This window comes from Acinetobacter sp. SwsAc4, from assembly GCF_013391535.1.
GTDB lineage: Bacteria > Pseudomonadota > Gammaproteobacteria > Pseudomonadales > Moraxellaceae > Acinetobacter.
On the sequence record NZ_JACAXC010000001.1, the window covers coordinates 230,687 to 283,490 of the forward strand.

Below are 52,804 nucleotides of genomic sequence, written 5' to 3' on the forward strand. Positions count from 1 at the left end.
TGCTCTCAATGAACTGACCATGCTCTATCTGAATTTTGTGACGGTTGCTCGTTTAGAACGCAATCCAACCATTAAGTCAGAAATTCAAATGCGTGGTTTTGAACGAGATATTCCTGCTGGCTTTTTATGTTATCCAGTGGCTCAAGCAGCAGACATTACCGCATTTAAAGCGACTGTAGTACCTGTTGGCGAAGATCAAATCCCAATGATTGAACAAACCAATGAGGTTGTACGTCGCGTTAACCGCCAAATTGGTCATGACTTATTACCTGAGTGTAAAGCATTATTATCGAATATGGGACGCTTACCTGGTTTTGATGGTAAAGCAAAAATGTCTAAATCTTTAGGCAATACTATTGTGCTGAATGCTTCTGATAAAGACATTAAAAAAGCAGTCAACGCAATGTATACCGATCCAAATCACTTAAGAATTGAGGATCCAGGTCAAGTCGAAGGTAATATTGTATTTACTTACCTTGATGCCTTTGATCCAAATAAAGAAGAAATCGAAGAACTGAAAGCGCATTATCGTCGTGGTGGTTTAGGTGATGGTACGGTGAAAAAACGCCTAGAAGGTGTACTCAAAGAATTGATCCTGCCGATTCGTGAACGCAGAGCTGAACTTGAAAAAGATCCTGATTATATTATGGACATTTTAAAACATGGTACAGATAAATGCCGTGACATTACTCAGCAAACATTAGATGAAGTGAAAAGTGGATTAGGTTTATTTAAATTCTAATTTACGTTACTTTTATCGCAAAAAAGCCTAATATTTAGGCTTTTTTTATTTAACCATTTGATTTGAGTTCAATTTAAGAACTTTTAACACCCATCTAAAACTAACAATTTTTATCACATACTAACATTGCTTAACATCCATTAACACTAGTTTACATGAATACCTATGAACTCTGTCAGGTTTTTTTGTACTATAGTCAAGTAGATCAGTAAACACTAATCTCATGACATTTCTCCTTTCAACCGAAACTGTTTCTGCAGATTCGTTGTTCACGCAATGACTACCCCAATCATTGCGTTTTTTTTATGCCTATTTCTCGATTGTGAAAACATGTAAGTTTTTAGCAATAAAAAGTTAATTATAGCGGTCTAGCTGATTTTTTGATCTATGATAATTTTTCAATAACTACCACACACTGAGAGATTATTATGTCCATTGCTAAAGTCGTCGAAGTTAATTCTAGCAGCAACAAAAGCTTTGAAGATGCAATTCAAACTGGGATTGCTAAAGTCACTGAAACGGTCAAAAATGTTCAAGGTGCTTGGATCAACGAGCAGAAAGTAGTGATCAAAGACAATAAAATTACTGAATATCGCGTGAATTTAAAAATTAGTTTCCTTGTTGAATAAAAAGATTTTATCTTTTAAAAATCCCCGTTTGGGGATTTTTTTATAGTGACAATGTCGACAATATTTGATCATCCAAAATGATCAAACAGATTATAAAATCATCTTTTATTCATCTGCCAGAGCATAGCAATCAGAACGATTTAAGTTGAAATTCCCCCCCGTTCGCTTTACTCTTATAACTGTTTTATTTTTATAAAAATTTTATTAATTATCTCAAAAAGATATAAGAGTAATGCAAATGATATGGGACTTATTAATCCATCCATCAAATATTGTTTTTAGCATTTCATTAATGCTATGCCTATTTATAGGTGCTCTAGAATTAATTTTATTATTATTTGGCGGTAGTAGTAGTTTCATTGATCAATTTTTACCAGACAGTCTAGTTGATGTTGATCATGCCGATATTTCTATTGAACATACTAACGGTATTTTTACTCAGCTTTTAGAGTGGCTTTATCTAGGAAAAGTTCCTCTTCTCATTTGGTTAATTATCTTTTTAACGGTCTACTCACTCACAGGTCTCATTATTCAGGATATTTTTTTCCACTTAACCGAGCATTATTTATCTGCTTGGATCATTGCTCCTATGTGTTTATTTTTATGTATGCCACTAGTGAGAACAAGTGCAGCATTGATCAGTAAAATTATTCCAAAAGATGAAACCACAGCCATTCATAGTGATGAACTGATTGGTCGTACAGCACAAATTATTTTAGGACAAGCCACACAAAACTCCCCTGCTCAAGCTAAGGTAAAAGATCAATTCGGTCAAACCCATTATGTCTTGGTTGAACCTGAGTTAGATATTATTTTTTACCAAGGGCAAGATGTGATTTTAACCCAAAGAACAAAAATTGGATTCCAAGCAATTACTGCTTAATTTATATATTAATTTAATGAGGGATTTTAAATGTTGAGTTCAGCATTGACTGAAATTTTAATCATCACCGGTATTATTTTTGCAGCACTCATTTTTATCGGTGTCGTGATTGCTCGCCTATATACCCGTTCCAGCAAAGAAGTGTCCTTTGTACGAACAGGTTTTGGAGGTGAAAAAGTTATTCTGAACGGAGGAGCAATTGTCCTCCCTGTTTTACATGAAATTATTCCTGTGAATATGAATACGCTGCGCCTCGAAGTTAAACGGGCAGCAGATCAAGCACTGATCACTCGTGATCGTATGCGTGTCGATGTCATGGCTGAATTCTATGTTCGAGTCAAACCTACTGGTGAATCAATTGCAACGGCAGCCCAAACATTAGGTCGAAAAACCATGTCACCTCAAGAATTGAAAGACTTGGTTGAAGGCAAATTTGTTGACTCTTTACGTGCTGTTGCTGCTGAGATGGCAATGGAAGAACTGCATGAAAAACGTGTGGACTTTGTACAAAAGGTTCAGCAAGTCGTTTCTGAAGATTTATCTAAAAATGGTTTAGAACTTGAAACAGTGTCATTGACTGGTTTAGACCAGACCAGTTTTAAATTTTTTAATCCACAAAATGCCTTCGATGCAGAAGGTTTAACCAAACTAACTGAAACCATCGAAGATCGTCGTAAAAAACGTAACGACATTGAGCAGGATGCTGATCTGGCGATTCGTGCGAAAAATCTGCAAGCTGAACAGGCAAGACTACAAATTTCTCGTGAAGAGGAATATGCCAAGCTACAGCAGGAACGTGAAATTTCAATTCGCAAGGCCGAACAAAGTGCTGAAATTGCTGCTCAGGAAGCGGCTAAAAAGCGTGAAGCAGAAGAAGCCCGTATTGCTGCTGAACGTGAAGTTGAAATCAAACGTATTGCTTCGGCTCGTGATGTCGAAAATGAAAATATTCAAAAAGCACAATTGATTCAAAAAGCGCAGGTTGAACAAAAGAAAACCATTGAATTGGCTGAACAAGACCGTGCAATTGCGATTGCTGAAAAATCTCGTGCAGAATCAGAAGCCAAAGCCCAAGCAGATAAAGCCCGTGCCGAAGCCGTAAAAGCCGAAGAAGAAGTTGTAACGGTACGTGAAACACAACGTGCTGAACGTCAAAAAGCGGTTGAACTAGTTGCAGCCAAACAGACTGCTGAAAAAGAAGCAATTGCTATCACTGTCGCAGCAGATGCAGGTAAAAAAGCCGCTGCTGATGAAGCAGAAGCTGTACGTATTGCTGCTGAAGCCGAAGCTGAAAAAATTCGCTTAAGAGCGAAAGGTGAAGCCGATGCTAAAATCTTGCTTGCTCAAGCCTTAGAGAAACAATATCAAGTTGATGCGGAAGGTGCTCGTGCAGTCAATGAAGCCGCCAATACCCTTTCTGCTGAACAAGTGGAAATGCAAGTTCGTCTGGCATTACTTAAACACTTACCTGAAATCATTCGTGAAAGTGTGAAACCAATGGAAAATATTGATGACATCAAAATTTTACAGGTGAATGGTTTAAGTAGCTTTGCAGGTGGTTCTGCATCAGGTGAAACAATAGAAAGTAGTCAAACTTCTTTGTCTGATCAGGTTGTGAATAGCGCCCTACGCTACCGTTCACAAGCACCGTTAATTGATAGCTTAATGAGTGAGTTAGGTTTACAAGGCGGTGATATCAATGGTTTAACTCAAGGGTTGAAACCTAAAACTGAATAAGTATTTTCGATCTATTAAGAGTCTTAGTAATAAGGCTCTTTTTTATGAAAATCAAAAACTTGATCAATAAAAAACCCCAATATTTCTATTGGGGTTTTTTTAAAGATTAAAATCTAACGTATTACGCCAAACCTTTCTCTTTTAGCACTTGCAACATAGTAGAACCTAGCTCAGCTGGGCTACGCGTGTAAGCCATTCCCGCACGTTCAAATGCAGCGAATTTCTCTTCAGCAGTACCTTGACCACCAGAAATGATCGCACCAGCATGACCCATACGCTTACCTTTAGGCGCAGTTACACCAGCGATGTAACCGACTACAGGCTTAGTCACGTTAGATTTGATGAATTCAGCAGCTTCTTCTTCCGCTGTACCACCGATCTCACCGATCATGATGATTGCATCAGTATCCGGATCGTCTTGGAACAATTGAAGCGCTTCAATCTGATTCATACCCGGAATTGGGTCACCACCAATACCGATACAAGTCGACTGACCTAAACCAAGCTTAGTTGTTTGAGCAACAGCTTCATAAGTCAATGTACCTGAACGTGAGATGATACCAATACGACCTGGTTGGTGAATGTGACCCGGCATAATACCAATCTTACATTCACCCGGAGTGATCACGCCTGGGCAGTTAGGACCAACTAAACGAGTACCGTTACCGTTAGTTTCTAAGTAGCGTTTTGCTTTTAGCATGTCGATGGTTGGAACACCTTCAGTGATCACAACGATTAAACCAACACCTGAGTCAACAGCTTCAACGATTGAGTCTAAAACGAATGGTGCTGGTACATAGATGACAGATGCATCCGCATTTGTTTCACGTACCGCTTCTTTCATCGTGTTGAATACTGGTAGGTCAAGGTGAGTTGTACCACCCTTACCCGGAGTAACACCACCAACAACTTTTGTACCGTAGTCTAAAGCTTGTGCAGAGTGGAAAGTACCGTTTTTACCAGTAAAACCTTGTACCAATACTTTAGTGTCTTTATTAATTAATACGCTCATGATTGATACTCCTTACGCTTTCACTGCAGCTACAACTTTTTCTGCGGCATCAGATAAACCGTTCGCAGAAATTAATTTCAAACCAGATTCATCAAGTAATTTCGCACCTAACTCAGCGTTGTTACCTTCTAAACGAACAACAACTGGTACAGTTACGTTTACTTCCTGAACCGCTGCAATAATCGCTTCAGCAATCATGTCACAACGTACGATACCACCGAAGATGTTGATTAAAACACCTTGAACAGACGTATCAGCAAGAATGATTTTGAACGCTTCGATTACGCGCTCTTTGGTTGCACCGCCACCAACGTCAAGGAAGTTTGCAGGCTGACCACCATAAAGTTTGATGATGTCCATCGTTGCCATTGCAAGACCAGCACCGTTGACCATACAACCAATGTTACCTTCTAGAGCAACATAGTTAAGATCAAATTCAGATGCTTTTAATTCACGCTCATTCTCTTGAGATTTATCACGTAAAGCAGCAACTTCTGGTAAACGGTATAACGCATTTGAGTCAATGCCTACTTTTGCATCAACACACAAAATTTCACCATTTTCACGTACTGAAAGTGGGTTAATTTCAAATAAAGCAAAATCATTTTCTACAAATGCTTGATATGCAGCTGTCATGATTTTAACAAATTGACCAACTTGTTTATCTTTTAATGCTAATTTAAATGCAACTTCACGTGCTTGGAATGGTTGTAAGCCAACAAGTGGATCGACTTCAACTTTGATAATTTTTTCAGGTGTTTCTTCTGCAACTTTCTCGATTTCTACACCACCTTCGGTAGAAGCCATGAAAGTAATACGACGGCTAGAACGGTCGACAACCGCACCCAAATAAAGCTCACGCTCAACTGGATATACATCTTCAGCAACAATAATACTATTTACTGGTTGACCATTTGCATCTGTTTGATACGTTACAAGACGCGTACCAATAATATTGTTTGCAAATTCGATAACATCTTCTTTTGATTTCGCAACTTTTACACCTCCAGCCTTACCTCGGCCGCCAGCATGAACTTGTGCTTTCATTACAGCAAATTTACCACCAAGCTGTTCAAACGCAGCAACGGCTTCATCTGCATTTGTTGCCAAGATACCTTCCTGTACTGGCATACCATATTTTTTCAATAATGCTTTAGCTTGATATTCATGTAAGTTCATTCAGTTACCTACTATGTAGTTTATTGTCATACAGTCTAGATATATTATAAATTATAGACTGTTACAAGTTGAGTAAATGATTGTTTTTATTTCAACCATCATTAATTAAAAAGTGTGGCGAACCACACTTATTTTGTTATTTACGTTTACGTTGAATCGCGTGGATGGCACGACCATCAACAGCAAGCGCGGCTTCATGTACAACTTCTGAGAAAGTTGGATGACCAAAAGTCATTAATTGTAGGTCTTCAATTGAAGATACAAATTCAAGTGCGATCATACCTTGATGTACGATATCAGATGCATTTGGACCCACAACGTGCATACCTAATAAACGGTCAGTTTTTGCATCAGCAACGAACTTCACAAAACCAGCAGTATCACCAGCAGCCAACGCACGACCATTCACCGCAAACGGGAATTGACCTGCTTTAACTTCGTGACCTTTTTCAGCAGCTTGTTCTTCAGTTAAACCAACCCAAGCAGCTTCTGGGTGTGTATAAATAACGCTGATGATTGTGTCATAGTTCACTTGAGCAGCATGACCGTGAATACGCTCAACTGCCATTACGCCCTCTTCCATTGCTTTATGAGCAAGCATTGGACCACGTACCAAGTCACCAATCGCGTAAACACCTTCAACAGATGTTTGGCACTGATCATTGACATCAACCAAACCACGTTCAGTCAATTTAATGCCAGAATCTTCTGCCAATAAACCTTCTGCATATGCCTTACGACCTACACATACGATTAACTTGTCAAAAACTTGTTCTTTGTCTTCGCCAGCTTGGTTATATTTAACCGTTACTTCGCGGCCATTGGTTTCAGCACCAGAAACTTTTGCACCGATACGGATATCTAAACCTTGTTTTTTCAAGATTTTTTGATATTCCTTCGCCAATGCTTTGTCTGCCATTGGTAAGAAAGCATCTAATGCTTCAAACACAACAACTTCCGAACCAAGGCGACGCCATACAGAACCAAGTTCTAAACCAATAACACCTGCACCAATCACACCAAGACGTTTAGGAACTTCTGGGAATTTTAATGCACCAGTAGAATCAACGATTAAGTCTTCATCAACTGGAGCTACTGGAATATTTACAGGTACAGAACCAGTCGCAAGAATGACATATTTAGGTTCTAAAACCTGTACTTCACCTTCAAACGGTGTGAATTCTACTTTTTTACCTGCAAGTAATTTACCCGTACCTTGTAACCACTCGATACCATTACCTTTCAGTAATTGAGCAACACCACCCGTCAATTGATCTACAACTTTGTCTTTACGTGCCAACAAAGTATCTAAATCAAATTTAACTTCGCCAGTCGTGATACCGTGTTCAGCAAGTTCATGAACTGTTGCTTCGTAACGATGAGAAGAGTCAAGCAACGCTTTAGAAGGGATACAACCTACGTTCAAACATGTACCACCCAAAGATGGTTTACCGTTATGAATACGTTTTTCGATACATGCAACTTTAAAACCTAGTTGCGCAGCACGGATTGCTGCTTCATAACCACCAGGTCCACCGCCAATAACAACAAGATCAAACTGTTGAGACATTTTTATCTCCAATCAATCTCCCTAAATCCCCTTTTGATTAAGGGGATTGAACTTTCTTAATTAAAGAAAAGTTAGGGATGATTTTTAAATAATAAGTTATAGGTCAAGAATAAGTTTAGCTGGCTCTTCTAACAATTCTTTAATTGTTACTAAGAAACCTACTGCTTCTTTACCATCAATTAGACGGTGGTCATAAGAAAGTGCTAAGTACATCATTGGCAAGATTTCAACTTGACCATTTACCGCCATAGGACGTTCTTGGATTTTATGCATCCCCAAGATTGCAGTTTGTGGCTGGTTTAAAATAGGTGTTGAAAGCAATGAACCGAAAGTACCGCCGTTCGTGATCGTGAACGTACCACCCGTCATTTCTTCGATCGATAATTTGCCTTCACGTGCTTTAGCAGCATATGCAGCAATTCCACCTTCAACTTCAGCGTAGTTCATACGATCAGTATCACGAAGGATTGGCACAACTAAACCACGGTCAGAAGAAACAGCTACACCGATGTCATAGAAACCGTGATATACGATATCGTCGCCATCGATAGAAGCGTTTACAGCTGGGTAGCGTTTTAACGCTTCAGTTGCCGCTTTAACGAAGAAAGACATAAAGCCTAAACGTGCACCATGACGTTTTTCGAAAGCATCTTTATATTGCTTACGCATTTCCATAATTGGTTTCATGTTAACTTCGTTGAACGTTGTTAACATTGCAGTTTGTTGTGTCGCAGCCAATAAACGCTCAGCAACACGCTTACGTAAACGTGTCATTGGAACACGTTTCTCGATACGCTCGCCGACAGCAACGCTTAATGGTTGAACTGATGCAGCAGGTTTAGCTTGATGACTAGCAACATCTTCTTTAGTGATGCGACCACCACGGCCTGTGCCTTGAACGTCAGCAGGATTGATACCAGTTTCAGATAATGCTTTACGAACTGCAGGCGCTTGGTTTTGATCAACTGCTTGAGTTGATGCAGCCACCGCAGGGGCAGATGCAGCAGGCGCCGCTTCTGCTGGTGCAGCAGCTTCAGGAGCAGCCGCAGCAACAGCACCAGTTTCGAATTGAGCAATCACTTCGTCAGAAAGAACTGTATCGCCTTCACCTTTGATGATTGCAACTAAGCTACCATCAGCTGGAGCAACCACTTCTAAAACAACTTTATCGGTTTCAATGTCACAGATCACTTCATCACGTGATACAGGTTCACCTACTTTCTTGTGCCAAGTTGCGATCGTACCGTCAGCAACTGACTCTGGAAATACCGGTGCTTTAATTTCGGTTGCCATTATTTAGAATCTCCTGATTGTTCAACTTCAATCGCAAGTGCGTCATTGATAAGCTGAGCTTGTTGTTTTGCATGCAAGTATGGCGAGCCACAAGCAGGTGCGGCAGATGCGTCACGACCAGCATAGCTAATACGAATTTGTTTACCTGATTTAAGAACGTCTTCATATAAACGAGGAACGATAAATAACCAAGCACCTTGGTTCTTCGGCTCTTCTTGTGCCCAAACAAGTTCTTGAATGTTTGGATACTGAGCCATAACCTCAGCTAAGCGTTGTTCTGGGTATGGATACAATTGTTCGATACGAACGATCGTAATATGGTTTAGACCAAGCTCACGACGTTTTTCGAGTAAATCGTAATAAACCTTACCACCACAAAGAACTAAACGAGTCACATCAGCTTTATTGATTTGATCAACTTCATCAATCACGGTTTGGAATGAACCGTTTGCTAATTCATCTAAAGTTGAAGTCGCAAGTTTATGACGGAGTAATGATTTTGGTGACATTACAATCATTGGCTTACGAATCGGACGAACCGCTTGACGACGCAATGCATGGAAAATCTGCGCTGGTGTTGTCGGCGTCATCACTTGCATATTGTCTTCAGCGCAAAGCTGTAAGAAACGCTCTAAACGTGCTGATGAATGCTCTGGACCTTGGCCTTCATAACCATGTGGTAACAACATGGTTAGACCACACACACGCTCCCACTTGGTTTCACCCGAAGCGATAAATTGGTCAATAACAACTTGTGCACAGTTTGCGAAGTCACCAAATTGTGCTTCCCAAACGATTAAGCTTTTTGGCAATGTCGTTGAATAGCCATATTCAAATGCAAGCACTGCTTCTTCTGACAACAAAGAGTCATAGACCGCAGTACGTGGCTGATTTTCTTTGATATGACAAAGTGGAATATAAACCGAACCATCGACTTGGTTATGTAATTTGGCATGACGGTGCGAGAATGTACCACGACCCACATCTTCACCCGTGATACGCACAAGGAAGCCATCGTCAAGCAAAGATGCATAAGCTAAAGTTTCGGCAGCCCCCCAATTGAGTGGCATTTCACCTGTTTGCATCTTCACGCGATCTTCGATCACTTTCTGAACTTGACGTTGTAATACAAAACCTTCTGGTAATGTATTCATTTTCAAACCAAGTTCTTTTAGCCGATCGATGCTAAAAGTTGTATCCCAAATATCTGTGTATTCATGACCTAAATATGGCGACCAATCTACAAACATTTTTTTGTTTGGTTCACGAACTAAAGCATTGGCAACATGATTACCTGCTTCTAAGTCAGAGCGATAACCTTCAACCATGGCATCAGCACTTGCACGATCAAGCACTTTTTCTTGAACCAATTGATCAGCATACAACGTACGTGTTGTTGCTTTCTTGTTGATCACTTGATACATCAATGGTTGAGTTGCAGAAGGTTCATCCGCTTCGTTATGACCACGACGACGGTAGCAGAACAAGTCTAAGATGACATCTTTACGGAAAGTATGACGGAAATCATGTGCAAGCTGAGTTACGAAAATCACAGCTTCAGGATCATCACCATTCACATGGAAAATCGGCGCCTGAATCATCTTCGCAACGTCAGTACAATACTCTGTAGAACGTGTATCACGCGGATCAGAAGTTGTGAAGCCCACTTGGTTATTGATCACGATGTGAACGGTACCGCCCACTGTGTAACCACGTGTTTGTGACATTTGGAAGGTTTCTTGGTTTACACCTTGACCCGCAAATGCAGCATCACCATGTACAATCACTGGAAGAACGTCATCGCCGCCAATATCTTTACGACGAACTTGACGTGCACGAACCGAACCTTCGACAACTGGGCCAACGATCTCTAAGTGCGATGGGTTAAACGCCAATGCTAAGTGAACTTCGCCACCCGGAGTCATTACGTTTGAAGAGAAACCTTGGTGATACTTAACGTCACCAGAACCTTTTTTATGTAGGCTCTTGCCTTCAAATTCACCAAAAAGATCCGCTGGATTTTTACCCATGATGTTCACAAGAAGGTTCAGACGACCACGGTGTGGCATCCCGATCACAACTTCTTTACAACCGACACTGCCTGCACGTTGAATGATTTCATTCATCATTGGAATAAAAGACTCACCGCCTTCTACACCAAAACGTTTTGCACCAACGAATTTATTACCAAGATATTTCTCTAAGCCTTCCGCAGCGGTTAAACGCTCAAGAAAACCTTTTTTCTGATCATTGGTATAGTTGAATTTACCGCGAGCACCTTCCAAACGTTGTTGAATCCAACGCTTTTCTTTGGTATCAACGATATGCATGTATTCCGCACCGATTGAAGAGCAGTAAATTGCTTCCATGGATTCAACCATTTCAGACAATGTTGCTTCTGCTTTACCAATTGCGAGGTTACCTGTATTAAATACAGTATCTAAATCAGATTTGGTTAAACCGTGTGCAGATAAATCAAGATCTGGAACTTCTTCGCGTTTCGCAAGGCCTAATGGATCAAGTTTGGCTTTTTGATGACCACGGTTACGATAAGCAGCAATCAGTTGTAATACACCAATTTGACGACGCTCATGTTCTGTACTTACAGTGCTTTGTACAACAGGTTGAACTCGGTTTGAATTACGACCCAAAAGGAGGAATTGCTCGCGCACACTGCCGTGTGGTTGATCACCTTTAGGGTATTTATCGAAATATTCACGCCAATCCTCTGACACTGAGGTTGGAGAAGTTAGGTACTGTTCGTAAAGCTCTTCAATATACGCTGCACTATCAGCGGAAAGTTCAGTGTCAAGACGCAGTGCGTCAGCAACTTCTTGCATTTTTGGACCCATTTCCTATTGCAAAAAATAATACAGGTTGCCTTTTAAGCACACCCATGATTCATAGTATCAAATTGGTAACATGACACTACTACTCAAGATCATCCAACCTTGAGACATTATCACTACACATCAGGAGTATTCCTTTTGATGTAATAAATGAGCTATGCACTTTCAATTCAAAGCACATAACTCATCCTTATACTCGATGAAATCGAGCAATTTTTTGCAAACCATTTTAGAAAAATTAACAAAAATATTAACTTTTCTAAATTGACTTTAACCCAAACTATATCCATACAATTGGTAAGCATTAGAGCGATATAACATCAGGAATATGCTTATTTTTTACTTCAGGTCGTGGCAGAAATCGTAACATGTTCTCATGTACGAATTGATTTTTTTGACACATACCATCTATAAAGCAGCGAAATACACATTCTTAATTATATTCTAATATACCGCCCTTTTTATAATTGTTGCACCCTTATCGACCAAAGTTAAAGATTTTCTACAATTCTTGCACAAACATTATGCAGAGCGCCTAAAAATAGATCATTCATTTTTCCTATTCATCCAAGTCATTTTTATTAAGCTCAAAATTTATAAATTTCAACACTCAATAATATTTTTTTAAGGACTCGATAATAAGCCTTGCACCTCCCAACACAAAAAAGGATTTAAACAAAATAAAAAAGGGAACTTTTAAAAAGTTCCCTTTTCACATGTCAGAAAACTGTATTAACCAGCTTGGTCTAACAACATATTACGAATGTGACCAATTGCCTTCGTCGGGTTTAAACCTTTAGGACAAACTGATACACAGTTCATGATCCCTTTACAACGGAACAAAGAGAATGGGTCGTCTAAACGAGCCAAACGCTCTTGTGTTGCCGTATCACGAGAGTCAATGATAAAGCGATATGCATTTAACAATGCAGATGGTCCGAGAAACTTATCAGGGTTCCACCAGAATGATGGGCATGATGTTGAACAACATGCACAAAGAATACATTCATATAGACCATCTAAATGTTCACGATCTGCTTGAGACTGCAAACGCTCTTTTGCTGGTGCAGGCTGATTGTTAATCAAGAACGGTTGGATCTTGTCATATTGATCATAGAACTGGTTCATGTCTACAACCAAATCTTTTACCACTGGTAAACCAGGTAAAGGACGGATCACGATCTTCTCTGGTAAATCGTTCAAGTTCCACAAGCACGCTAAACCATTTTTACCATTGATGTTCACACCATCCGAACCACAAATACCTTCACGGCAAGAGCGACGGAATGTTAATGACTCATCTTGTACTTTCAACGCAAGTAACGCATCAAGCAACATACGGTGCTTATCGGTTAACTCAAGTTTGAAAGTTTGCATGTACGGCGCTTTATCCTTATCAGGATCATAGCGGTAGATTTCGAATGTACGAGTACCTCTACTCATCTTTGTTCTCCCGATTAGAATGTACGTGGCTTAGGTTCAATTGCTTCAACCGTTAATGGGCTGAAACGTACCGGCTTATATTCAAGACGGTTGTCTGATGAATACCATAAAGTATGCTTCATCCACTCATCATCACGGCGACCGTATGAATAAGTTGGGTGATCAGGTGCTAACTCATAGTCAACAACTGTATGCGCACCACGACATTCTTTACGTGCAGCAGCAGAAATTAGAGTCGCTTTCGCAACTTCATACAAGTTTTCAACTTCCAATGCTTCAACACGTGCAGTGTTAAATACTTTAGATTTGTCTTTCAAATGAATGTTACGAACACGTGGCTCAATCGCAAGAATTTCTTTTACGCCTTTATCAAGCAATGCTTGAGTACGGAATACACCTGCGTGATCTTGTACGATGTCACGGATTGCATCAGCAACTTCTTGCGCGTTTTCACCCGTCGTTGAATCATCTAACTTACGAATACGCTTTAATGTGTTTTCCAACACATCAGTCGGAAGCGGTTGATAGTCATCACCATGATGTTTAGTCACGTAGTCAATGATGTGTTCACCCGCTGCTTTACCAAATACCACAAGGTCAAGCAATGAGTTTGTACCTAAACGGTTTGCACCATGTACTGATACGCAAGAACATTCACCGATCGCATAGAAACCTTTTACTGGTTTCACATAGTCACGTGTACCTTTATAAGAATACTCTTTCGTATCTTTATCATAGTGCGCAGAGAATTCACCCTCTTCAACACCGTGTGGTACAACCACTTGACCATGAATATTCGTAGGAATACCACCCATTTGATAATGGATTGTTGGTACAACTGGAATTGGCTCTTTGGTACAGTCAACGTTTGCGAACTTCTTACCAATCTCAAATACAGATGGTAGACGTTTCATAATCGTTTCAGCACCCAAATGCGTCATATCTAACAAGATATAATCCGCCTTAGGACCACAACCACGACCTTCTTTAATTTCTTGGTCCATTGAACGTGATACGAAGTCACGTGGCGCCAAGTCTTTTAAAGTTGGAGCATAACGTTCCATAAATGGTTCGCCGTCTTTGTTACGAAGGATACCACCTTCACCACGACAACCTTCAGTTAACAATACGCCCGCACCCGCAACACCCGTTGGGTGGAATTGCCAGAATTCCATATCTTGTAATGGAATACCTGCGCGAGCAGCCATACCAAGACCGTCACCAGTGTTGATATAAGCATTGGTTGATGCACGATAAACACGACCAGCACCACCAGTAGCAAATAAAGTCGCTTTCGCTTGGAATACTGCAATGTTACCTGTTTCTTGGTCGATTGCGGTTACACCAAGAACATCACCTGCTTCGTTACGGATTAGGTCTAATGCAATCCATTCAACGTAAAACTGAGTACCCATTTTTACGTTACTTTGATACAAAGTATGAAGTAATGCATGACCTGTACGGTCAGCAGCAGCACACGCACGTGGTACAGCTTTTTCACCGTAGTTTGCAGAGTGACCACCAAATGGACGCTGATAGATCGTACCATCTTCGTTACGGTCAAACGGCATACCTAAGTGTTCAAGCTCATAAACAACTTTTGGCGCTTCACGTGTCATGAACTCGATTGCGTCCTGATCGCCTAACCAATCCGAACCTTTAACCGTGTCATAGAAGTGATAATGCCAGTTATCTTCTTGCATGTTACCTAACGATGCACCAATACCGCCTTGAGCAGCAACAGTATGCGAACGTGTCGGGAATACTTTGGTCAATACTGCAACTTTTAAACCAGCTTGAGCAAGTTGGTAAGAAGCACGCATACCAGAACCACCACCACCAACAATAACTGCATCGAAAGTGAGGTTTTGAATATTTGAATAATCTTCTTTAGGGTTAATTGCGCCCATGATCTCTTCCTATCAATTTGCCCAGAAAATCTGGATACCCCAGATTGCGTACACGAACACTGAAATAATGACAGCTGTAGTGAGTACAAGGCGTAAACCTGAAGCCGAAGAACCCATTTGACGAGTCGTTACATAATCAGTAAAGACTTGCCACATCCCAATCCAGGCATGTGCAACGAGCGATAATACGGCCAGCAAAGAAAAAATCTTCATTGGCAGAGTCAACATAAAGCCAGCCCACTGTTCATAGCCAAATCCGCTGTTGCAGAGAATCCAGCCAAACAGAACAACAGTATAGGCAGCCAATACAACCGCACTCACACGCTGGATATACCAATCGCGAGAACCTGAACCTGTTAAACCTGTAGCACTTTTCATCAGAACATAATCCATACGAAAGCTGCGATAATTCCAAGCGCAGACAAGATCAATGAAATAGTAGCTGCGATACGACCGCTTTGTAATTCTTCCGCAAAACCCATGTCAGCAAGCAAGTGCTTGATTCCTGCAATAAAGTGGAAAATTAACCCAGCTACAAATACCCATACGATGAAACGTACAATGATATTTCCGAAAACGACATTTTTAACGTAGTCAAATCCTTCTGGTGAAGATAAAGATTTATCCAAAATCCACAAAAGAACAGCGACTAATAAGAAAACGATTACACCTGATAAACGGTGTAGAATTGATGCAATAGCCACGGGTGAGCGTAAATTTACCGCTAACACCTGACCCATGGACAAATTGACAGGTCTGTTGCTTTTCACAGCGGGCATCCTGTAGGTAGAAACTCCATCTGGAGTTTGTTTGAATTAATTCAAAGGAAAGCTGGCATAGTCAGGCAAGCATAATGCACGCCTAACCTATATAACGACAACGAATTATAAAACGTGAAATATCAAAATACAAACAATCAGTTTTCGCTTTAGTCGAAAATCCAATGAAATAAGAATCATTCACATTTAATGCGTGTTTAAGCTGCGTTGGAAACAGCAATAAAACCCAATATATTACTGTTATATAAAAATAAAATATAAGTTATTATTTTTTAGTTTACTAAATTTTTTGTCAAAATTATTTCTAATATATTTCAATAACACTCCACTTAATGTCTAAAAATTAATCAAAAAATACAATCTTAAATATAGGCGAAAATAATACCCCTCATTTATATATTAAATATCAGGGATCAATAATCTGTTTCCTCACACCAATTAGCCACAAAAAATAAGCTATTTTTTATACAGTTAATCGCACCATAATGAATCAATTGTGACTCAATATATAAAACTTTTAATCTATTTTTTAATGGATAGTTAATTCTAAACCCTGAGATATATAGGCTTTTGAATTGTGGTAAGTATTTATTTTTTAAGCACCAAAATATAACTCGGATAAAAATTTACTTACAATTGTACTGGTGCTTCATTTTTTTTATGCACCTCAAACCTGATTTGACATATTATACTCGACCGATGCTGTGATTTTACTCAATTTTTTCTTTGATACTAAATGACTAGTTGACTGCAATAACGTTATTTTTTATCCCTAAGTATAATTGACAAAATTTTAGTAGCCACTAATCTTATAGCAAATTTTGACACCGTCTGATTCGCACATGACAAGATTAGGATTTCGAGTCAGATAATCATTCACCAGGACAGGAGATCTATTGAATGTCTGCAGCAACTGGCAAAAAAGCCGTATTACAGCTTGATGGCAAAGAAATTGAATTACCAATTTACAGCGGCACATTGGGCCCAGATGTAATTGACGTTAAAGATGTATTAGCATCTGGTCATTTTACTTTCGATCCTGGTTTTATGGCGACAGCTGCTTGCGAATCTAAGATCACATTCATTGATGGTGACAAAGGTGTGTTATTACACCGTGGCTATCCGATTGATCAATTAGCGACTCAAGCAGACTATTTAGAAACTTGCTACTTATTATTAAATGGCGAGCTTCCAAATGCTGAACAGAAAGCAGAATTTGATGCTAAAGTTCGCAACCATACTATGGTTCATGACCAAGTAAGCCGTTTCTTCAATGGTTTCCGTCGTGATGCTCACCCTATGGCAATCATGGTTGGTGTAGTAGGTGCATTATCTGCGTTTTATCACAACGGTTTAGACATCGAAGATGTTAACCATCGTGAAATTACTGCAATTCGCTTAATCGCGAAAATCCCTACGCTTGCAGCGTGGAGCTACAAGTACACTGTAGGTCAACCATTCATTTACCCACGTAATGACTTAGGTTATGCAGAAAACTTCTTGCACATGATGTTTGCTACGCCTGCTGATCGTGACTACAAAGTAAATCCTGTTCTTGCACGTGCAATGGATCGTATCTTTACGCTTCATGCTGACCACGAGCAAAATGCATCTACGTCTACAGTTCGTCTTGCTGGTTCTACTGGTGCGAACCCATATGCATGTATCTCTGCTGGTATCTCTGCACTTTGGGGACCTGCTCACGGTGGTGCAAACGAAGCTGTACTTAAAATGTTAGATGAAATTGGTAGCGTTGAAAACGTTGCTGAATTCATGGAAAAAGTAAAACGTAAAGAAGTGAAGCTTATGGGCTTCGGTCACCGCGTTTATAAAAACTTTGACCCTCGCGCTAAAGTAATGAAGCAAACTTGTGACGAAGTTCTTGAAGCATTAGGCATCAACGATCCACAATTGCAGCTTGCTATGGAACTTGAGCGTATTGCATTGAACGACCCGTACTTCGTAGAGCGTAAGCTTTACCCGAACGTAGACTTCTACTCAGGTATCATCTTAAAAGCGATTGGTATCCCAACAGAAATGTTTACTGTAATTTTCGCTCTTGCACGTACTGTTGGTTGGATCAGCCACTGGTTAGAAATGCACAGCGGTCCTTACAAGATCGGTCGTCCACGTCAGCTTTACACAGGCTCGACTCAACGCGACATCAAACGTTAATTTTACTTTTAAAATTAATGTTAAAAAAGCTGCCAAATGGCAGCTTTTTTATGCACAAAAAATAGAAATATCTTAACGCCCCCAATCTATATCTTTTGCATAAGGTTCGACCATTTTAATCCGCTTGATATTTTCTTTTTCAATTTGAGTTAGACGTGTATCCACATTGGTATAGCAAGGCATATACCAATCATATTGCGAAAATGTAGTTGCCCAATTTTTGTTCTGAAAAGCATAACCATGACGTGCATAAATTTCATTACGCATATATTGCAACTGCCCTAAAGGCACTTGTAAATCAGCATCTTTCAACAAACGCACCGAAGCATCAGGAAATTCACCTTGCCCTTTTGCATATTTACATTGCTGTGCATTTAAACTAAAAAATTTAGGTTTTACCGTTTGACTTACAGACAACCATTGCGCTTCAATCGGTGAAGCATTTCCCTTATAATTCAATACGAATCGACCAACATCCACACCTTGCCCAACCTCATTCAAGGTTAATGTATAATTTGAATCAGTTTGCTTAATTTTCCCTTTAAAATTTAATTGCTTACCATTCAAAACACTATAACCATTAACATCATTACCTTTTTGCTGCATAAACAAAGAAATTTTTTGTTCATCGTTATATAACCCTGTCCATGAAGGTGCTATTTGAGGGGGCTGTGCTAAAGTCAGCGGAGTGCTTGATAAAATAGCAATCGCAATTAATAATTGTTTAGGCTTATTCATTTTAATGTTCTCATCTAAAAAGACTATTTAAATTATTTTGCTTGCACAGCATATCAGTGATCAATATTTATGTGGAAAATACTCAACCGATTCTCTCAATTGATCATCATATTAGTTTTCGGCTATCTATCTTGGTTAATGCTTAAAATCTGCCTGAATTATTTCCCTTGGTCGGATAGCACCAATTTTTTAGTTCTTAAGCAAGATGTCGTACACTCTCAGCCTTGGCGCTTTGCATTTCAAACTCATGTTATCACTAGCAGCTTGGTATTATTGGCGGGTTTTACCCAATTCTCACATTCAATTCGTAACAACACACCACGTTTACATCGCTATGCGGGCTGGCTTTATATTATTGCAACACTTGGAGCCGCCTTGCCTAGCGGCTTCATTCTTGCAATCTCAGCAAATGGAGGTCTAAGTACTCAAATCTGCTTTGTCATTCTTGGATTATTATGGGGAACAAGTACCCTATTTGCACTTTATTATGCTTTTGAAAAAAAATGGATCGCACATCGTAACTGGATGATTCGAAGTTTTGCTTTAGCATTATCTGCATTAAGCTTAAGAACATGGAAACTTACACTTTACCAAATTCAACCCTATTGGGATTGGCTTACACCAATCCACATTTATCAGCTTGAAGCATGGTTAGGCTGGACGATCAATGTATTAATTGCTGAAATGGTTATTTATTGGCTAACTTTTCGAAAAAAAGCTTTTTAGATCTCATCATCTTCCAAGGCACGTAACAAGGTTGCACTGATACCATCAGCACGTAACCATGCCAATTCATAACTCGCTTTCGCCAAAGCCAACACACGACGCTCAAACTCATCCCAAATGGGTTTAACCTGTGAATCTGTAATACCAAGCCCACTATCATGTGCCAAATGCTTATTTTTCTCACAGACTTTTAAAGCATGATACAGCTTACGCCCAGCACTTGCGCTTTCCAGAATACGAATGTGCTTGCCGTGGATAAAGCCCTCGACATGCTGGAGACTGGCATTGGGCAACAATGGCACCAGAATCTGGTCCAGTTGTGCATCCAATCGCCTCCAAACCATGAGTCTTTGCTCAGGCGTGTAGGTGTTCCACTGAATCACTTCATGATTAAAACGTCGACAACCACGACAAACCAGATCACCAAATACCGTTGAGCAACGTCCTGCACAGGGGGTCAATGATGGAATTCGACGATCGTTACTCAAAACCAACTCCTTTAAAACCATATTTGTTTTATGGCTTTCTCGCTTATTTTCAGATTTCGCGCTAAAATGTGCGCCTTATTTTTCTATCTTAATACATTTGGAGTTATCCATGAACGCTACTGTAGAACAGCTTGCACCTGTAGAACAGCAAGCGACCAATAATTGGGTTGTTGCGGCACTATATCAATTTAAAGAAGTTTCAGATGCAGCAGACCTGCAACAACGTCTTTTGAACTTAGTGAAGAGCATCAATTTATGTGGAACTCTGATTGTAGCGTCTGAAGGAATTAATGGAACTGTTGCTGGCGACCGTGCCGCAATTGATACCGTTCATCAATTCCTTTTAAACGAAGGTTTCAATGCAATGGAATATAAAGAGTCTGAAAGCTCTGAAAAACCATTCCGTAAAATGAAAATTAAACTTAAAAATGAAATTGTCACTTTAGGTGTCGACGTTAAGCCACGTGATTTGGTTGGCCATTATCTTGATCCTAAAGAGTGGAATGAGCTGATTAGCCGTGATGACGTGATCCTGATCGACACTCGTAATGACTATGAATACAAAGCGGGTACATTCAAGGGTGCAATCGATCCCAAAACGGAAACATTCCGTGAATTTCCTGAATATGTAAAACAAAACCTTGAGCAGCACAAAGACAAAAAAATTGCGATGTTCTGTACGGGCGGTATTCGTTGCGAGAAATCAACTTCTCTCCTTCTTCAAGAAGGCTTTAAGGAAGTTTATCATCTCAAAGGCGGTATTTTAAAATATCTAGAAGAAACCCCTGCCGAAGAAAGTATGTGGGAAGGTGAATGCTTCGTATTTGATGGTCGTACTGCGGTGACTCACGGCGTTGAAGAAGGTGAAAATATTAAGTGTCACGCTTGTGGATGGCCGCTTACTAAGGTTGAAGCTGATTTACCAAGCTATGAACACGGTGTGTCTTGTGTTTACTGTATTGATAAAACTACGGATAAACAAAAAGCTGGCTTCCGTATGCGTCAGTCACAAATTGCAGCGGCAAAACGCAAACGCCTATAAATAAGTATAAAGATTTAATAGAAAGCCTTAGCTCAAACTAAGGCTTTTTTATTTTAATCATCAAAATTATTAACCAATACATCATTGAGAGTTATTTAGACAAGCATTATTCTAACCCCTAACTCACAAATCACATTTAGGCGCTATGGGACTGGAAGGCTGGGTATTATCCATCATGGAGAAACTAGGATACTTGGGTATCGCATTTTTAATGTTTCTTGATAATATTTTCCCACCAATTCCATCCGAAATCATTATGCCATCCGCAGGCTATACCGCGGCAAAAGGTGAACTGACTTTAATCGGAGTGATTATTGCTGGTAGTATCGGCTCACTCCTAGCCGCGGCATTACTGTATTGGATTGGTAGAAAAATTCCGCAACACCACCTTTTTACTCTTGTCGAACGCTACGGAAAATACCTACGTATTAGTGTTGCTGATCTTGAAAAATCATTGGCTTGGTTTGAAAAATATGGGCATAGGATCGTTTTTTTTGGTCGTATGGTACCTGCAGTTCGCTCTTTAATTAGTATCCCAGCAGGTATGAGCCAAATGCCTTTTAGTAAATTCATGGCTTACAGTGCTGCAGGTACAATCCTTTGGACCACCCTACTTGCCTATATTGGTTATCATTTTAGTGAAAATCCAGCATTGATGAGTGCTATTACACAGCGTATTGGCACTATTATTTTAGTTATTGCAATAGCATACGTACTTTGGCTTTTAATCAAAAAATTCTATTTATCAAAAAAATAGTAGATGACATTTTCAACTCTATTTAAATGGATACTGAGGTTCAAATAATGCAACATGATTTTTGGCATGACAAATGGCAAAACAATAATATTGGTTTTCATCAAGACCAACCTCACGCCCTACTCACCCAATATTTTAGATCATTAGATTTAAAGCCTCATGCTCGTATTTTTGTTCCACTTTGTGGTAAAAGTTTAGATATAAGCTGGCTAATAAATCAGGGTTATCAAATAGTTGGTATTGATCTTAGCCCTATTGCAATCCAAGATCTTATTTCAAATTTAGGATTGAGCTTTAAAGAGGCACAATCAGCTGAATTGAATCACTATCAACATCCTCAAATTGAATTATTCGTTGGTGATTTTTTCCAGTTAACAGCACAACAACTTGGTGATGTAGATGCTGTTTATGATCGAGCTGCCCTAATCGCTCTTCCACCGCAAATGCGAAGCCAATACACACAACATTTGTTAGACATTACAAAACAAGCACCTCAGCTATTAATTAGCCTTGAATATAATCAAAACTCACTTAAAGGACCACCATTCTCCGTTCCTGAACATGAATTAACTGAGCATTATGCAACGCATTATCAAATTAAATTATTGGAAACGATAACAGAGAATCTTAAGGGTAAAGTAATCGCCTATGAAAATGTTTGGTCTCTGGTCAAATCACCACAAATAGATTAAATAGCGAAGAGAAATATAAAAACATTGAATAGTGATCTCCACTTGATGCTTCCTCAATCACAAAAACCTTAACTCCCAAACGAGATATAAAAAACGTCCTCTAAAGGACGTTTAATATTTAATTTGGTGTCAAATTATGCATTACTTTTATAACCACATAAGATATAGCATCACGCTGGCGTGTGATACATAAGATAAATTTCGTTCAAATTATCAGGAATTTCTTCTGCTAATTCATCCATCAATTGACCATTGCGGCGGAAAGATTCCATTTGTGGATCTTCTTCATCAATGCCACTAAACACCATAATTGGTAAAGTTAAATCAACCAATTGTTCTTCAAACTCTGGAGCAAACCATGCCTCTTCATTTAAGAACATTGCATCAACAAAACCAACGCTCCAATCACCTAAACTTGAGTCAACATCTGCTTCTTCAATTTCAAAAGGGAATTCAATTCCGTTTTCATTGGCTAAATCTTGGCGAATAGACTCTAACCAAGCTTTGATTTGTTCAATGATTTCACTAGGAACTTTCTTTTGATTACTCTCAAAAAGCTCATCCAACCAACGATCAAATTTTGGACCAACCGCAATAGCACACAAAAAGCCATGAGTCGCTGCAAAATCTAAACCGTGCTCATTTTGATCACCGTCAAGAAAATTACTCAATAAGTCTAAATCTAATGTGCTCATTTTATGATCCAAATTTTAAATACACGGCAACAGCATAACATTTTCAAACATAAAGTCTTAGCAATTTTGCTTCACTTTAGTCATCCAAATCATCGTCGTCGAAATCATAATCGAAATCTTTTAATTCTCGTTCTAAACGGCGTTGAGCGAGTAGATCATCAATCAAACGGCGCTTTTCTAATGATTCTTTGGCACTGATTTTGCCTGATGACTCATCAAAACCAACATCATCCTCACCGTAGTTATCATCATCTAATTCGAAATCTGTAGAAGACACTAACAGTACCTCTAAATGAAAAAATATAAATGGGTCTAGCCGCTATTTATCCGTCTTATCAAACCTTGTCAAGTTTTATTTGATTTTTTTACTATAAAATGGTGTTTTGTACTTTTTTTCATCGTTTTTTTTGTGTATTTATATTCTAACAATTGTACAAATAAAAAAATTCTTGAATAGGAATTCTCTGCTTGAAAAATTATGACACATCCCAATATCTAAGAAACTACAGTTCAATCCAACCTATTTTTTATTTAAAGCTAGCGGATCAAATCCAAAACATTCCTCGTGAATTGTGCTATCATGCACGGTTTTTCACCGCCACAGATTCAACAAAAGAGTAAGCAAAGATGAGCGATATGAATTCCCCTACTTCGCAAGTAGCGGCTCTGATTAGCCGAGGCAAAGAACAAGGTTACTTAACTTACGCTGAGGTTAACGATCATCTACCAGACTCAATTACGGAAAGTGAGCAGATTGAAGACATCATCCAGATGCTTCAAGACGTTGGTATTCCAGTGCATGAACGTGCGCCAGAAACTGATGACACCATGTTTGGTGAATCTACTGAAGCTGCGGATGAAGTCGCTGAAGAAGAAGCTGCTGCCGTACTCGCATCGGTTGAAAGTGAGCCTGGTCGTACCACTGACCCTGTACGTATGTACATGCGTGAAATGGGGACAGTTGAACTTTTAACACGTGAAGGCGAAATTAGCATTGCAAAACGTATCGAAGAAGGTATTCGTGACGTTTTACATTCAATTGCTTATTGGCCAAATGCTGTTGAAGTCGTTTTACAAGAATATAATGACTTTTTAACAGGTGAGCGTCGTCTTGCTGATATTCTTTCTGGCTATTTAGACCCAGAAACTGATGATGACATTCCAGAAGTACTAGAAGAAGCAGAACTTGAAGAAGCTGAAAGCGCTTCACCTGCGACGAAAGATGTAAAACTTGACGATGATGACGAAGACGAAGAATCTGAAGGTGATGATGATTCTGAAGGTGAATCTGGACCAGATCCTGAAATTGCCAAAGTTCGTTTTTCTGAACTAGAAGCTGCTTGGAATGATACAAAAGCAATTCTAGCAAAACATGGTCGCAATAGTGACGAAGCAAAAGCTGCACTAGAAGCTTTAGCTGCCGTCTTTATGATGTTCAAATTCACACCACGTTTATTTGACATCATTTCAGAAATGATTCGTGGCACACATGAGCAAATTCGTACCAACGAACGTGAAATCATGCGTTATGCAGTGCGTCGTGGTCGTATGGATCGTAATCAATTCCGTACAACCTTCCCTGAACAAGAGTCAAATCCAGCTTGGTTAGATGAACAAATCGCGAAAGCCCCTGCTGAAACCAAAGCACATTTAGAAAAAGTGCGCCCTGACGTATTGGCATTCCAACAGAAAATTGCCGATATTGAGAAAGACCTTGGTTTGAACGTAAAAGATATCAAAGATATCTCTAAACGTATGGCAGTTGGTGAAGCGAAAGCACGTCGTGCCAAGAAAGAAATGGTTGAAGCAAACTTACGTTTGGTTATTTCAATTGCGAAGAAATATACTAACCGTGGCTTACAATTCCTTGATTTGATTCAAGAAGGCAACATCGGTTTGATGAAGGCTGTAGACAAGTTTGAATATCGTCGTGGTTATAAATTCTCGACTTATGCAACTTGGTGGATTCGTCAGGCGATTACTCGTTCAATCGCCGATCAAGCGCGTACTATTCGTATTCCAGTCCACATGATTGAAACGATTAACAAGATCAATCGTGTATCACGTCAACTTCTTCAAGAAATGGGACGTGAACCGACACCTGAAGAATTAGGTGAGCGTCTTGAAATGGACGAGGTTAAGGTTCGTAAAGTACTTAAAATCGCAAAAGAACCGATTTCGATGGAAACACCGATCGGTGATGATGAAGATTCGCATCTTGGTGACTTCATTGAGGACTCAAACATCACATCTCCAGTCGATGCTGCGACCTCAGAAGGTTTAAAAGAAGCGACACGTGAAGTGCTTGAAAACTTAACAGAACGTGAAGCTAAAGTCTTAAAAATGCGTTTTGGTATCGATATGCCAACCGACCATACTTTAGAAGAAGTAGGTAAACAGTTTGACGTAACACGTGAACGTATCCGTCAGATTGAAGCGAAAGCGTTACGTAAACTTCGCCACCCTTCTCGCTCTGAACATTTACGTTCATTCTTGGAAAACGACTAATCTTTGAGAAATCTTGTGCTAGACCAATGCATGGTATTGGTTTAGCGCAGGACTTGAAGTTCAACACTTCATCCCCATCTAGTGATTAGATCATAAGCGCCTGCACTGATGCAGGCGTTTCAAATTAAAGAGGTTGCTCATGTTAGACCGCACTCCTTCTCGTGAATTACAAGAACATCTTTGGGTTTTCCCGATGGACTATCCAATCAAATTGATTGGTAATGCAGGGGATGAACTTCGAGTGGCTGTTGTTGATATTTTGCAGAAGCACTTCCCTGAATTCGATGGTGGCACAGTAAAAGTACAACCTTCACGTACAGGTAAATACCACTCTTTAACCGCACAATTACGCTTTGAAGAGTTAGAACAAGTTCATGCGCTATATGCTGATCTTGCAGCCTGCCCTTTAATTAAGACAGCGCTTTAAATAAGAAATCCAAAATACGAAAGTGTTTTGGATTTTTTTTAATAAAAAATAACGTACGACTTTTAGATCACCCCTATTTATCTAAATTAAATAATTAAATAATTAAATCACTTATCCCTTCAAAGCTGCAAAGGAAATTTTATTGTAATGAGCTCTGTAAAACCTACTTTAATCATTCGTTGTTTCAATGATCTACAAGACTACACAGCTCGTTTTGAAGCAATGAAAGACTTCACAACTCATCGTGATGAAACCACACCCGATGAAGTTTGGTTATTACAACATCAAGATGTTTTGACTCAAGGGCAAGCAGGCAAAGCTGAACATATCCTTACGCACAGCAGCCTTCCAGTTGTCCATACTGATCGCGGGGGACAGGTCACTTGGCATGGTAAGGGTCAACTCGTTGCCTATTTCCTATTAGATTTAAACCGTTTGAAATGGCATGTTCGAACTCTAGTCAGCTTTGCTGAACAAGCCATGATTGACTTGCTGAAACAATACAACATTGATGCTTACGCTAAGCCTGATGCGCCAGGAGTCTATGTTGATGGTCGTAAAATCGGGTCTTTAGGTTTTAAAATTCGCCGTGGTCGTAGTTACCACGGTTTAGCCTTAAATATTGATTGTGATTTAACAGGCTTTCAAACCATTAATCCTTGTGGATACGCAGGTTTAGAAATGGTACGCTTGCAAGACTTGCTTGAAGATTACCCAAGCTTTGAGCAACTTTGTCATGATTTTATTCGCTATTTACAAAATACGAATTTCTTTCATGACCTTATAGTCAAATCTGAATAAACTACTTTTAAATTCCAAAGAAATAAATTAGAGTAATTACTCTAAATTTGCTTTTGCATAATTTTAACAAGGGATACGCGAGTGATTTCGACCAAAGCAGTGAAGCCCACTTTGCAATTTGCCTACGTAAAACTCATGATGGATGTCGTCGGTCGTGGTTTAGTAATGGCAAGCCAAGTGGATGACGAAGTACAACAGGAAGTCTCTAAATTTCCAGTTGGCTTTATACTTTCAATGAATGTTTTCCCAAATGGTCCTGCATTTATTGCACGAGTGACCGAAGAAAAACAATTAGAGCTTTTATCCAACTATAAAGGCAAACCCGATTTAACAATTACCTTCAAACATTTAACTCATGCTTTTCTGGTATTTTCTTTCCAAGAAAGTACTGCTCAAGCATTTGCCAATGACCGTATGATTGCTGATGGTGATGTTTCAAGTGCCATTCGCTTAGTGCGTTGTTTAAATAAAATGGAAGCGTTAATTCTACCTAAATTAATTGCCTCACTTGCTGTGAAACGTTATCCAGCTGAATTAACATTCAAAGAAAAATTCACTGGCGCAAAAAATATCTACCTCAAAGTCGCACAATCATATTTCAAACGGAGCGCATAACATGGCTAAGCCTTATTACGAATTTTTTTGTCCTGTAAAGGTAATTGCTGGTAATGCTGCGTTAGAGCACATCCCTTTTGAACTTGCGACTCTTGGTTCAAAACGCCCAATGATCATTACCGATAAAGGCGTACGTGCAAATGGTCTACTCAGCCCAATTGAAGCTGCTTTTAGCACAACAGATGCTGTAATTGGTGCAATTTTTGATGACGTTCCACCTGATTCAAGCTTGGAAGTAGTACGTGCAGCAGCACAACTGTATCGTGAAAAAAAATGTGATGCGATTATTGCGATTGGTGGTGGTTCGGTTATTGATACATCCAAAGCAACTAATATTTTAGTTTCAGAAGGTGGCGATGATTTATTGCAATACTCAGGTGCGCATAACCTACCAAAACCATTAAAACCATTCTTCGTGATTCCGACAACGTCTGGTACAGGTTCTGAAGCAACTATGGTTGCTGTCGTTTCTGATACGCAAAAAAATGTCAAACTTGCATTTGCTTCTTACTATCTCATGCCACATGCAGCGATTCTTGATCCGCGCATGACACAAACATTGCCACCACACCTAACCGCAATGACAGGTATGGATGCACTCACTCACTGTGTTGAAGCTTATACATGCTTAGCAGCGAATCCTTTAAGCGATGCTTATGCAAGTGCTGGCATCAAGAAAATTAGTGAAAACTTATTCAAAGTTTTAGACAATCCAAGTGATGCACAAGGTCGTTTAGAGCTTGCTCAAGCATCAACTATGGCGGGAATCGCATTCTCTAATTCAATGGTTGGTCTGGTTCACTCACTTGGCCATGCTCTGGGTGCGGTGGCTCACCTACCCCATGGTCTTTGCATGAACTTATTCTTGCCATATGTGCTTGAATACAACAAAGAAGTCAATGGTGCTAAGATTGGTGAATTATTGCTTCCACTTGCAGGTGCAGATATTTATGCACAGACACCTGCTCATCTGCGAGCAGAAAAAGCCATTGCAACTATTTTAACCATGCGTGATCGTTTATTCACGCTTACTAAACTTCCACGTACTTTACGTGAAACGGGTAAAGTGACAGAAGCGCAGTTAGACGAAGTTGCTGAAAAAGCCTTAAATGATGGTTCAATCATTTACAACCCAAAAGAAGCGAATTTAGAAGATCTTCGTGCAATATTGCAAAAAGCATGGTAATTCATTAAGTTAAATAAATAATTTAACTTTCAAAGCCCCGATATAATCTCGTTATCGGGGCTTTGCCATTTTAAATGAATCTTTATTCATCTATTTCTTTGGCGAATTGGCAAAAAAATTGCTAAAAGAAGCATAAAAGTACTGACAATTTATAATAAATTACGATAAATTGGCGCACTTCTTTTTTTTGTAGCGGGGGTCATTTTTGTCTCAAATGACCCTTAAAACCATAGCTGATCTTTGATCAACGATTATGAGGATAACGCCGTTGACAAATATTTCTGGGACTCCATCGGTAGCTAAACTGCAAAAAACGCTAGGTCTCTGGCACATTATCATTATTGGTTTGGCTTATATTCAACCGATGACCTTGTTTGACACCTTCGGTCTGGTATCAGAAGAAAGTCATCACCACGTTCCTACCTCTTACATTGTGGCATTGATTGCGATTTTATTTACATCGCTAAGCTATGGGCACATGATTCGCCGTTATCCATCTTCTGGATCGGCTTATACTTACGCTCAAAAATCAATCCACCCAAATGTTGGCTTTATGGTGGGGTGGTCTTCTTGGCTCGATTATTTACTATCACCGATGGTCAATATCATCTTGGCGGGAATCTATCTGGATGCCTTATTTCCAAATGTAAACCACTGGGTCTGGGTGATTATCCTGACTGCCTTTATGACTGGCATCAACCTGCGTGGCGCTCGTTTTGTTGCAAACTTTAATAGCTTGATTGTTTTAGTTCAACTGATCGTCATCGGTGTATTCACCTATTTAGTTTATAACAAACTACAAATGGGGTATAACGCAGAAGGTCCAATTACTGCAGAAACACGCTATCAACTTTGGAGCTTACAACCGTTCTGGAATGAGCTAACCTCTATTGGCGCGTTAATTACAGGTGCAACCCTACTGTGCTTTTCATTTACAGGTTTTGATTCTTTAAGCTCTCTTGCAGAAGAAACCAAAGATACTGAAAAGACCTTACCAAAAGCGATTTTCTTGACTGCATTATTCGCAGGTGTAATTTTTATTATCAGCACCTACTTTATGCAAATTTACTTTCCGAATGATCCTAAAACTTATTTTGAGGACGTCGCCGCAACCCAACCTGACATCCTGTTGCTGGTGGGTGGTTCGTTATTCCAGTCCTATGTGCTTGCCTTTGCGATTGTGACGGTCATGGCATCAGGGATTTCTGCCCATGCAGGCGTATCACGTCTGATGTATGTGATGGGTCGGGACGGTGTGATTAATAAGAAAATCTTCGGCCATATTAGTCATAAAACATATACCCCATCTTATAATATTATCATTGTAGGATTGGTCGCATTAAGCGCTGGTTTTATGAGTTTGGATGTTGTGATTTCAATGATCAGCTTTGGTGCTTTGATTGCATTTACTTTTGTAAATCTCTCAGTGATTTCTCGCTATGCATTACGTGATGGCCGTACAAAGAATTTCAAAGATATTTTAAACTTTGTCATCATTCCTCTTTGTGGCTTCCTGAGTGTCTTCGCTATGTGGCTAGAAATTGAAGATACAGCATTAAAATACGGTTTATGGTGGGCAATGTTTGGTGTTTTATATTTAGGCTATAAAACCAAAGGCTTTAAATATAATGCACCTCAACACAATGAACACGAATAAAATCATCTAAATCTAAAAAGGCGCTAAATGCGCCTTTTTATTAACTCAAAAACTTAGCTATGCAGTTTTTCAACAATTGACTTAACACGTTCCGCATACAGCTTCGCTGTTTCTAAGTCCCCTGTTGGAATCTCATCTACACTCGCATCAGAAGGTGATTGAACCAGTAAACCAACAGAACCGCCTAAATTATTCACATCTTCGCGTTTTGCGGCTTTGGTATTGGCTGGAAGTAAACCTAAACTCACCCAAATACCACCATGCTGAGAAGCTAAGGTTTGTAATTGAATCAACGTCACTTGTTTATCACCATTTAAACTTGCACTGTTTGTAAAGCCTGCAAAAACTTTATCTTGCCAACCACGTGTGAACCATAACCTTAGTTGTTGTAAGCCCGTATGGTGATCTCTAACCCAAGGAATTAAAGTTGTTTAAAACCCTGTTGTCTCCACGCTTCATAGACAATCACGGCGGTTGCGTTAGAGAGGTTTAAACTTCTTGAATTTTCAGCCATTGGCAGACGAATCCATTGCTCTTGTGGGAACATTAAACGCACTTGTTCAGGTAAACCACGAGTTTCAGGCCCCATCAACAAAGCAACTGGACGATTAAGATCGACTGTATGCGGTGTCGCTGTACCTTTAGTGGTCAATGGAAAAACATGCTCAACACCTTTGGTTTTTAAATCGGCAAGACAGAGTTCGATATTGTCCCAAATTTGCATTCTTGCCCATTCGTGGTAATCCAAACCTGCTCGCTTCAATTTCTTATCGTCTAGTTCAAAACCTAAAGGTCTCACTAAATGCAATTGAGCACCTGTATTGGCACACAAACGAATAATATTACCTGTGTTTGCAGGTATTTCTGGTTCGTATAGGACAACATGAATCACAAATTTTCTCTACTATTCAAATTCTCCAGATCTATTTATTCAATAGATCTGGAATGACGACAACGCCATAAAGGAAATTTTATTGCCATTTTAACTGTTCACGCAGACTAACTACTTCACCAATAATGGTTAAAGTCGGTGCTACGATATGATGCTCAGATACTTTGGTCGCTATATCAGCTAAAGTTCCAACCACCACATTTTGATCTGGCGTGGTACCTTTGGAAATAAGTGCAACTGGCATATTTGGACGCTGGCCGTGAGCAATCAGTTGCTCACAAATGCGTTCTAAACCAACTAAGCCCATGTACAACACCAGAGTTTGGTTTTCATACACTAGTTCATTCCAAGGAAGTTCTGGTGATCCCTCTTTAAGGTGTCCTGTTAAAAAACGTACGCTTTGTGCGTAATCACGATGCGTGAGTGGAATACCTGCATAAGCAGAACACCCTGACGCCGCTGTAATACCCGGCACAACTTGAAATGTAACATCAGCTTCAACTAATTCTTGAATCTCTTCGCCACCACGCCCAAAAATAAATGGATCACCACCTTTTAAGCGGCAAACACGCTTACCTTTTTGTGCATATTCAACCAACAAAGCATTAATACCATCTTGTGGGACTGAATGATTAGAACGTGCTTTACCGACATAAATCTTTTCAGCATCACGGCGGCACAATTCTAAGATCGGTGCAGAGACCAAACGATCATAAATCACCACATCAGCTTGTTGCATCAAGCGTAATGCTTTTAAAGTCAGCAACTCTGGATCACCAGGACCCGCACCCACTAAATAGACTTCACCTTTCGGTGCAGTCCATTCTGTTAAGGCTTGTTCAATTAAATTATTTGCCACCTCAAGATTGTCATTAAAGACTTGTTCTTTTAGTGGGCTTGCATATAAGTTTTCCCAAAAGATACGACGCTCATCTGGATTCGCAATTTTTTCTTTCACCTGTTTACGCCATTGACCAGAAAACTCAGCTAATTTACCCATACCATGAGGAATAGAACTTTCTAACTGTGTACGAATTTGACGTGATAAAACAGGCGAAGCTCCATTTGAAGCCACAGAAATAACGAGTGGTGACCGATCAATAATTGCAGGCACCATAAAACGACAATTTGGAATATCATCCACGCTATTGACGAGAAGATTACGTATCTCACATTGCTCAAAGACAGCTTTATTCACATCAGGCTGATCTGTCGCTGCAATCACTAGGCGATAAGGCGTTGCTAAAATATTTACAGAAAAAGGGGCTTGAATATATTGACCCTGTGACTTCTCAACTAATTGTTGCAAATCAGGCTCAATCTCTGGTGCAATCACATCAATAATCGCACCAGCTTTGACTAACAAGTTTGCTTTGCGGTAGGCAATATGCCCACCACCCACAATCAGGCAACGTTGCTGCTGCAACTTTAAAGAGATTGGGAAAATTTCCACGATACGCCTCTATATTTTTAGATCTGATTGAGCTAAAGCAAAAACTATGCACAAATTCGATGCATTTTAGTCGATATAACTAATACCGCCCATATATGGACGTAAAACTTCAGGAATCTCAATCGAACCATCCGCACGTTGATAGTTTTCCATCACTGCAAGCAAAGTACGACCTACAGCTAAACCTGAACCATTCAACGTATGCACCAATTCGATCTTCTTCTGATCTACGCGGTAGCGTGCTTTCATTCGTCGTGCTTGGAAATCGCCCATGTTTGAGCAACTTGAGATTTCACGATAGGTATTTTGGCTTGGCACCCATACTTCTAAGTCATAAGTTTTGGTTGCACCAAAACCCATATCACCACCACAGAGCAAAATTTTACGATATGGTAAGCCTAATGCCTGCAAAATGCCCTCTGCATGTGCAGTTAGTTCTTCAAGCGCCTGCATTGAGTGCTCTGGTTTTGAAATTTGCACCATTTCGACCTTATCGAACTGATGTTGACGAATCAAACCACGGGTATCACGACCATAAGAACCTGCTTCGCTACGGAAACATGGTGTATGTGCTGCGTATTTAAGTGGTAAACGATCTGCATCTAAGATTTCGTCACGCACAAAGTTTGTTACTGGCACTTCTGCGGTCGGGATCAAGTAATATTCTTTTTCACCTTGCAACTTGAATAAGTCTTCTTCAAATTTAGGCAGCTGACCTGTACCACGTAAACTATCTGCATTAACTAAGTAAGGAACATAAGCCTCGGTATAACCATTTTTGAGCGTATGCGTATCTAACATAAACTGCGTCAAAGCGCGTTGTAGACGTGCCAAAGGACCTTTGAGTACGCTAAAACGTGAACCTGTTAATTTGGTTGCTGTTTCAAACTCAAGCCCACCCATCCACTCACCAAGATCGGTATGATCTTTGATCTCAAAATCAAATTGGCGTGGTGTGCCCCACTTTAAGATTTCAACATTATCGCTTTCATCTTTCCCTTCAGGCACAGACTCATCTGGCAAATTTGGAATGGCTAGTGACTTCTGCTCTAGTTCAGTTTGCAACTCAGCAAGCGCAACTTCAGCAGCTTTGATTTCATCTCCAATGGCAGCCATACGTGCCATAATTTCAGATGCATCTCCGCCCGATTTTTTGATTTGACCAACTTGTTTTGCACCAGCATTACGTTCAGCCTGTAAATTTTCAGCTTTGGATTGTAAATCTTTACGGCGAACTTCTAAGTCAGCCCATTCTTGTACATTAAGCTGAATACCACGTTTTGCTAAAGCAGCATTCACTGCTTCAATATTATTTCTGAGTAATTTTGGGTCGATCATAATCAATCATGAATAGAGAAAAAACTGGCTATAGTGTAAGGCTTTAACCTAAAAAAATACAGCGATTGGCAATAAACTATCAGCATCTATAAACAATGTTTAGATGCTGACTAACAACTAATTTGGCTCTTTCGGTAAGCTTGGTAAATATTCAGACTTGATAAATTTTTTGGCTGAATAATACGGTAAAGTTAATTCGCTCATCCCTTCTGCATATGAAGCCAACTCATACAATGGATAGACGAACACGATCCCATTGACTCCATAATAAAAATTATCACTGACTTGCAATTGATCTTTCCTAATTTGGTGATCATCTAACCAGTTTTGATTAGCAGCATATAACTCATCACGAAGTTTTTGATTCATTTCGGGTTTCAACAACTCTGCAACAGTAATATGTTTCTTATTCGACAAATCAAAATTCACAAATTCCTGATGCGAAATACCATGTGCCGCACCCGCAGGGTAACTATAGGTCTGAATGGCAAAAGTCGCCAAATTATAGTTTTGCCCCACAAAACGCACGTAAGTACTACTTTCACTGAGTGAAGGTTCATCGGCTGGCAGCTTGACTTTCTGGTCAGCGATATTAGCAAAGGCATTCGGCTCTGCTTTTTTCATACGATGAAGAAAATATTCATCAATCCATTTTTGATTGGTTTCAACATTTTGTAAATCATACTTGGTACAACCATCTTCTAAACAGACTTTTTGTTTGGGTATTTTGACTGCAATAACTTTCGCTTGAATGAGTGGAATATCTACTTTGTCCTTTTCATTAGTTGTATCTTTTTTAGGTTGGCAACCTGTTAATGCAATAACTGTCAGGATAGGAAGAAGCGGAATAATTTTTGATAATTGTGTAAAGTTCATCGTCATGCAAGCCTCTGATGTTTTTCTTCACTATACAAAGCCTTGCCTATAGATGAAATTAAGAAATGTATCTACATTTCACCTCAAAGAGCAACAGTAATTGCAGCTCTTTGAGTATTTAGAATATTACTGATCAATAATATCCGTACCTTTCGGTGGCGTGAAATTAAATACTGATGCAGGAATAGTTGGATTAACTTTTACATTAGTAAATCGAACATTCGTTGTTTGACCTAAAGAATCTTGTAAGACCATCAAGTTAGGTGCCTTATTTGCACCAAAACTAATCGTTAAACTTTGAAATGCTCCATCCTCTTGTTTTGGATACAAAGTATAATAAAGCTTACTACGATCAGGCTGCGTTACGCGATAAGATTGCATAATCTGTTTGGTATTCCCTGACAGTAAAAGCGCTGGGGTATTCGCAATTTGATCATCCAAACTTTGACGTACTGCCTGTTGAAGATCAGGATCATAAATCCAGACGACTTTACCTGTAGTCACAATCGTTTGTTTAGCAGGACTTGTGGTTTCCCAATAAAACTTTCCAGGTCGTTCAACTTTCATTGAACCTTTAAAAGTCTGGTTCATATGTTGTGCAGTTAAACCTTTTTTCTGAACTGCTTTATTACTCGCAGCTACTTTGGTACTTTGTTCAAAATCTGCTGTGAATCTTTGTAAGCCAGAGAGTTGTTGAACCAAACTATTCGTCGCCTGCTGAGTCGATGCAGCCACAGGTGCAGCAAATACCTGACTACTCACAACAGGAGCAAGTGTAGCTACACTTAAAGTTGTTGCATAAGCGATTTTTTTTACGAAATTCATAAAATGAACCTTCTATCAGATTTTTACTGTTATGACGACATCTTACTGTTTTTGATCATTTAAAAAATGAAGAAAAGCATTGGTTTTGTGTAATTCGTGTCGCAAAGGTCTGCATTATGTATGAAGTTACAGCCTTTATGTAGAGATTGTAAATATAAAAAAACCCGCTAAAAGCGGGTTTTTCTGAACCATTAAAGCTTAAGCTTCAACAGTTACATAGCGACGGCCAAATTGACCTTTCACTTCAAATTTTACTACGCCGTCAGCAGTAGCAAATAAAGTATGGTCACGACCCATACCAACATTTGCACCAGCGTGGAATTCTGTACCACGTTGACGAACGATGATGTTACCAGCAGTTACAGTTTGACCACCGTAAACTTTAACACCTAACATCTTAGGATTCGAATCACGACCGTTCTTCGTCGATCCACCGGCTTTTTTAGTTGCCATGTCTATTTACTCCTGAGTTAGCCTGCGATACCAGTAATTTTCAACTCGGTAAACCATTGACGGTGACCTTGTTGCTTACGGTAGTGTTTACGACGACGCATTTTGATGATGCGGATTTTGTCGTGACGACCATGGCCAACTACTTCTGCAGTTACTTTTGCGCCAGCTACTACTGGAGCACCGATTTGAATGCTGTCACCGTTAACAACCATTAATACGTCATCAAACGTAATAGTTGAACCAGTTTCTGCTTTCAACAATTCTACTTTAAGGGTTTCACCCTCAACAACACGGTGCTGTTTACCACCGCTTTGGATTACTGCGTACATAATGTACTCCAACATGCCCGTGTCGTCGTGTCGATAAAGGGATATACCGAGCTTAAAACGAACGCCACTGGGGTTATATAAGGGGACAAATTTTAAGTGAAAATTGATCAAACAACAAGTCATTTTGCACAAATGCAGAGATATTGATAAGTTGCTTGGATTTTTTAATGAAATCAATTAGATTGATGCCGGCTTGTTTTGATTGATTCTGATCAAAATTTGAAATACATTTTTAAAAACAAATTGCGACAATAACAAACTGTGTTTTTATCAAGTCATAAGTAGAGTGATATCGGTTTATAGAGAATTGCCTTTATTTGGCTAAATTAAGACCAAAAAACTCACCGTCTTGTTGTAAATCACAGATTACATGACTTGTATAACTGTTTAGCAATAAATTAATTGATACACTTGGCAACATTATCCACCTATACGAGGTTTTCCTTCATATGGTTATCGATTTCAAGCAAGACATTCTCTCCCCTGTTGCGACAGATTTTGCTGCGATGGATCACCTGATCAATGAAGGTATAAGTTCTAAAGTTGGTCTTGTTATGTCGGTGAGTAAACATGTTGTTGAAGCTGGCGGTAAACGTATGCGCCCAATCATGTGTTTACTTGCTGCTCGTGCTTGCGGCGTCGCAAACATGCAACATGCCCAACATTTAGCGGCAATTATCGAAATGCTACACACTGCAACATTGGTGCATGATGATGTCGTTGATGAATCCAACTTACGCCGTGGTCGTCCAACCGCAAATGCAACATGGAACAATCAGACCGCCGTTTTGGTGGGTGACTTCCTGATAGCACGGGCCTTTGATTTGCTGGTGGATTTAAACAACATCACTTTGCTCAAGGACTTCTCAACAGGAACCTGTGAGATTGCGGAAGGCGAGGTTTTACAGCTTCAGGCACAGCACCAGCCAGACACCACTGAAGAAACCTATCTCAGAATTATTCATGGTAAAACCTCACGCCTGTTTGAACTGGCAACTGAAGGCGCGGCAATTTTAGCGGGCACTGAAGAATATCGAGAGCCTTTGCGTCGTTTTGCTGGTCATTTTGGTAATGCCTTCCAAATTATTGATGATATTTTGGACTACACCTCTGATGCCGACACATTAGGTAAAAATATTGGTGATGATTTAATGGAAGGTAAACCGACTTTACCGTTAATTTCAGCATTAGCTCATTCAACTGGAGATGATCATGCGATTATTCGTCGCAGTATCGCGACAGGTGGTATCGAGCATTTGGACAAAGTCATTGAAATTGTTCACAACTCAGGCGGCTTAGACTACTGTCAAAAACGTGCCAAACAAGAAACGGATGCAGCTTTAGAAGCGCTTAAAGCGCTACCAGATAATGAATATCGCCAAGCACTGATTAATTTGACCTTAATGGCCTTACATCGACTTCAATAACTTTATGAGTGCCTATGCATTTAACTTTATCTGATTTATTTTTAAAAATGCAGGAACAGCTTGATCAAAACCAAGCTGTTTTAGATGAAAATATTATCATTGAATTAATTAACCGCTTACGGCCAAAAAATCCAAAGGACGCGGACGAAGTTAAACAACAGATTCAGGGCTTCATCAAAATATTATTATTGACGCCGACGTCTGCGCTCCTATTACAAAATTTCTTACTCAAACTGATTAGCCAATACAAACAGATTAGCTTATATGCTGATAGTGGTATTCTTTCATTAGATGGTTTTTGGAATCAACTGAGTCAACGCCTTGGTGCGCACTTTCTTCCATTGGTTGAAGATGGTCAGCAGTTAAAGACTCTTATTGGAAAAGTATTTTACCAAGAAACAGATAGCCAATGGCTTGATCTGATTGAGAATCAAGACTGGATCACTTTATTTAATCTGTTAGCCGAAAGCCAAAGTAATACGGTTGAAAAACAAATTTCTAAAAATGAGCTCATCAAGGCGATTACCGTTTTGTCTTATCGAATCAGTGGTATAGGTTTATATCCTGAATTTATTAATGCTCAGCCAGATATTATTGAATATGAATCTCCCTTCTTAGTTCAAAATCGAGAAATTGTTGAATTCATCGAGAAATATAAAAAACAAATTGATGATCAAGATGCAGTTGTTGTAATGCCACCACCTGATGCTTCTCAGGCATTTGTAATGCTAGATCAATGCCGTGAAGTCGTACTCAAAATTCGCCGTGCAACTAAACGTATTGGTGTGAGTGTTAGCTTAACCTATTTATTATCTCTACTTGAGCAAGCAATTGATCGTATTGAACTTTTATTGAGCTTATTGGCAAGTAAAAATGAGATACGCTATCTTGCATTAGGTGAATTACTTACTGACTTCACCAAGGCACATTATGATGAAAAAAGTGTTCGTCATTTACTCAGCTCAACCAGCGAACTGGTTGCATTACAGGTCACTGAAAATGCGAGTAAAACAGGTGAACATTATGTAAGCACTGATAAAGCTGGCTTTTTGGGTATGTATAAAGCAGCAGCAGGTGCTGGTGCAATTATCGCAACGATGGCCACTTTAAAGATTTTAACTGCTCGTTTAGTGCTCGCACCTTTTACACATGCTTTTTTATATAGTATGAATTATGCATTAGGCTTCATGCTTATCCATGTCTTACACTTTACCGTTGCGACTAAACAACCCGCAATGACAGCGGCAGCACTTGCCGCAACAGTACAACACCAAAAAGGCAGTAAAACAGCTCAAATTGCTGAATTGGCTGCTCTGATTATCAACATTATTCGAACTCAATTTATTGCAATCCTCGGTAATATTTCGATTGCTATACCAGTAGCAGCTTTAATTACTTTTTTATGGCAATACAATCTACATGAACCTTTGCTTTCATCAACAAAAGCAACCAAAACCTTACATGATCTAAATCCATTTACTTCGTTAGCTGTACCCCATGCTGCAATTGCTGGAATATGCTTATTTTTCTCAGGACTACTTGCAGGCTACTTCGATAATTTGGCCATCTACCGAAAGGTTGGTCCTCGTTTAAAACAACACCATCGTTTGAAACGCTGGATGGGACAACAGCGTTTAGATAAATTTGCCAATTATATCGAAACCAACTTAGGTGCTTTAGCTGGTAACTTCTTGTTCGGTATCATGCTTGGAAGTATGGGGACGATTGGTTTTATTCTAGGCTTACCACTAGATATTCGTCACATTGCCTTTGCATCTGCAAATTTTATACAAGGCTTAATGACTATTAGTGGATCACCTGATATTGGTCTAATCCTTGTATCGTTCCTTGGTGTCATGCTCATTGGTTTAACCAACCTATTTGTTAGCTTTACTTTGACTATTATTGTTGCTTTACGCGCTCGTCGCGTACGTTTCGCACAATGGAAACCATTGGCAAAATTGGTACTCACCCACTTCTTAACACGACCAAGTGATTTCTTTTGGCCACCAAAGCAACCAATCGAAGTAGATGATGATGCATCAAGTGAACAAAAAGTGAGACATTAATCAATTTTTGTTATGTTTTTTTACTGAACCTTGAGAAAATCTGAAAATGAAATTATCATAAAATTTCAAGACTTGACCAAAAGTGTACTCACAAGTACACTTTCAAACATTATATAACCCTGAACAATGGTTAAGCAAATAATGAGGTTCGCATGCCGTACCTACTGCTTTGTATTGGTTGCATTTTTTTGATAATCGGTGTGATGGGGCTGTTTTCTCCAAGCATATCAAATTTAGACCTTAGAGGTGTTCAAATGCTATTTGAACACCGTTCGTTTGCGTTTAACCACGTAGCCGTTCTGTTTTCTCGCCTAGGAGGCATGCCCTTTTTACTGGTTTTGACGTCGTTTTTTTGTATCCATCAAATTCGAAAGAAAAACTATAAAAAGGTCATATTTGTCGCCCTGAGCGTGATCGGTAGCATTGTAATTGGTTGGCTTCTGAAATGGGGCATTGATCGACCAAGACCGTTGGCGTTTTATCATTTAGTTCAAAGTTATGGAGCATCCTTCCCAAGTGCCCATAGCCTGTATGCTGCAACCCTATCGAGTATAGTTCTGTTGCTATCACAACAGCACAAATATCGTTCCAGTATCGTTTTAGTATCTGTTTTATGGTTAATAATCATGGGGATATCTAGAGTTTATGCAGGGGTTCATTACCCAACTGATGTATTGGCTGGTTGGGGTATTGGGTTGATTTTGACTTCGTTGCTTTGGTTTTGGCTGTATCAAAGCAATTTCAGCAACAATTTGTTTTTAGATAAAAAATCTAAATTGAGGTGGAACAATGATGTCGGCTAAGCTTTGGGCACCTGCCCTCACTGCTTGCGCATTAGCAACAAGCATTGCGCTTGTTGGTTGTAGCAAAGATCCTAAAGATGAACAGCAAGCTGCTGCTGCTCAAAAAATGCCGCCTCCAGAAGTTGGTGTTATCGTTGCTCAACCACAAAGCGTTGAACAAAATGTTGAACTTTCTGGGCGCACTTCTGCGTATCAAATATCAGAAGTTCGTCCACAAACGGGTGGCGTTATTTTAAAGCGTTTATTTGCTGAAGGCAGTTATGTCGAAGCAGGTCAAGCGCTTTATCAAATAGATGCTAATACCAACCGTGCAACTGCTGACAATGCTCGTGCAGCTTTATTGCGTCAGCAAGCTAATTTAAATGCATTGCGTGTGAAAGAAAATCGTTATCGCCAATTGGTTGGTACTAACGCCGTTTCTAAACAAGAATATGATGATATTAATGCTCAAGTAAAATTGGCTGAAGCTGATGTAGCTGCAGCTCAGGCAGCATTGAAAAATGCTGAAATTACTTTAGGTTATTCAACTGTTCGCGCACCAATCTCAGGGCAATCTAGTCGTTCTTCGGTAACTTCTGGTGCTTTAGTTACTGCAAACCAAGCAGATCCGTTGGTGACAATCCAACAACTTGATCCAATCTATGTAGATATCAATCAATCAAGTGCTGAAATGCTCCGTTTACGTCAGCAGTTGAGTAAAGGTAGTTTAGATAGTAGTAATAATACGCGCGTCAAACTCACACTTGAAGATGGTTCAGATTATCCTATCGAAGGACAACTCGCATTCTCTGGTGCGAGTGTTAACCCTGAAACAGGATCAGTCACTTTACGTGCCGTTTTCCCAAATCCAAATCACTTGTTATTACCTGGTATGTACGCAACTGCAAAAATTTCTCAAGCAGTTCTACCTAATGCATATCTGATTCCACAAGCAGCTGTAACTCGCTTACCTACAGGACAAGCAATTGCTATGGTCGTAAATGCGAAAGGTGCTGTAGAGACTCGACCAGTGACGACAGCAGGGGTTCAAGGTCAAGACTGGATTATTACCGATGGTTTAAAAGCTGGTGATAAAGTTATTGTGGATGGTGTTGCAAAGGTAAAAGAAGGTCAAGAAGTTAAGGCTAAGCCTTACCAACCTCAAGCATCACAAGGTCAAAATGCTGCCCCTAAAGCAAATGAACAAAAACAAGCTGACTCTTCAAAAACTGAACAAAAAGCTACTTCACAAGCTTAAGGGGTAGATTGCATGGCTCAATTTTTTATCCATCGCCCAATTTTTGCATGGGTGATTGCGTTGGTGATTATGCTGGCGGGTATTCTCACCCTCACCAAAATGCCAGTTGCGCAATACCCAACAATTGCACCGCCCACGGTGACAATTTCTGCAACATATCCAGGTGCTTCAGCTCAGACTGTTGAGAATACGGTTACTCAAATCATTGAACAGCAAATGAATGGTTTGGATGGTTTGCGTTATATCTCTTCAAACAGTGCGGGTAATGGTCAAGCATCGATCAACTTAAACTTCGAACAAGGCATTGATCCTGATATCGCCCAAGTACAAGTTCAAAACAAACTGCAATCAGCAACAGCACTGTTACCTGCTGACGTACAACGTCAAGGTGTAAAAGTGACGAAGTCTGGTGCAAGCTTCTTGCAAGTTATTGCATTTTATTCGCCAGATAACAGCCTTTCTGCTTCTGACATTAAAGATTATGTGAACTCAAATATTTCTGAGCCACTGAGTCGTGTGGCAGGTGTAGGTGAACTCCAAGTATTTGGTGGTTCATATGCAATGCGTATTTGGTTAGATCCAGCAAAACTTACTAGTTTTAATCTCACACCTTCAGATGTTGCAGCAGCTATACGTTCACAAAATGCTCAAGTTGCGGTAGGTCAATTAGGTGGTGCCCCAGCAGTTCAGGGACAAGTTTTAAATGCGACGGTAAATGCACAAAGTATGTTGCAGACTCCAGAGCAGTTTAAAAACATTTTCCTAAAAAATGCTGCTGATGGCGCACAAGTGCGTTTAAGTGATGTTGCACGCGTTGAGTTAGGTTCTGACAACTATCAGTTTGACTCTAAGTTCAATGGTAATCCTGCAGGTGGTGTCGCGATTAAACTTGCGACGGGTGCAAATGCGCTAGATACAGCTGCTGCAGTTGAAAAACGTTTATCAGAATTACGTGTGAACTATCCAAGTGGTTTAAAAGATAAACTTGCTTACGATACGACACCATTCATTAAGCTTTCGATTGAAAGTGTAGTACACACACTGATTGAAGCTGTTGTTCTTGTATTTATCGTCATGTTCCTGTTCTTACAGAACTGGCGTGCGACGATCATTCCGACACTCGCAGTCCCTGTAGTTGTATTGGGAACTTTTGCGGTAATCAATATTTTCGGCTTCTCAATCAACACGCTCACCATGTTTGCGATGGTACTTGCGATTGGTCTGTTGGTCGATGATGCGATTGTAGTCGTCGAGAACGTCGAACGTGTTATGCAAGAAGAACACCTTGAACCTGTACCTGCTACTGAAAAGTCGATGGGTCAAATTTCTGGTGCTTTGATTGGTATCACTAGTGTATTAACGGCGGTATTCGTACCAATGGCCTTCTTCGGGGGTACAACTGGTGTAATTTACCGTCAATTCTCTATCACTTTAGTAACGGCAATGATTTTATCTTTGATCGTTGCGTTAACGTTTACCCCTGCCCTTTGTGCAACGTTATTAAAACAACACGATCCAAACAAAGAACAAAGCAACAGTATCTTTGCACGTTTCTTCCGTGGTTTTAATAGTGGGTTCGAGAAACTTTCAGAGAAATATCAAGGTGGTGTCAACCGTATGACCCATCATAAGTTGTTCTCTGGAGTCATTTATATCGTTGTTATTGCTGCTTTAGTTGGTTTATACAAGATGTTGCCTTCGTCTTTCTTACCTGAAGAAGACCAAGGTGTAGTTATGACACTTGTTCAATTACCACCGAGTGCAAGTCTTGAAAGAACAGATAAAGTCATCACCACTATGACTGATTACTTCTTAAATAAGGAAAAAGAGCATGTAGAGTCGATCTTTACTGTGTCTGGCTTCTCATTTACAGGGGTTGGTCAAAATGCTGGTCTTGCTTTTATCAAATTGAAAGACTGGAGCGAACGTACAACACCTGAATCACAAATTGGTGCCATCATTCAACGTGGTATGGCATTGAACATGATCGTAAAAGATGCATCTTACATCATGCCATTACAGCTTCCTGCAATGCCTGAATTGGGCGTATCGTCTGGTTTTGATATTCAGTTGAAAGATGTAAGTGGTCAAGGTCATGAAAAACTGATTGCTGCTCGTAACGCTATTTTAGGTATGGCATCACAAGACAAACGTCTTGCAGGTGTACGTCCGAATGGTCAAGAGGACACTCCTCAGTACAAAATCACAGTTGACCAAGCGCAAGCTGGTGCAATGGGTGTGAGTATTAGTGATATTAACAGCACCATGAGCATGGCTTGGGGTGGTTCTTATATCAATGACTTCGTTGATCGTGGTCGTGTGAAAAAAGTTTATGTTCAAGGTGAAGCCGATACTCGCATGATGCCTGAAGACCTAAACAAATGGTATGTACGCAATAACAAAGGTGAAATGGTTCCATTCTCAGCTTTTGCTAAAGGTGAATGGACGTATGGTTCACCACGTTTAGAACGTTACAACGGCGTATCTTCTGTGAACATTCAAGGTTCTCCTGCACCAGGTGTCAGCTCAGGTGACGCGATGTTAGCAATGGAAGAAATCATTGGTAAGTTACCATCGATGGGCTTACAAGGTTTCGACTATGAATGGACAGGCTTATCTTTGGAAGAGCGTGATTCTGGTAACCAAACAGTTCCATTACTCATTCTTTCATTATTGATCGTGTTCCTGTGTCTTTCAGCATTGTATGAAAGCTGGGCGATTCCAATTTCGGTATTGTTAGTTGTACCACTAGGTATTATTGGTGCTTTCACGATGACATGGTTAGGAATGGTGATTAAAGGTGATCCAAACTTATCCTTTAACATTTATTTCCAAGTCGCAATCGTAGCCGTGATTGGTCTTTCTGCAAAAAATGCGATCTTGATCGTAGAGTTTGCAAAAGAGCTGCAAGAAAAAGGCGAAGAGTTATTTGAAGCAACATTACATGCTGCAAAAATGCGTTTACGTCCGATTATCATGACTACACTTGCATTCGGATTTGGTGTTTTACCATTAGCCCTTGCAAGTGGTGCGGGTGCAGGTAGTCAACATTCTGTTGGTTATGGTGTACTGGGTGGCGTAATTTCTTCAACACTTTTAGGTATCTTCTTCATCCCTGTATTCTTCGTGTGGATTCGTAGTATCTTTAAGTACAAACCTAAAACTTTAAATACTCAGGAGCATTGATCGTGATGCAAACTGTTTGGTCTATTTCCAGTCGTGGCATTGCAATCTCTGCACTCGCGCTGTCTTTGGCTGCCTGCCAAAGCATGCGTGGGCCAGAGCCTGTTGTGAACACAGCGATTCCTGAAAGCTTTGCGTCATATAGTAATGCTTCTGGAACTTCTATCGCAGAACAAGGCTACAAAGACTTCTTTGCGGACCCTCGTTTATTACAAGTGATTGATATGTCACTTGCCAATAACCGTGACTTGCGTACAGCAGCGTTGAATATTCAAAAAGCGCAACAGCAGTACCAAATTTCAGAAAACAACCAATTACCAACGATTGGGGCAAGTGGTAGTGCGGTTCGCCAAGTCACACCATCTCGTGATCCAAACAACCCCTACTCGACTTACCAAGTTGGCTTAGGTTTAACGGCTTACGAGTTAGATTTCTGGGGTCGAGTTCGTAGCTTAAAAGACGCTGCTTTAGATAGTTATCTTGCGACACAAAGTTCACGTGATGCGACTCAGATCAGCTTAATTGGACAAGTGACACAAGCATGGTTGAATTATTCATTCGCCAGTGCACAACTCAAACTTGCAGAGCAAACGCTCAAAGCACAGCAAGAGTCATTTAACTTGAACAAAAAGCGTTTCGATGTCGGAATTGATAGTGAAATTCCTGTTCGTCAGGCTCAGATTTCAGTTGAAACTGCACGTAACGATGTAGCTAACTACAAAACCCAGATTGCACAAGCTCAAAACTTGTTGAATTTATTGGTCGGTCAACCAGTTCCTGAAAACCTGTTACCAAAACAACAAGTCGCTCGTATCACACAAAAGAATGTGTTGACAGCAGGCTTACCAAGTGACTTGTTGAATAATCGTCCTGACGTCAAAGTGGCTGAGTATCAACTCAGTGCTGCGGGTGCAAATATAGGTGCTGCGAAAGCAAGACTATTTCCAACGATTAGTCTGACGGGTTCAGCAGGTTATGCATCAACGGATTTAAGTGATTTGTTTAAATCTGGCAACGCACTTTGGTCAATTGGTCCGAGCATCGATATGCCAATCTTTGATTGGGGTACACGTCGTGCGAATGTCAAAATTTCTGAAACAGATCAGAAGATTGCACTTTCAAATTATGAAAAGTCAGTCCAATCTGCATTCCGTGAAGTGAATGATGCTTTAGCAACTCGTGCCAATATTGGTGATCGTTTGAGTGCTCAACGCCGCTTAGTTGATGCCACCAACACCACTTATAAACTATCAAATGCTCGTTTCCGTGCTGGTATTGATAGCTACTTAACGGTGTTAGATGCTCAGCGTTCAGCATATTCAGCAGAACAAGGCTTATTATTATTGCAACAAGCTGATTTAAATAATCAGGTTGAGCTTTATAAAACCTTAGGTGGTGGACTTAAAGCGTCTTCAACTGAGACGATTGCACGCCAACCATCTAGCGCTGAAAAAAATAGCGCTCAATAATAAAAAACTTTGTCATAAAAAAGCTCACTTCGGTGAGCTTTTTTATTGCATGCATGCGGAATATTTCTTATCTTCAATACTGAAATATTAAAGACTTAGAAAAACGCTATGTTATTAAGCAGTTTAGAATCAGTTCCTGGTCACGAGATTTTACGTCAGCTAGATGTCGTTTACGGCAGTACGGTACGCAGTAAACACGTTGGTCGAGATCTTATGGCAGGATTAAAAAACATTGTTGGTGGTGAACTAACAGGCTATACAGAGTTGCTTGAAGAATCTCGCCAAGAAGCGACACAACGTATGATCGATAAAGCACGTGCTTTAGGTGCAAATGCTATCGTCGGTATTCGTTTCTCGACATCAAATATCGCACAAGGTGCATCAGAACTTTTTGTTTACGGCACTGCGGTTATTGTTCAACCTAAAGCACCCACACTTCCAGACCCATTTAGTGCATAGGCAAATATATGGATGGTTTAATTTTACAAATCGTTCTTTTCTTAATTCTGTTCACTGTAGGTTGGGGATTCGGTCGTCATATCGAACAAAAACATCTTCGTGAATTAGATGAAAAAGAAAAACAATTTGCTCATATTCGCATTGATAGCAATCGATTCGTCGAGACTCAATCAAATGGACAACTGGTAAGTAGCAATGTCGTCATTTCACATGACTACTTTAAATATGTGCTTGCGACGATTAGAAATTTTCTAGGTGGTCGTCTGACCAGTTATGAAAGTATTGTTGAACGAGCACGCCGTGAAGCAATCATTCGACTCAAACAACAAGCACATGCAATTGGTGCTAGCCATATCATGGGGGTTCGTCTCAGCACGACTGAACTCGGTATGCAAGGTGGGATGGTTGAAGTATTTGCATATGGCACGGCTATTTTAAATGAGTAAAAGGGAGCAAAAGCTCCTTTTACTTCACTTTCATTTTGCGAATCATCTTATACAACAAGTTTGGTGATAATCGAGAGACCAAGACACCCAATTGTTCTTTTTTCCCACCAACAACAATATATTCATCTCCCGCCATCAAAGATTCAACGACACGTTCTGCAAATACATCCGCTTCTAAACCATTTTCAATCGCTTCATCTTGATGCCCTTGTGGTTTGCCCTCACCATTTAAAGCATTAAATGAAACATTGGTTTTAACAAAACCAGGAAAAACCACTGAAACTGCTATTCCCTCTTTGGCGACTTCCGCACGTAAGCTATTGGCCCACATGTGAATTGCAGCCTTAGCCGCAGAATAAGTCGCGCGATATTGGGTTCCTAAAAGACCCGCCACACTCGAAATAAATACCACCCGACCTGATTTTTGTTTGCGCAAAGTGGGTAATACGGTTTTGGTAAAGAACACTTGGGAGAAATAATCCACTTCCATGATGGCACGTTCAGTGTGCATACTCGTTTCTTCAATCAACGCACGCTGACTCAAGCCTGCATTATTAATCAGCCAATCAATACGTCCTTTGGTTGCGAGAACTTGTTCATGTGCATGGCGGACTTGAGCTTCATCGGTAATATCAGCAGCGATTGAAAGATGCTGTTCAGGCTTAAGTAAACCCACTCGAACCGATTCCAACTCATCATAACGACGTGAAGTCAGTACAACTTGAGCACCTTGTAAAGCGCACTCTCGTGCCAAAGCTTTACCTAAGCCCGAAGATGCACCTGTAATCCATACGACTTTATTTTCAAGACTTTTAAGTTTCGCCATGTCATATATCTCCTTTATTTATGCAGGGTGACGCATAAATTTAAGAAAGTGATCTACATAAGTTGCCGCAACTTGTTGATCAAGTTGAGTACCTAATTTTTCTAAACGCTTATACCCTAAATGTGTCGTCATATTAATGACGCCATTTAAGGTTTTATCGACTACAAAATTAAATTTTAGGCTCTTTTTCGGCTCACGAATTAAATGAGTGACACCTACATCAATCACTTCTGTGAGCAACTTCAGTGAATTGGCAATTTCCCGACTTTCCCCTTCAGCTAATTTTTGACTCGAAGCTTTAACCTGTTGAGTCAACTGTTGCTCAATCGGATAAGTCATATATACCGACTCATCTTCAACTCGAATTGTTTTAGATAAATGTTCGACCAATGGAACTAGACGATCATTCCCAAAGAATGACACTGACCATGGCATATATTTTCGGATTGCTTCTAAAATCTGCTGAATCACTTTTTCAGATTCACCTGTGAGTGAGTGATGTTGATTGTCTTGCAATAGCACCATGAAAACTTGTTCTATCACTTCACATGCAATTTCAGATAAAACTGCCCCCAAAGCATTTGCTTGGCTTTCTTTACTACCCTGTAAGAGCTGCGTACGGATATGAGCAAATCGCGCGTATGTATCGGCATGAATATTTAAAAAAACGGCAGTGTTCATTCTAATCACCCTATTCTAGATTCCATAAAATAAGGGCTTATTCAATAAGCCCTTATTCATCCTTAGATTCTGTTTTTCTTTCATTTTTGGCTTTTCAAATGCTGAATTTACCACATTCTATTCACGATCAACATGCATAAATTTCAAAAATGGTTGACCGTGTGTTGCTTCATTAATTTTTAATAGAATTGAATAACTCATCGTAACCGTCCTTTTTTAAGTTTTAATATTTTGATATCGTTGTTTTACGCTTAAACATTTTTTAATTGTGTGATGTAACACACATAAATCTAACTTTTTCAAGAAAAAAACCAACTGTTTTCATCGACTTTTTTTTGATGAAAATATTCATCATTTTTTTGCTACAATAGATCTAATTTTTTATTCAATTTTAATCTTCTGTACTATGACTGACGCTCAATCTGCTCAAAATATTGCAACTACTTACGATCCAACCGAGATCGAAAAGAAATGGTATCAAATCTGGGAACAACAAGGTTATTTCAAACCCTCAGGTCAAGGTGAATCATTCTGTATCATGATTCCACCACCAAACGTCACGGGCAGCTTGCACATGGGTCATGGTTTTAACAATGCCATCATGGATGCCTTGACCCGCTACAACCGTATGTCAGGTAAAAATACCTTATGGCAACCAGGTACTGACCATGCGGGTATTGCAACACAAATGGTGGTAGAACGTCAGCTTGGCGCACAAAACATCAGCCGTCATGACTTAGGTCGTGAAAAGTTCATTGAAAAGATTTGGGAATGGAAAGAACAATCTGGTGGTACGATTACTCGTCAGATCCGCCGTTTAGGCTCTTCTGTTGACTGGTCGCGCGAACGCTTCACCATGGATGAAGGTTTATCCAATGCAGTCAAAGAAGTGTTCGTTAAACTGCACGAAGATGGCTTGATCTATCGCGGTAAACGCCTCGTAAACTGGGACCCGAAACTGCAAACTGCCCTTTCTGATCTTGAAGTTGAATCAGACAAAGAAGAAGCAGGCTCATTGTGGCACTTCAAATACTTCTTTGAAGACAAATCGCTTCGTACACACGATGGTAAAGATCACATTGTTGTCGCTACGACTCGTCCTGAAACATTGTTAGGTGATACTGCCGTTGCTGTTGCACTTGATGATGAGCGTTATTCGCACCTTGTTGGTCAGAACATTATCCTGCCAATTACAGGTCGTGCAGTTCCAATTGTTAAAGATGAATATGTTGATAAAGAATTCGGTACAGGCTGTGTAAAAATTACGCCTGCACATGACTTCAATGACTATGAAGTGGGCAAACGCTGCGAATTGCCGATTATCAACATCTTTAACAAAAATGCGGAAGTATTGGCTGAGTTTGAATACATCGCCAAAGCAGGTGAGCAAATTTCTAAAACCATCGCCGCACCAGCAGACTACATTGGTTTAGAGCGTTTTGCTGCACGTAAAAAACTGGTTGAACAAGCTGAAGCAGAAGGCTGGTTAGATCAAATCCAACCGTATACCTTGAAGCCACCACGCGGTGACCGTTCAGGTGTGATTGTTGAGCCATTATTGACCGACCAATGGTATGTGAAAATTGCACCTCTTGCAGAACCTGCGATTGAAGCGGTGAAAGATGGTGACATCAAATTTGTACCTGAGCAATACAGTAACATGTACATGGCGTGGATGAACAACATTCAAGACTGGTGTATCTCTCGTCAACTTTGGTGGGGTCATCGTATTCCCGCTTGGTACGATGCTGAAGGTAATGTATTCGTTGGTCGTGACGAAGCAGAAGTTCGTGCCAATAACAACATCCCTGCTGATGTTGCATTGAGTCAAGATGAAGATGTATTGGATACATGGTTCTCTTCTGCGCTTTGGACATTCTCAACTTTAGGTTGGACTGGCGACAAAGCAAAAGATGCTGAAAACTATTTCCTCAATACCTTCCACCCGACTGATGTGTTGGTCACTGGTTTTGATATTATCTTCTTCTGGGTTGCACGCATGATCATGATGACCATGCACTTCATGAAAAATGAAGATGGTACGTCTCAAGTTCCGTTCAAAACTGTGTATGTACATGGTTTAGTTCGTGACAGCGAAGGTCAAAAAATGTCGAAGTCTAAGGGCAACGTACTTGACCCATTAGACTTGATTGATGGTGTAGATCTTGAAACTTTAGTACAAAAACGTACAACTGGTTTGATGAACCCGAAACAAGCAGCGAAGATTGAAAAATCGACTCGTAAAGAATTCCCAGAAGGTATTCAAGCGTATGGTACAGATGCCGTTCGTTTCACTTTCTGTGCGCTTGCCAACACAGGTCGTGACATCAAGTTCGACATGAAGCGTGTTGAAGGTTACCGTAACTTCTGTAACAAGATTTGGAACGCAACCCGTTTCGTATTGATGAATGTTGAAGGTCAAACCGTGGGGCAAACTGCTCGTCCTGATCTTTGGGAGTTACCAGAGCAATGGATTATCAGCCGTTTACAAAAAGCGGAAGCTGCGGTTCAGCAAGCATTTGCAACGTATCGTTTAGACTTGGCTGCTCAAGCGATTTACGACTTCATCTGGAATGAATACTGCGACTGGTATGTTGAACTCACCAAGCCTGTATTGAACGATGCTGAAGTATCTGAAGAGCGCAAAGCTGAAGTTCGTCGTGTGTTATTGGCGGTGATGGAAGCGTCTTTACGTTTGGCACACCCAATTATGCCGTACTTGACTGAAGAAATTTGGCAAACCCTTGCGCCAATGCTCGGTATTGAAGGCGAAACCATTATGACTGCGGCATACCCTGTGCCTGCTCAAGAGAAAATCAATGAGCAAGCTGAAGCAGACATGCAGTGGTTACAAGGTTTGATTGGTGCGGTGCGTAACATCCGTGGTGAAATGGGCTTAGGTAATGCACGTTTGTTGCCTGTTCTACTTCAAAACACGACTGAAGCGGAAAAAGCACAAATCACGCGTATTGAAGCGTTGTTTAAAGCTTTAGCGAAAGTTGAAAGCATTACTTTCTTGGCTGATGCTGAGCAACCACCATTGTCGTCTTCTTCTGTTGTGGGTCACGTTTCTGTATTTGTTCCAATGAAAGGTTTAATTGACCCGAAAGCGGAATTGGGTCGCCTACAAAAAGACTTAGACAAAGTGCAAAAGCAGCATGACCAAATTGCAACTAAACTGGCAAATGAAGGTTTTGTGGCGAAAGCACCTGCGGCTGTAGTTGAAGGTGAAAAGGCGAAATTGGCTGAGTTTGCTGATCAGTTAGCGAAGATTAAAGCGAATATGGATCAGATTGCAGCGCTATGATGCTGTAGTTTGATATAAAAAATCCCCACAATAGAGGGGATTTTTTTTAAATACTATTTAACTCTGTACACGACAAATTTCATAGAGCCCTTGTCCTATCAGGCTTTTTCTTTCTTAAAATTGCGAGCACTTTCTTAAATTCTTCTTTTTTTCCAAAACCAATCAAACGTAGAATAGCCATCTGAACATAGTCTAAAC

The 52,804-nt window shown here is 40.0% G+C and carries 46 protein-coding genes and 2 pseudogenes (1 of these 48 only partly in view); 24 read left to right on the top strand and 24 right to left on the bottom strand.

What is annotated here, in order from left to right; translation table 11 throughout:
• The 4 genes from trpS to HYG88_RS01085 all read left to right on the top strand — a co-directional run.
• Window positions 1–742: the 3' portion of a tryptophan--tRNA ligase gene (gene trpS / locus HYG88_RS01070; protein WP_004664430.1), read on the top strand. 272 nt of this gene lie to the left of the window's left edge; only the last 742 of its 1,014 coding nucleotides appear in the window; its start codon lies beyond the left edge, outside the window; the stop codon is at window positions 740–742.
• Between the two features lie 428 nt (window positions 743–1,170).
• Entirely contained in the window at window positions 1,171–1,371 is a 201-nt protein-coding gene (locus HYG88_RS01075) for a dodecin family protein (protein ID WP_004674921.1), read from the top strand.
• A gap of 238 nt (window positions 1,372–1,609) precedes the next feature.
• Window positions 1,610–2,254: a YqiJ family protein gene (locus HYG88_RS01080; protein WP_178882410.1), complete on the top strand. Its 645-nt coding sequence runs from the start codon at window positions 1,610–1,612 to the stop codon at window positions 2,252–2,254.
• Window positions 2,255–2,284: 30 nt separating this feature from the next.
• Window positions 2,285–3,991: a flotillin family protein gene (locus tag HYG88_RS01085; protein ID WP_005161738.1), complete on the top strand. Its 1,707-nt coding sequence runs from the start codon at window positions 2,285–2,287 to the stop codon at window positions 3,989–3,991.
• 121 nt (window positions 3,992–4,112) lie between these two features.
• Here the strand turns inward: HYG88_RS01085 and sucD are convergent, their stop codons facing one another.
• The 9 genes from sucD to sdhC all read right to left on the bottom strand — a co-directional run bounded on the left by sucD (window position 4,113) and on the right by sdhC (window position 16,026).
• A complete protein-coding gene (gene sucD, locus HYG88_RS01090) occupies window positions 4,113–5,003 on the bottom strand; it encodes a succinate--CoA ligase subunit alpha (protein ID WP_003655479.1) in 891 nt (296 codons plus the stop codon).
• Window positions 5,004–5,015: 12 nt separating this feature from the next.
• A complete protein-coding gene (sucC, locus tag HYG88_RS01095; protein WP_004664440.1) occupies window positions 5,016–6,182 on the bottom strand; it encodes an ADP-forming succinate--CoA ligase subunit beta in 1,167 nt (388 codons plus the stop codon).
• A 136-nt stretch (window positions 6,183–6,318) separates the two neighbouring features.
• Window positions 6,319–7,752: a dihydrolipoyl dehydrogenase gene (gene lpdA, locus HYG88_RS01100; protein ID WP_178882411.1), complete on the bottom strand. Its 1,434-nt coding sequence runs from the start codon at window positions 7,750–7,752 to the stop codon at window positions 6,319–6,321.
• Between the two features lie 96 nt (window positions 7,753–7,848).
• Window positions 7,849–9,045, bottom strand: a complete 1,197-nt coding sequence (odhB, locus tag HYG88_RS01105; protein ID WP_178882412.1) for a 2-oxoglutarate dehydrogenase complex dihydrolipoyllysine-residue succinyltransferase — start codon at window positions 9,043–9,045, stop codon at window positions 7,849–7,851.
• Window positions 9,045–11,885, bottom strand: a complete 2,841-nt coding sequence (locus tag HYG88_RS01110; protein WP_178882413.1) for a 2-oxoglutarate dehydrogenase E1 component — start codon at window positions 11,883–11,885, stop codon at window positions 9,045–9,047. Before HYG88_RS01110 ends, odhB begins: the two co-directional genes overlap by 1 nt.
• Before the next feature lie 741 nt (window positions 11,886–12,626).
• Window positions 12,627–13,337, bottom strand: coding sequence for a succinate dehydrogenase iron-sulfur subunit (locus HYG88_RS01115; RefSeq protein WP_005161752.1), 711 nt, complete (start codon window positions 13,335–13,337; stop codon window positions 12,627–12,629).
• A 14-nt stretch (window positions 13,338–13,351) separates the two neighbouring features.
• Entirely contained in the window at window positions 13,352–15,247 is a 1,896-nt protein-coding gene (gene sdhA, locus HYG88_RS01120; RefSeq protein ID WP_004664448.1) for a succinate dehydrogenase flavoprotein subunit, read from the bottom strand.
• Window positions 15,248–15,259: 12 nt separating this feature from the next.
• Window positions 15,260–15,625: a succinate dehydrogenase, hydrophobic membrane anchor protein gene (gene sdhD, locus HYG88_RS01125; protein ID WP_087536947.1), complete on the bottom strand. Its 366-nt coding sequence runs from the start codon at window positions 15,623–15,625 to the stop codon at window positions 15,260–15,262.
• The gene (gene sdhC, locus HYG88_RS01130; protein WP_087536948.1) at window positions 15,625–16,026 is read right to left on the bottom strand and encodes a succinate dehydrogenase, cytochrome b556 subunit; all 402 of its coding nucleotides are present in this window, start codon (window positions 16,024–16,026) and stop codon (window positions 15,625–15,627) included. The genes sdhD and sdhC overlap by 1 nt, the downstream gene beginning before the upstream one ends.
• A gap of 900 nt (window positions 16,027–16,926) precedes the next feature.
• On the opposite strand from sdhC, the gene gltA reads away from it, so the two are divergent.
• Entirely contained in the window at window positions 16,927–18,201 is a 1,275-nt protein-coding gene (gene gltA, locus HYG88_RS01135; RefSeq protein ID WP_005161757.1) for a citrate synthase, read from the top strand.
• 72 nt (window positions 18,202–18,273) lie between these two features.
• On the opposite strand, the gene HYG88_RS01140 is transcribed toward gltA, so the two are convergent.
• Complete coding sequence (locus HYG88_RS01140; RefSeq protein ID WP_178882414.1) at window positions 18,274–18,939, bottom strand: YARHG domain-containing protein; 666 nt, start codon at window positions 18,937–18,939, stop codon at window positions 18,274–18,276.
• 69 nt (window positions 18,940–19,008) lie between these two features.
• On the opposite strand from HYG88_RS01140, the gene HYG88_RS01145 reads away from it, so the two are divergent.
• A complete protein-coding gene (locus HYG88_RS01145; RefSeq protein ID WP_178882415.1) occupies window positions 19,009–19,665 on the top strand; it encodes a DUF2306 domain-containing protein in 657 nt (218 codons plus the stop codon).
• On the opposite strand, the gene HYG88_RS01150 is transcribed toward HYG88_RS01145, so the two are convergent.
• Complete coding sequence (locus HYG88_RS01150; RefSeq protein ID WP_178882416.1) at window positions 19,662–20,153, bottom strand: DUF1289 domain-containing protein; 492 nt, start codon at window positions 20,151–20,153, stop codon at window positions 19,662–19,664. The genes HYG88_RS01145 and HYG88_RS01150 overlap by 4 nt on opposite strands.
• Window positions 20,154–20,262: 109 nt before the next feature.
• Here HYG88_RS01150 and HYG88_RS01155 point away from each other — a divergent pair, with 109 nt between their 5' ends.
• From HYG88_RS01155 to tmpT, 3 genes are all read left to right on the top strand, one after another.
• On the top strand, window positions 20,263–21,195 hold the full coding sequence (locus HYG88_RS01155) for a rhodanese-related sulfurtransferase (RefSeq protein WP_178882417.1): 933 nt from the start codon (window positions 20,263–20,265) through the stop codon (window positions 21,193–21,195).
• 145 nt (window positions 21,196–21,340) lie between these two features.
• Window positions 21,341–21,952 carry a DedA family protein gene (locus HYG88_RS01160; RefSeq protein WP_178882418.1) on the top strand — a complete coding sequence of 204 codons (612 nt, stop codon included), beginning with the start codon at window positions 21,341–21,343 and terminating at the stop codon, window positions 21,950–21,952.
• A gap of 47 nt (window positions 21,953–21,999) precedes the next feature.
• Window positions 22,000–22,644 (top strand): thiopurine S-methyltransferase, encoded by a 645-nt coding sequence (gene tmpT, locus HYG88_RS01165; protein WP_178882419.1) that lies wholly within the window; start codon window positions 22,000–22,002, stop codon window positions 22,642–22,644.
• A gap of 170 nt (window positions 22,645–22,814) precedes the next feature.
• Here the strand turns inward: tmpT and HYG88_RS01170 are convergent, their stop codons facing one another.
• The gene (locus HYG88_RS01170) at window positions 22,815–23,339 is read right to left on the bottom strand and encodes a YecA family protein (RefSeq protein ID WP_005161776.1); all 525 of its coding nucleotides are present in this window, start codon (window positions 23,337–23,339) and stop codon (window positions 22,815–22,817) included.
• 76 nt (window positions 23,340–23,415) lie between these two features.
• Window positions 23,416–23,616, bottom strand: coding sequence for a PA3496 family putative envelope integrity protein (locus HYG88_RS01175; protein WP_004664469.1), 201 nt, complete (start codon window positions 23,614–23,616; stop codon window positions 23,416–23,418).
• A 350-nt stretch (window positions 23,617–23,966) separates the two neighbouring features.
• Between HYG88_RS01175 and rpoD the strand changes: the two genes are divergently transcribed.
• The 6 genes from rpoD to HYG88_RS01205 all read left to right on the top strand — a co-directional run bounded on the left by rpoD (window position 23,967) and on the right by HYG88_RS01205 (window position 30,533).
• Entirely contained in the window at window positions 23,967–25,847 is a 1,881-nt protein-coding gene (gene rpoD / locus HYG88_RS01180; protein ID WP_178882420.1) for an RNA polymerase sigma factor RpoD, read from the top strand.
• Between the two features lie 139 nt (window positions 25,848–25,986).
• Complete coding sequence (locus tag HYG88_RS01185; protein WP_004664473.1) at window positions 25,987–26,274, top strand: YbeD family protein; 288 nt, start codon at window positions 25,987–25,989, stop codon at window positions 26,272–26,274.
• A 147-nt stretch (window positions 26,275–26,421) separates the two neighbouring features.
• Window positions 26,422–27,075: a lipoyl(octanoyl) transferase LipB gene (lipB, locus tag HYG88_RS01190; protein ID WP_178882421.1), complete on the top strand. Its 654-nt coding sequence runs from the start codon at window positions 26,422–26,424 to the stop codon at window positions 27,073–27,075.
• Between the two features lie 81 nt (window positions 27,076–27,156).
• On the top strand, window positions 27,157–27,690 hold the full coding sequence (locus tag HYG88_RS01195) for a hypothetical protein (RefSeq protein WP_005161783.1): 534 nt from the start codon (window positions 27,157–27,159) through the stop codon (window positions 27,688–27,690).
• 1 nt (window position 27,691) lies between these two features.
• A complete protein-coding gene (locus tag HYG88_RS01200; protein WP_005161786.1) occupies window positions 27,692–28,876 on the top strand; it encodes an iron-containing alcohol dehydrogenase in 1,185 nt (394 codons plus the stop codon).
• A 253-nt stretch (window positions 28,877–29,129) separates the two neighbouring features.
• Window positions 29,130–30,533, top strand: coding sequence for an APC family permease (locus tag HYG88_RS01205; RefSeq protein WP_171063565.1), 1,404 nt, complete (start codon window positions 29,130–29,132; stop codon window positions 30,531–30,533).
• 53 nt (window positions 30,534–30,586) lie between these two features.
• On the opposite strand, the pseudogene HYG88_RS01210 reads toward HYG88_RS01205, so the two are convergent.
• From HYG88_RS01210 to rplU, 8 genes and pseudogenes are all read right to left on the bottom strand, one after another.
• A pseudogene (locus HYG88_RS01210) lies at window positions 30,587–30,913 on the bottom strand (NADPH-dependent FMN reductase); the annotation flags it as partial.
• 41 nt (window positions 30,914–30,954) lie between these two features.
• Window positions 30,955–31,425 (bottom strand): tRNA (cytidine(34)-2'-O)-methyltransferase, encoded by a 471-nt coding sequence (locus HYG88_RS01215; protein ID WP_004664488.1) that lies wholly within the window; start codon window positions 31,423–31,425, stop codon window positions 30,955–30,957.
• Window positions 31,426–31,504: 79 nt separating this feature from the next.
• Window positions 31,505–32,878 (bottom strand): siroheme synthase CysG, encoded by a 1,374-nt coding sequence (cysG, locus tag HYG88_RS01220; protein WP_178882422.1) that lies wholly within the window; start codon window positions 32,876–32,878, stop codon window positions 31,505–31,507.
• Between the two features lie 66 nt (window positions 32,879–32,944).
• Window positions 32,945–34,216, bottom strand: a complete 1,272-nt coding sequence (serS, locus tag HYG88_RS01225; protein ID WP_005161804.1) for a serine--tRNA ligase — start codon at window positions 34,214–34,216, stop codon at window positions 32,945–32,947.
• A gap of 117 nt (window positions 34,217–34,333) precedes the next feature.
• Complete coding sequence (locus tag HYG88_RS01230; protein ID WP_178882423.1) at window positions 34,334–35,098, bottom strand: RsiV family protein; 765 nt, start codon at window positions 35,096–35,098, stop codon at window positions 34,334–34,336.
• Window positions 35,099–35,218: 120 nt separating this feature from the next.
• On the bottom strand, window positions 35,219–35,917 hold the full coding sequence (gene lolA / locus HYG88_RS01235) for an outer membrane lipoprotein chaperone LolA (protein WP_087546565.1): 699 nt from the start codon (window positions 35,915–35,917) through the stop codon (window positions 35,219–35,221).
• Window positions 35,918–36,115: 198 nt separating this feature from the next.
• Window positions 36,116–36,370, bottom strand: coding sequence for a 50S ribosomal protein L27 (gene rpmA / locus HYG88_RS01240; protein WP_004640422.1), 255 nt, complete (start codon window positions 36,368–36,370; stop codon window positions 36,116–36,118).
• Window positions 36,371–36,387: 17 nt separating this feature from the next.
• On the bottom strand, window positions 36,388–36,699 hold the full coding sequence (gene rplU / locus HYG88_RS01245) for a 50S ribosomal protein L21 (protein WP_004664501.1): 312 nt from the start codon (window positions 36,697–36,699) through the stop codon (window positions 36,388–36,390).
• Window positions 36,700–37,148: 449 nt separating this feature from the next.
• On the opposite strand from rplU, the gene sdsA reads away from it, so the two are divergent.
• From sdsA to HYG88_RS01285, 8 genes are all read left to right on the top strand, one after another.
• On the top strand, window positions 37,149–38,126 hold the full coding sequence (gene sdsA / locus HYG88_RS01250) for an All-trans-nonaprenyl-diphosphate synthase (protein WP_178882424.1): 978 nt from the start codon (window positions 37,149–37,151) through the stop codon (window positions 38,124–38,126).
• A gap of 14 nt (window positions 38,127–38,140) precedes the next feature.
• Window positions 38,141–40,195 carry a site-specific recombinase gene (locus HYG88_RS01255; protein WP_178882425.1) on the top strand — a complete coding sequence of 685 codons (2,055 nt, stop codon included), beginning with the start codon at window positions 38,141–38,143 and terminating at the stop codon, window positions 40,193–40,195.
• A 152-nt stretch (window positions 40,196–40,347) separates the two neighbouring features.
• On the top strand, window positions 40,348–40,998 hold the full coding sequence (locus HYG88_RS01260; RefSeq protein ID WP_178882426.1) for a phosphatase PAP2 family protein: 651 nt from the start codon (window positions 40,348–40,350) through the stop codon (window positions 40,996–40,998).
• Window positions 40,985–42,235, top strand: a complete 1,251-nt coding sequence (locus tag HYG88_RS01265) for an efflux RND transporter periplasmic adaptor subunit (RefSeq protein ID WP_087546562.1) — start codon at window positions 40,985–40,987, stop codon at window positions 42,233–42,235. Before HYG88_RS01260 ends, HYG88_RS01265 begins: the two co-directional genes overlap by 14 nt.
• Window positions 42,236–42,247: 12 nt before the next feature.
• The gene (gene adeJ, locus HYG88_RS01270) at window positions 42,248–45,421 is read left to right on the top strand and encodes a multidrug efflux RND transporter permease subunit AdeJ (RefSeq protein WP_075696744.1); all 3,174 of its coding nucleotides are present in this window, start codon (window positions 42,248–42,250) and stop codon (window positions 45,419–45,421) included.
• 5 nt (window positions 45,422–45,426) lie between these two features.
• Complete coding sequence (gene adeK / locus HYG88_RS01275) at window positions 45,427–46,887, top strand: multidrug efflux RND transporter AdeIJK outer membrane channel subunit AdeK (protein ID WP_004963657.1); 1,461 nt, start codon at window positions 45,427–45,429, stop codon at window positions 46,885–46,887.
• A 108-nt stretch (window positions 46,888–46,995) separates the two neighbouring features.
• Complete coding sequence (locus tag HYG88_RS01280; protein WP_004950740.1) at window positions 46,996–47,346, top strand: YbjQ family protein; 351 nt, start codon at window positions 46,996–46,998, stop codon at window positions 47,344–47,346.
• An 8-nt stretch (window positions 47,347–47,354) separates the two neighbouring features.
• Window positions 47,355–47,792, top strand: a complete 438-nt coding sequence (locus HYG88_RS01285) for a YbjQ family protein (RefSeq protein ID WP_178882427.1) — start codon at window positions 47,355–47,357, stop codon at window positions 47,790–47,792.
• 19 nt (window positions 47,793–47,811) lie between these two features.
• On the opposite strand, the gene HYG88_RS01290 is transcribed toward HYG88_RS01285, so the two are convergent.
• Both HYG88_RS01290 and HYG88_RS01295 read right to left on the bottom strand, forming a co-directional pair.
• Window positions 47,812–48,618, bottom strand: coding sequence for an SDR family NAD(P)-dependent oxidoreductase (locus HYG88_RS01290; protein WP_178882428.1), 807 nt, complete (start codon window positions 48,616–48,618; stop codon window positions 47,812–47,814).
• Between the two features lie 18 nt (window positions 48,619–48,636).
• Window positions 48,637–49,299: a hypothetical protein gene (locus HYG88_RS01295; RefSeq protein ID WP_178882429.1), complete on the bottom strand. Its 663-nt coding sequence runs from the start codon at window positions 49,297–49,299 to the stop codon at window positions 48,637–48,639.
• Window positions 49,300–49,705: 406 nt separating this feature from the next.
• Between HYG88_RS01295 and HYG88_RS01300 the strand changes: the two genes are divergently transcribed.
• Window positions 49,706–52,606: a valine--tRNA ligase gene (locus HYG88_RS01300; protein ID WP_178882430.1), complete on the top strand. Its 2,901-nt coding sequence runs from the start codon at window positions 49,706–49,708 to the stop codon at window positions 52,604–52,606.
• Window positions 52,607–52,685: 79 nt separating this feature from the next.
• On the opposite strand, the pseudogene HYG88_RS01305 reads toward HYG88_RS01300, so the two are convergent.
• Window positions 52,686–52,804, bottom strand: a pseudogene (locus HYG88_RS01305) (IS4 family transposase); the annotation flags it as partial.

Excerpts from the sequence above, each read along its gene's own strand:
- HYG88_RS01290 (WP_178882428.1), bottom strand. The coding sequence starts at position 48,618 with ATGGCGAAACTTAAAAGTCTTGAAAATAAAGTCGTATGGATTACAGGT.
- sucD (WP_003655479.1), bottom strand. The coding sequence starts at position 5,003 with ATGAGCGTATTAATTAATAAAGACACTAAAGTATTGGTACAAGGTTTT.
- sdhC (WP_087536948.1), bottom strand. The coding sequence starts at position 16,026 with ATGCCCGCTGTGAAAAGCAACAGACCTGTCAATTTGTCCATGGGTCAG.
- sucC (WP_004664440.1), bottom strand. The coding sequence starts at position 6,182 with ATGAACTTACATGAATATCAAGCTAAAGCATTATTGAAAAAATATGGT.
- HYG88_RS01260 (WP_178882426.1), top strand. The coding sequence starts at position 40,348 with ATGCCGTACCTACTGCTTTGTATTGGTTGCATTTTTTTGATAATCGGT.
- sdhA (WP_004664448.1), bottom strand. The coding sequence starts at position 15,247 with ATGGGCGCAATTAACCCTAAAGAAGATTATTCAAATATTCAAAACCTC.
- HYG88_RS01155 (WP_178882417.1), top strand. The coding sequence starts at position 20,263 with ATGAACGCTACTGTAGAACAGCTTGCACCTGTAGAACAGCAAGCGACC.
- rplU (WP_004664501.1), bottom strand. The coding sequence starts at position 36,699 with ATGTACGCAGTAATCCAAAGCGGTGGTAAACAGCACCGTGTTGTTGAG.
- HYG88_RS01300 (WP_178882430.1), top strand. The coding sequence starts at position 49,706 with ATGACTGACGCTCAATCTGCTCAAAATATTGCAACTACTTACGATCCA.
- sdsA (WP_178882424.1), top strand. The coding sequence starts at position 37,149 with ATGGTTATCGATTTCAAGCAAGACATTCTCTCCCCTGTTGCGACAGAT.
- lipB (WP_178882421.1), top strand. The coding sequence starts at position 26,422 with ATGAGCTCTGTAAAACCTACTTTAATCATTCGTTGTTTCAATGATCTA.
- HYG88_RS01200 (WP_005161786.1), top strand. The coding sequence starts at position 27,692 with ATGGCTAAGCCTTATTACGAATTTTTTTGTCCTGTAAAGGTAATTGCT.
- HYG88_RS01140 (WP_178882414.1), bottom strand. The coding sequence starts at position 18,939 with ATGAATAAGCCTAAACAATTATTAATTGCGATTGCTATTTTATCAAGC.
- adeK (WP_004963657.1), top strand. The coding sequence starts at position 45,427 with ATGCAAACTGTTTGGTCTATTTCCAGTCGTGGCATTGCAATCTCTGCA.
- lolA (WP_087546565.1), bottom strand. The coding sequence starts at position 35,917 with ATGAATTTCGTAAAAAAAATCGCTTATGCAACAACTTTAAGTGTAGCT.
- adeJ (WP_075696744.1), top strand. The coding sequence starts at position 42,248 with ATGGCTCAATTTTTTATCCATCGCCCAATTTTTGCATGGGTGATTGCG.
- gltA (WP_005161757.1), top strand. The coding sequence starts at position 16,927 with ATGTCTGCAGCAACTGGCAAAAAAGCCGTATTACAGCTTGATGGCAAA.
- odhB (WP_178882412.1), bottom strand. The coding sequence starts at position 9,045 with ATGGCAACCGAAATTAAAGCACCGGTATTTCCAGAGTCAGTTGCTGAC.
- HYG88_RS01280 (WP_004950740.1), top strand. The coding sequence starts at position 46,996 with ATGTTATTAAGCAGTTTAGAATCAGTTCCTGGTCACGAGATTTTACGT.
- rpoD (WP_178882420.1), top strand. The coding sequence starts at position 23,967 with ATGAGCGATATGAATTCCCCTACTTCGCAAGTAGCGGCTCTGATTAGC.
- sdhD (WP_087536947.1), bottom strand. The coding sequence starts at position 15,625 with ATGAAAAGTGCTACAGGTTTAACAGGTTCAGGTTCTCGCGATTGGTAT.
- HYG88_RS01110 (WP_178882413.1), bottom strand. The coding sequence starts at position 11,885 with ATGCAAGAAGTTGCTGACGCACTGCGTCTTGACACTGAACTTTCCGCT.
- HYG88_RS01230 (WP_178882423.1), bottom strand. The coding sequence starts at position 35,098 with ATGACGATGAACTTTACACAATTATCAAAAATTATTCCGCTTCTTCCT.
- serS (WP_005161804.1), bottom strand. The coding sequence starts at position 34,216 with ATGATCGACCCAAAATTACTCAGAAATAATATTGAAGCAGTGAATGCT.
- HYG88_RS01075 (WP_004674921.1), top strand. The coding sequence starts at position 1,171 with ATGTCCATTGCTAAAGTCGTCGAAGTTAATTCTAGCAGCAACAAAAGC.
- rpmA (WP_004640422.1), bottom strand. The coding sequence starts at position 36,370 with ATGGCAACTAAAAAAGCCGGTGGATCGACGAAGAACGGTCGTGATTCG.
- HYG88_RS01285 (WP_178882427.1), top strand. The coding sequence starts at position 47,355 with ATGGATGGTTTAATTTTACAAATCGTTCTTTTCTTAATTCTGTTCACT.
- HYG88_RS01205 (WP_171063565.1), top strand. The coding sequence starts at position 29,130 with ATGAGGATAACGCCGTTGACAAATATTTCTGGGACTCCATCGGTAGCT.
- HYG88_RS01160 (WP_178882418.1), top strand. The coding sequence starts at position 21,341 with ATGGGACTGGAAGGCTGGGTATTATCCATCATGGAGAAACTAGGATAC.
- HYG88_RS01265 (WP_087546562.1), top strand. The coding sequence starts at position 40,985 with ATGATGTCGGCTAAGCTTTGGGCACCTGCCCTCACTGCTTGCGCATTA.
- HYG88_RS01255 (WP_178882425.1), top strand. The coding sequence starts at position 38,141 with ATGCATTTAACTTTATCTGATTTATTTTTAAAAATGCAGGAACAGCTT.
- HYG88_RS01115 (WP_005161752.1), bottom strand. The coding sequence starts at position 13,337 with ATGAGTAGAGGTACTCGTACATTCGAAATCTACCGCTATGATCCTGAT.
- HYG88_RS01145 (WP_178882415.1), top strand. The coding sequence starts at position 19,009 with ATGTGGAAAATACTCAACCGATTCTCTCAATTGATCATCATATTAGTT.
- lpdA (WP_178882411.1), bottom strand. The coding sequence starts at position 7,752 with ATGTCTCAACAGTTTGATCTTGTTGTTATTGGCGGTGGACCTGGTGGT.
- HYG88_RS01085 (WP_005161738.1), top strand. The coding sequence starts at position 2,285 with ATGTTGAGTTCAGCATTGACTGAAATTTTAATCATCACCGGTATTATT.
- HYG88_RS01295 (WP_178882429.1), bottom strand. The coding sequence starts at position 49,299 with ATGAACACTGCCGTTTTTTTAAATATTCATGCCGATACATACGCGCGA.
- HYG88_RS01080 (WP_178882410.1), top strand. The coding sequence starts at position 1,610 with ATGATATGGGACTTATTAATCCATCCATCAAATATTGTTTTTAGCATT.
- HYG88_RS01170 (WP_005161776.1), bottom strand. The coding sequence starts at position 23,339 with ATGAGCACATTAGATTTAGACTTATTGAGTAATTTTCTTGACGGTGAT.
- HYG88_RS01185 (WP_004664473.1), top strand. The coding sequence starts at position 25,987 with ATGTTAGACCGCACTCCTTCTCGTGAATTACAAGAACATCTTTGGGTT.
- tmpT (WP_178882419.1), top strand. The coding sequence starts at position 22,000 with ATGCAACATGATTTTTGGCATGACAAATGGCAAAACAATAATATTGGT.